This is a genomic window from Cytobacillus sp. SAFR-174, from assembly GCF_051964675.1.
Lineage (GTDB): Bacteria > Bacillota > Bacilli > Bacillales > Cytobacillaceae > Cytobacillus.
This window is the reverse complement of the sequence record NZ_JBQCMZ010000003.1, coordinates 200,111-257,781: the sequence shown is the minus strand read 5'-3', so window position 1 is coordinate 257,781 and position 57,671 is coordinate 200,111. Positions and strand designations below refer to the sequence as shown.

40 protein-coding genes and 1 riboswitch (1 of these 41 cut by a window edge) are annotated in these 57,671 nt (G+C 42.2%); of the genes, 9 read left to right on the top strand and 31 right to left on the bottom strand.

Annotation, left to right across the window (positions count from 1 at the left end; translation table 11 throughout):
* On the bottom strand, positions 1–707 hold the 5' end (the start) of the coding sequence (locus tag ACTHRG_RS05075) for an outer membrane protein assembly factor BamB family protein (RefSeq protein ID WP_440230699.1). Its footprint begins 751 nt before the window's first position; 707 of the gene's 1,458 nt are visible here — the first part of the coding sequence; it begins with the start codon at positions 705–707; its stop codon lies beyond the left edge, outside the window.
* Positions 708–967: 260 nt separating this feature from the next.
* Here ACTHRG_RS05075 and ACTHRG_RS05070 point away from each other — a divergent pair, with 260 nt between their 5' ends.
* Positions 968–1,897, top strand: a complete 930-nt coding sequence (locus ACTHRG_RS05070) for a hypothetical protein (protein WP_440230697.1) — start codon at positions 968–970, stop codon at positions 1,895–1,897.
* A gap of 66 nt (positions 1,898–1,963) precedes the next feature.
* Here the strand turns inward: ACTHRG_RS05070 and ACTHRG_RS05065 are convergent, their stop codons facing one another.
* From ACTHRG_RS05065 to ACTHRG_RS05040, 6 genes are all read right to left on the bottom strand, one after another.
* On the bottom strand, positions 1,964–3,385 hold the full coding sequence (locus ACTHRG_RS05065) for a S1C family serine protease (protein WP_440230696.1): 1,422 nt from the start codon (positions 3,383–3,385) through the stop codon (positions 1,964–1,966).
* A gap of 456 nt (positions 3,386–3,841) precedes the next feature.
* The gene (locus ACTHRG_RS05060; RefSeq protein ID WP_440230695.1) at positions 3,842–5,806 is read right to left on the bottom strand and encodes a hypothetical protein; all 1,965 of its coding nucleotides are present in this window, start codon (positions 5,804–5,806) and stop codon (positions 3,842–3,844) included.
* Positions 5,807–6,034: 228 nt separating this feature from the next.
* Complete coding sequence (locus tag ACTHRG_RS05055; RefSeq protein WP_440230694.1) at positions 6,035–6,874, bottom strand: tyrosine-type recombinase/integrase; 840 nt, start codon at positions 6,872–6,874, stop codon at positions 6,035–6,037.
* Between the two features lie 15 nt (positions 6,875–6,889).
* Complete coding sequence (locus ACTHRG_RS05050) at positions 6,890–8,422, bottom strand: tyrosine-type recombinase/integrase (protein ID WP_440230693.1); 1,533 nt, start codon at positions 8,420–8,422, stop codon at positions 6,890–6,892.
* A gap of 20 nt (positions 8,423–8,442) precedes the next feature.
* A complete protein-coding gene (xerA, locus tag ACTHRG_RS05045) occupies positions 8,443–9,282 on the bottom strand; it encodes a site-specific tyrosine recombinase/integron integrase (protein ID WP_440230692.1) in 840 nt (279 codons plus the stop codon).
* Positions 9,279–10,172 carry a tyrosine-type recombinase/integrase gene (locus tag ACTHRG_RS05040; protein WP_440230691.1) on the bottom strand — a complete coding sequence of 298 codons (894 nt, stop codon included), beginning with the start codon at positions 10,170–10,172 and terminating at the stop codon, positions 9,279–9,281. The genes xerA and ACTHRG_RS05040 overlap by 4 nt, the downstream gene beginning before the upstream one ends.
* Positions 10,173–10,399: 227 nt before the next feature.
* Here ACTHRG_RS05040 and ACTHRG_RS05035 point away from each other — a divergent pair, with 227 nt between their 5' ends.
* A complete protein-coding gene (locus ACTHRG_RS05035; RefSeq protein WP_440230690.1) occupies positions 10,400–11,500 on the top strand; it encodes a hypothetical protein in 1,101 nt (366 codons plus the stop codon).
* Positions 11,501–12,234: 734 nt separating this feature from the next.
* On the opposite strand, the gene ACTHRG_RS05030 is transcribed toward ACTHRG_RS05035, so the two are convergent.
* Together ACTHRG_RS05030 and ACTHRG_RS05025 are read right to left on the bottom strand one after the other, a co-directional pair.
* Complete coding sequence (locus ACTHRG_RS05030; protein WP_440230689.1) at positions 12,235–12,972, bottom strand: hypothetical protein; 738 nt, start codon at positions 12,970–12,972, stop codon at positions 12,235–12,237.
* Positions 12,973–13,599: 627 nt separating this feature from the next.
* Positions 13,600–16,263 carry an S-layer protein gene (locus ACTHRG_RS05025; RefSeq protein ID WP_440230688.1) on the bottom strand — a complete coding sequence of 888 codons (2,664 nt, stop codon included), beginning with the start codon at positions 16,261–16,263 and terminating at the stop codon, positions 13,600–13,602.
* Between the two features lie 694 nt (positions 16,264–16,957).
* Here ACTHRG_RS05025 and ACTHRG_RS05020 point away from each other — a divergent pair.
* Complete coding sequence (locus ACTHRG_RS05020; RefSeq protein ID WP_440230687.1) at positions 16,958–18,538, top strand: C39 family peptidase; 1,581 nt, start codon at positions 16,958–16,960, stop codon at positions 18,536–18,538.
* Between the two features lie 49 nt (positions 18,539–18,587).
* On the opposite strand, the gene ACTHRG_RS05015 is transcribed toward ACTHRG_RS05020, so the two are convergent.
* From ACTHRG_RS05015 to ACTHRG_RS05000, 4 genes are all read right to left on the bottom strand, one after another.
* Complete coding sequence (locus tag ACTHRG_RS05015) at positions 18,588–20,798, bottom strand: cell surface protein (protein ID WP_440230685.1); 2,211 nt, start codon at positions 20,796–20,798, stop codon at positions 18,588–18,590.
* A gap of 120 nt (positions 20,799–20,918) precedes the next feature.
* The gene (locus tag ACTHRG_RS05010) at positions 20,919–22,301 is read right to left on the bottom strand and encodes a S41 family peptidase (protein ID WP_440230684.1); all 1,383 of its coding nucleotides are present in this window, start codon (positions 22,299–22,301) and stop codon (positions 20,919–20,921) included.
* A gap of 105 nt (positions 22,302–22,406) precedes the next feature.
* Positions 22,407–23,243 (bottom strand): hypothetical protein, encoded by an 837-nt coding sequence (locus ACTHRG_RS05005; RefSeq protein ID WP_440230683.1) that lies wholly within the window; start codon positions 23,241–23,243, stop codon positions 22,407–22,409.
* A gap of 319 nt (positions 23,244–23,562) precedes the next feature.
* On the bottom strand, positions 23,563–25,209 hold the full coding sequence (locus ACTHRG_RS05000) for a hypothetical protein (protein WP_440230682.1): 1,647 nt from the start codon (positions 25,207–25,209) through the stop codon (positions 23,563–23,565).
* Positions 25,210–25,392: 183 nt separating this feature from the next.
* Between ACTHRG_RS05000 and tagU the strand changes: the two genes are divergently transcribed.
* Positions 25,393–26,313 (top strand): polyisoprenyl-teichoic acid--peptidoglycan teichoic acid transferase TagU, encoded by a 921-nt coding sequence (gene tagU / locus ACTHRG_RS04995; RefSeq protein ID WP_440230681.1) that lies wholly within the window; start codon positions 25,393–25,395, stop codon positions 26,311–26,313.
* A 121-nt stretch (positions 26,314–26,434) separates the two neighbouring features.
* Here the strand turns inward: tagU and ACTHRG_RS04990 are convergent, their stop codons facing one another.
* From ACTHRG_RS04990 to ACTHRG_RS04960, 7 genes are all read right to left on the bottom strand, one after another.
* Entirely contained in the window at positions 26,435–26,665 is a 231-nt protein-coding gene (locus ACTHRG_RS04990) for a hypothetical protein (RefSeq protein ID WP_076259385.1), read from the bottom strand.
* A 153-nt stretch (positions 26,666–26,818) separates the two neighbouring features.
* Positions 26,819–26,902, bottom strand: a riboswitch (cyclic di-GMP riboswitch).
* 313 nt (positions 26,903–27,215) lie between these two features.
* Complete coding sequence (locus tag ACTHRG_RS04985) at positions 27,216–29,222, bottom strand: penicillin-binding transpeptidase domain-containing protein (protein ID WP_440230680.1); 2,007 nt, start codon at positions 29,220–29,222, stop codon at positions 27,216–27,218.
* A 283-nt stretch (positions 29,223–29,505) separates the two neighbouring features.
* On the bottom strand, positions 29,506–30,996 hold the full coding sequence (gene argH / locus ACTHRG_RS04980) for an argininosuccinate lyase (RefSeq protein ID WP_440230679.1): 1,491 nt from the start codon (positions 30,994–30,996) through the stop codon (positions 29,506–29,508).
* Positions 30,997–31,010: 14 nt separating this feature from the next.
* The gene (locus tag ACTHRG_RS04975) at positions 31,011–32,702 is read right to left on the bottom strand and encodes an ABC transporter permease (RefSeq protein ID WP_440230678.1); all 1,692 of its coding nucleotides are present in this window, start codon (positions 32,700–32,702) and stop codon (positions 31,011–31,013) included.
* Positions 32,699–33,805: an ABC transporter ATP-binding protein gene (locus ACTHRG_RS04970; protein ID WP_440230677.1), complete on the bottom strand. Its 1,107-nt coding sequence runs from the start codon at positions 33,803–33,805 to the stop codon at positions 32,699–32,701. The genes ACTHRG_RS04975 and ACTHRG_RS04970 overlap by 4 nt, the downstream gene beginning before the upstream one ends.
* 14 nt (positions 33,806–33,819) lie before the next feature.
* A complete protein-coding gene (locus ACTHRG_RS04965; protein WP_440230676.1) occupies positions 33,820–34,914 on the bottom strand; it encodes an extracellular solute-binding protein in 1,095 nt (364 codons plus the stop codon).
* 16 nt (positions 34,915–34,930) lie between these two features.
* Positions 34,931–36,115, bottom strand: coding sequence for an ROK family transcriptional regulator (locus ACTHRG_RS04960; RefSeq protein WP_440230675.1), 1,185 nt, complete (start codon positions 36,113–36,115; stop codon positions 34,931–34,933).
* 338 nt (positions 36,116–36,453) lie between these two features.
* On the opposite strand from ACTHRG_RS04960, the gene ACTHRG_RS04955 reads away from it, so the two are divergent.
* The 4 genes from ACTHRG_RS04955 (at position 36,454) to ACTHRG_RS04940 (ending at position 40,857) form a co-directional block, all read left to right on the top strand.
* Positions 36,454–38,961 (top strand): NEW3 domain-containing protein, encoded by a 2,508-nt coding sequence (locus ACTHRG_RS04955; RefSeq protein ID WP_440230674.1) that lies wholly within the window; start codon positions 36,454–36,456, stop codon positions 38,959–38,961.
* Positions 38,962–39,307: 346 nt separating this feature from the next.
* Positions 39,308–40,273 (top strand): nuclease-related domain-containing protein, encoded by a 966-nt coding sequence (locus ACTHRG_RS04950; protein WP_440230673.1) that lies wholly within the window; start codon positions 39,308–39,310, stop codon positions 40,271–40,273.
* A gap of 63 nt (positions 40,274–40,336) precedes the next feature.
* On the top strand, positions 40,337–40,597 hold the full coding sequence (locus ACTHRG_RS04945; protein WP_076259373.1) for a CGCGG family putative rSAM-modified RiPP protein: 261 nt from the start codon (positions 40,337–40,339) through the stop codon (positions 40,595–40,597).
* Entirely contained in the window at positions 40,582–40,857 is a 276-nt protein-coding gene (locus tag ACTHRG_RS04940) for a hypothetical protein (protein WP_076259371.1), read from the top strand. Before ACTHRG_RS04945 ends, ACTHRG_RS04940 begins: the two co-directional genes overlap by 16 nt.
* A gap of 615 nt (positions 40,858–41,472) precedes the next feature.
* Here the strand turns inward: ACTHRG_RS04940 and ACTHRG_RS04935 are convergent.
* The 11 genes from ACTHRG_RS04935 to ACTHRG_RS04885 form a co-directional block, all read right to left on the bottom strand.
* Positions 41,473–43,470 carry a methyl-accepting chemotaxis protein gene (locus ACTHRG_RS04935; protein WP_440230672.1) on the bottom strand — a complete coding sequence of 666 codons (1,998 nt, stop codon included), beginning with the start codon at positions 43,468–43,470 and terminating at the stop codon, positions 41,473–41,475.
* A 20-nt stretch (positions 43,471–43,490) separates the two neighbouring features.
* Positions 43,491–44,459, bottom strand: coding sequence for a methyl-accepting chemotaxis protein (locus tag ACTHRG_RS04930; protein ID WP_440230670.1), 969 nt, complete (start codon positions 44,457–44,459; stop codon positions 43,491–43,493).
* 193 nt (positions 44,460–44,652) lie between these two features.
* Positions 44,653–46,110, bottom strand: coding sequence for a CoA-acylating methylmalonate-semialdehyde dehydrogenase (locus ACTHRG_RS04925; RefSeq protein WP_440230669.1), 1,458 nt, complete (start codon positions 46,108–46,110; stop codon positions 44,653–44,655).
* 21 nt (positions 46,111–46,131) lie between these two features.
* Positions 46,132–47,481 (bottom strand): GntP family permease, encoded by a 1,350-nt coding sequence (locus ACTHRG_RS04920; protein ID WP_440230668.1) that lies wholly within the window; start codon positions 47,479–47,481, stop codon positions 46,132–46,134.
* 15 nt (positions 47,482–47,496) lie between these two features.
* Positions 47,497–48,693, bottom strand: coding sequence for an iron-containing alcohol dehydrogenase (locus tag ACTHRG_RS04915; RefSeq protein ID WP_440230667.1), 1,197 nt, complete (start codon positions 48,691–48,693; stop codon positions 47,497–47,499).
* Between the two features lie 152 nt (positions 48,694–48,845).
* Positions 48,846–50,645, bottom strand: coding sequence for a sigma 54-interacting transcriptional regulator (locus ACTHRG_RS04910; RefSeq protein ID WP_440230666.1), 1,800 nt, complete (start codon positions 50,643–50,645; stop codon positions 48,846–48,848).
* A 929-nt stretch (positions 50,646–51,574) separates the two neighbouring features.
* Positions 51,575–52,885 carry a GntP family permease gene (locus ACTHRG_RS04905; RefSeq protein ID WP_440230665.1) on the bottom strand — a complete coding sequence of 437 codons (1,311 nt, stop codon included), beginning with the start codon at positions 52,883–52,885 and terminating at the stop codon, positions 51,575–51,577.
* A 38-nt stretch (positions 52,886–52,923) separates the two neighbouring features.
* Positions 52,924–53,928, bottom strand: a complete 1,005-nt coding sequence (locus tag ACTHRG_RS04900) for a LacI family DNA-binding transcriptional regulator (RefSeq protein ID WP_076259351.1) — start codon at positions 53,926–53,928, stop codon at positions 52,924–52,926.
* A gap of 51 nt (positions 53,929–53,979) precedes the next feature.
* Positions 53,980–55,263 carry a histidinol dehydrogenase gene (gene hisD, locus ACTHRG_RS04895; RefSeq protein ID WP_076259348.1) on the bottom strand — a complete coding sequence of 428 codons (1,284 nt, stop codon included), beginning with the start codon at positions 55,261–55,263 and terminating at the stop codon, positions 53,980–53,982.
* Positions 55,264–55,320: 57 nt separating this feature from the next.
* Positions 55,321–56,082 carry an SDR family NAD(P)-dependent oxidoreductase gene (locus ACTHRG_RS04890; protein WP_440230664.1) on the bottom strand — a complete coding sequence of 254 codons (762 nt, stop codon included), beginning with the start codon at positions 56,080–56,082 and terminating at the stop codon, positions 55,321–55,323.
* A gap of 18 nt (positions 56,083–56,100) precedes the next feature.
* A complete protein-coding gene (locus tag ACTHRG_RS04885) occupies positions 56,101–57,036 on the bottom strand; it encodes a 3-hydroxyacyl-CoA dehydrogenase family protein (RefSeq protein ID WP_076259344.1) in 936 nt (311 codons plus the stop codon).
* Positions 57,037–57,441: 405 nt separating this feature from the next.
* Between ACTHRG_RS04885 and ACTHRG_RS04880 the strand changes: the two genes are divergently transcribed.
* A complete protein-coding gene (locus ACTHRG_RS04880) occupies positions 57,442–57,657 on the top strand; it encodes a hypothetical protein (protein ID WP_440230663.1) in 216 nt (71 codons plus the stop codon).
* Positions 57,658–57,671 lie beyond the last annotated feature (14 nt).

The window sequence follows — 57,671 nt, the reverse complement described above, 5'->3', positions numbered from 1 at the left end:
AATGCGTAAATCATTCCATTCGCTCCAAAATGGACAATATCATAAAGAGAATATTCTTCTTCTATTGATTTACTCCATTTAAGGACCCCGCTTCCATTGAGGAAGAATAAATTTAGACCATCAGAGACCAGGACAGAACCATCTGCTCCAGCTGCTACAGGAACTTCCATTGGTCCGCTGACAGCGAATTTCCACTTCAATGAACCATCCGGCTTTACTGCATACACGAATCCTCCCTCATACAGTCCCATTTGATTGCTATCACCAAAATATATGATTCCATCCGGACCAACAACCGGCTGTGTAGGTTCGCTCACTTCATTAGCATATGTCCACTTTAATTTCCCTTCTTTTGAAAAAGCATGTATCCCTTCAGAAGAGCTAACATACAAGGTTCCATCAAGTCCTGTTACTGGACGGTATGCCATTAAGTGCATTGAATCCGGAGCTGTATAGCTCCAAAGTTTCTTTCCGCTTTCAGAAATTGCTGTTATTTCTCCATTTTCTGCACCTGAAGACTTTACACTATAAATTGTGCCGTCCGGTCCTTGAACCGTTGCAGAACCACACCACTCTCCCTTGCAGCTCCCTTCATAGAAAAGACTTTTGCTCATATTGGCAGCAGAAGCAGTTTGACCATAGTTTAAAACTGAACATATTAAGATAAATAATAATGCTAGTAACCTGACAGATTGAGACATTCTCATCCTGATATTCCTCCTATTTCCAATTTAGGTTTAGAATAACAGACGAATAAGGCTGAATCAATAAAAATAATACTTTTGAACTGGATCTATATAACTATTTATTTTACAAATTGAGGAACTGCTAATGGTTATAAATTTTTATTAACCAAGCTGTTCTGCTCCAGTGTTTTTACAAATTTAACTAATTGCCCTAAAATATTTATGGTAAAATTTACTCAGTTCATAAATTTTATTTTTACATAACGAAGGAGTGAAGAACTATGAAGAAATTTGGAACGCTCTTAGTATCATTAATCGTATTTTTAAGTCTATTTTCTTCTGCAAGCGCTGCAGACAACTGCCAAAACTACAAAAGCGGAAGTAAGGTCTGGTGGGATGGCGCTGAATTAAAACCTGGCCAGATTGGCCGCTTAACGATTAAAAAAGACACACCTTTATTCAAGCTTAATGGTGAAAAAAGGACACTTTCCCGCACTTTAAAAGCGGGTGAATTTTACCGGATTTATGCGTTTAAGCCCGGTTTATTAAGTGTAGGCGGCGGTTATTTTGTTGAACGCGACAGCCGTGTTACGTATCAGACTCCTTCCAAAACAAAACTGGAACAGGTAAAACAGATTCAGGTATGTACCATTGCCAATAAGAGCAGAGCCACCTTTACTCTCAAGGACTCAAATGGCACTGCCTATAAGGTATATGCTGTCGGATCCAACGAGCAAAAAGCTTACGGTTCTTTTTCTTCCTCAGCAACCTGGAATATGGTATGGGCTGGGATCTCAGAAGGTGATGTGCTGTATAAGGGAAATTACAGACTCTATTTACAGAAACTAAATTCGCCTTTAATCACTGATACTGGTATTCAAATAAAGGACTATGTGTATAACGCATCCAGAAAGATGATGTACCAAGTTCCTACTTATTATATAGGCCAGCCTGACCTCTTAGCGATTGCCAATACAGAAAGCTCAAACTTTGAATCAGCTGATCTTTACTACGTAAATAACGGCCAGCTCTTCAGAGTCAAACGTTCCGGCTGGGCAGCTATCGGCTATACAACACGCCCATCCACGGTAGACAAGCTTACTTACCAGACAAAAGACTACAATAATGCTGACGGGGTTTGGACGCTTAATACTTGGATGCTGAATCCTAATAGTGCTGAAATAACTTTGATTGATTCTCAGGATTATTGAGTAATAAGAAAACAAGGCAGTTATTCTTCGAATAGCTGCCTTGTTTTATGTGTGACAAGAATAGTATTATTGACGAATAGAAATACGAAGCCCGCCATAGCTATCATAATCAAAAGTAATCTGAACGATAAGCATAGTGTCATGGTCAACTGCATTCCAATAAGCACTTAGCACATAACCCTCCTCATCATCCATCCAATCGGTATCCAAATGTTCTGGTTCACCATAATATGGGGTGATCTTCTGATAAATGGTTATGAAATAGTCTTCCAGTAAGGATAGATCACCAACATTTTCCGCTTTATTATGATAAACATTTACTGCTGTTAAAATATTATTATCAAACTCATAAATAACATTTGCAGGATAATCCAATACACTTACATTTTGAAAAATTAATTTATCAGACTCCTCCTCCAAAAGCATTCCAGAGGATTGCTGTTTAACCTGCTGTTTCGTCATTCCAAGAGATATACCACCTAACAGTGAAATCGAAATCTTAGGGAATGAAGCTTTAATGCTGCCATGATTAAGCTTTGCATACCGATTTACCAGGGAAACAAACTCTTCTGACGCAACAGCAAAGTTAAGATTGGCATCTCCTATTCCGCTGGTCGTAATTCCAATTAACTGACCGCTCGTACTAAATAATCCGCCACCTGAGCTGCCAAAAGTAATTTCTGCATTTGTTTGGATATGAGATACACCGTTAAAGGATCTAAAAGAACTAATAATTCCTTCAGAGACAGTATTCTGCAGCCCTTCTGGACTTCCTATCGCTACTACTTTTTCACCTTTAGACAGACCTTGTGATGATGAACGGATAGAGACACTTGATTTATTAAAAGTTTTCACAGTTTTAATAAGGGCAATATCTTTATTTGTATCAGATTCAACAATACCTTGCACCTCAAATTGCTGCCCATTATTAAATGTAACTATTGCTTGTGAAGCTCCCTCTATCACATGGTGATTGGTTAGAATTAATCCATTTCCTACAACAATGCCACTGCCCTGACTTTTATTGGTTTCAATCAGAACAACTTTATCATCATTTTGATCAACGATTTCTTTTGTGGTATAAACTTTTGCTGAGGAATTCTGTGAAGGATAGGTACCATTTATACAAGCAACTGCTGCTAACTTATTTTTACTTGGTGTTGAGTATGATACCTTATCATCACGGTCTACAAAATATCCTCCTCCCACGCTGAGCATACCCGGTTTAAATGCATAGATCCGATAAAATTCTCCCTTTTTCAGGGTACGTGTAAAGACCTTTTTCTCTCCCTGCAGTTTAAACAGGGAAGTATCTTTTAAAATGGTGAGCCGCCCTATTTGACCTGACTTCAGCTCTATGCCATCCCACCATATTTTCTTAATACCTTTAAATTGTTCGCAAAAACTATTGTCCTCCGCATTTGAAGACGGTGTAAACATTCCGAAAATCACCATGAGAACTAAGAGCATTGCTAAAAATTTTTTCAATATTTTCATCCCCTTCTAAAATATAAATCTATTATAATGGGTATTACTTACAATATATACAATAAATAGAAATATACCTATTAATTCTTGATCCAAAGGGAAAGGCATCTCGTCCCAGCATTAATAATCCATATTCAGCTGTCTTTTCAATCCTCACCCTGACAGGCTATTAAAATCCTACTGGGTTTTGCATAGAATGCGCCTCAATGATAATTGAAAGAAAATGAAACTTGAGAACCGTCCACGTGATTTACCTTTGAATCCTGAAAAAAAGAAAAGCCCTGCAGAGATTTTTCTCCACAGAACTTTCTTTAGCGAGACAAGGTACCATGGTCCCTTTCCCTCCAAATGTGGTGTCCTTTCGATACTTCTTTAAAAGCATAAAAAAAGAAAAGCTTTGCAAGATACTTCTCTCTTACAAAGCTTTTCATATAGACTTTCTATTAATTATAGAAATTATTGAGCAGTAACACTGAAGCTAGCTACTTTGTTATTTCCACTCTTATCAGCTAGGTCAATCTTAGCTAAATCAGTGTTTGTAGCAATAGTTACATTGCTTGCAGCTGTAGATACGCTAGTGAAGTCTAGAGTTACAACATTATCAGTAGCAGTATCAGTTGAAGTTGCAGAAGCAACTGTGTAAGGAATTACAGTGGAACCTGTTTTAATTACAAAATCATCAGTGAAGTCAGGAGATCCAGCAGCAGATGTTGTATCAACAGCTTCTGAGAATGTTAGCTTCAATCCTGTAGCTAAACCATTTGCATCTTTTACATATTCAACTTTAGATACAGTTGGAGCAACATTGTCCTTAAGCGTGATAACTTGATCAACTGCTTTAGCTTCTGTAGCAGAAGTAGAAAGAACATTACCTGTTGCATAATCTTTTACTGCACTTGCATTTAGAGTAATTTTTGCAGATAGATCTTCTATTCCAACTGGGTAAGAAGCTGGTAACTCAATCTTCACAGTATCTTTAACTGAAGTTGTAAAGTAAGCAACAGAACCAGCTGGTAATGCAGCTCCATTTAATGAGTAAGAAGATGTAGAAGCAGCTGAATCGCTAACCTTTGCACCATAGTTTACAGTAATAACGTTCTTACCGTTCTCATAAGTTGCAGCTGTACCAAAAATACCACCTGTTACTACTTTCGTAGCAGAAGCAGAAGATACAGTGGCACTTAATGTTGTAGCTTCGTTTACATTATTGCCGCTATCTTTTACTAATCCTTTATCAAGAACTAGGCTGTAAGTACCATCAGTTAGACCTGCAGCATCAGTAATTGTAATAACAAGGTTCTTACCACTAACTGTAGGAGTTGCAGCAATTTTAACTGTTCCGCTAACAACTGTTAATTTAGAAGCATCAGCTAAAGTTAAAGTTGAATCAAAAGGAACTGTGATTGTTTTTGCAACTTTATCAGTAGTGATTAACTTAGATGAAACTACTACAGGAGCAGTTAGGTCTTTAGATAAAGTAACTGAACCATTATATTCTTTACCAATTACAGTAGCATTTTTATATCCAGATAGGGAAACAGATAATGCAACTGAGTTTTCATTAGTAGCGTATAATGGGTTTGCTGTTGCAGCTTGTGTTGGTACTTCTACTTTTACATATTTTGAAGGTGCACCTGCTACAGTAGGGTTACCATCAGCATCAACATAAGAAACAGTCAAATCAGTTGAAGTACATGTATAGTTACCTTTTTTAACTGTGAAGTTAGTATTAGCAATCGTATCAACAGAACGATTTAAAGTTACGATAAATGAAGTTGAATCTTCAGCTTTGATTGAAGCAACTTCTGGTGTTGCAACATTTGAAGCATAGTTTACAGTCGTAGTAGATAGAGCTTCTTTGTTACCTGCAAAGTCTGCATAATTTAAAACTTGAACAGTATTAGCACCAGTTTTTAATGCTGGTACTGTAAATGTATAAGTGTAATCGCCTGCTTTAGTGCTGTTAGCTCCAGCTACTAAAGAGCCACCATTTACAGAAACACCACCAGAGTTAGTAGTCCAGTCAACTTGCTCATCAAATGTTAACTCAACTGTTGTGCTATCTTTAGCTACTGCTGATAATAATTTTGGAGTAGCAGAATCAGAGTTTTTCACAGCAGTTATTTCAAATTTAGCGAACTTATCGTATCCGCTTGTTAAAATATCGCCGTCTGCAATTTTCACATCAACACCAGCAGTTGGAACTGCAGAAGTTAATAATAATACAGCCGACTTTCCGTCTTCAGAAACTAGGACGTCAGTTACACTGTTAGCAGTTACTGTACCAGTAGCTGTAACAGCGAAATCAGTAGTTGCAACGCTAGCTTTTGATACAGCTTTGTTGAACTTAACAACTAATTCTTTAGCGTTAATCGCACTTTCACTTCGAAAATGAAGCCAATAAAAAAAGCCTCCTCCCATTAATATCAAGGGATCATGGCGATTATTTCGAAAAACTAATATTCAGGTTTATGTCGGTTATGCGGATTATTACTTCTTGTTTTTGCTTTAATATAATCCATTGCTCTCGTCCCCCAAAATATTGATTGGGTCACTTTTCTTTTTCCATCTATACTTAGAAATAAGAAAACAAAAGAGTTGTTTTAGAACAAACTATTATTTTTTTAATGTACCCTACTTTAGGCAATTTTACATATATTGATCATAAATTACCTTACGAGCTTGTCCGTATAAACGCGCATAATAACGGGTCTGTTGTGGGTCTTCATGCCCCAAAAGAACTTGGATACATTCCAATGGCATTCCTCTTTGAGCTAATTGAGCTGCAAAAGTGTGCCTCAACGTATGAGGTGTTATTCTAAATCCTAATTTTTTGGAATAATCACGAAACCTATGTCCTACCACATTTGGGTGAATGGGCCGATCTTTTAATATTGGACTCAAAAAAACATATTGATTGTCATCCTTTCTGGATTCTAAATATACCTTCAAATGTTCTGAACAATCCCTAGTAAAAAGTACAATTCGGCCTGCCTTCCATTTCCCTCTTGGGATGCGAATAATTCGTTCAATCCAATTGATGTCTTCTTTTTTCATGGCACTCAATTCACTTATTCTTACCCCCGTAGCATACAAAACCTCAAAAATAGCCCTTTCTTGCAAACGCCCATTCAAAAGGTGTCTTACCTGGTTTACTTGTTCCAGATTTAAATAATAAGGGAGTGTTTCACTTACACGAGGAAATGGAACTTTTTCTGCCGGATTCTTTAAGATAAATTCTTCCTCCAAACAGTAGTTAAAAAAGGATTTCACCCCCGTCACCTTTGCGTAAACTGACTTTGGTTTGTAACCATTTTCATTTAAATCAGACAGCCAGTAACAGATGTCCGATTTTGTAATAGAATTAATCGGTTTCCCTGTGTGCTTTAGCAACTGTTTCACTGCACACTGGTATATTTTCAATGTCTCTGGCGCAAGCCGAAGTTGATTATCTAGAATGAATTGTTTAATGGTTATCTCTGTGTCCAATTTTTTCTTCCCTCCTTATCCCATATACTTACGATATAGTGTTATGATTTTCTGTTCCGGTAGAGTAGCGTAGATTTGAGTGGTCTTAAGCTGCTTATGTCCTAATTCATCCCCTATAAATGATAGCTCTGCACCCTTTCTTAATAAATCAGTAGCAAAAGTATGTCGTAAACGGTGAGGGTGTAGAGTACCCGCTATTCCGGCTACTTTTCCAATCTTGGTTGTAATTCTGAACATCCAATCTGTTGTAAGACGTCTGGGTTTCCCTTTACTTGTAACAAATAGCGCTGGATCTTCATCTTTTCGGGATTTAAGGTAGCTTTCAAGTAGCACGGAGCACCTTACTGAGAAGTGAACCTGACGGATCTTTTGCCCTTTTCCTACAACTATTGCTGTTCGAGTTTCTAAATCTACGTCTGTTCGATTAAGATTATAAACTTCTCCTCTTCGACAACCAGAAGTAAGCAGAAATTCCACAAGTACACGGTCTCGGAGCATTTCCCTTTCACAATGATTGCGAACTTTCGTTACTTCTTCAATATTCAGATATTTAGGTACCGGCTTGGGAAGACGAGGGTACCATCCCTTTTTCATTGGCGATTTTTCTATATATTCTTCTTCCACACAAAATTTGTAAAAAGAATGAAGTACAATTAAATAATTCGTAACGGTCTGTTCTTTATATTTTTTTTGATTCTGGATAAGCCACTGCAGAATATCATCAGAAACGATCGATGAATACGATTTTTTCATTTCCCTAAAAAACGCCTGCAAATTATATCGATATCCACGTATAGTATATTTACTATACTTAGCAACATAAAGACTTAATAAAAACTCATTAATCCTTGCCTGGTTCTCTATATTTGGTAATAAAATATTCACTTCCCAATATTTATCTTCCTTTTCCCATTGGTACGGAATAGGATTTTTATCAACATACCCTTTCTCTACACAAAAATTGTAAAAGGAACGTAGAATGCATAGACGAATCCTGATAGTGGTTTCTTTCAATTCCTTTTGATAAGCATCAGCAATCCATTGCTTTGTATCATCTGGTGTAAGCGTCGAAAACGATTCTTCCCTTTCCATAAAAAACAACTGCAAATTATTCCGGTAACCTTTCATGGTTTTATCTGTATTTTTTGAGCAACATAAGAATTCATTAATCACTTTCTGATTCTCTTGGTTGGGCAACATGTACTTTAGCTTCCTGTAATTATCTCCTGTTTTTTGAAATGGTAATTTTTCCATATATCCTTTCTCTACACAAAACTTATAAAATGAACGAATAGCCATAAGTCTTTTTTGGACGGTTATGAATTTCCATTCTTTTTCCAGTTCCTCTTTCCATTGCAGGATATCATTTGAAGTAAGGGATAGAAAAGATACTTCCCTATTTATAAAAAACGCTACCAAACTTATTCTATAGGCTTTAATCACATACTTGCTTCTGTTTTTATTTTTTAGTGTTAACAAAAACTCGTTAACTACTTTCAGATTCTCAGCATTGGGTAATAACCCTTCTATCTCCCAATAATTCTCCACAATCCTTCCTCCTTCCTATGTTATTGATACTGGTCATACTTCTTCTTTCGCGCATGATTCATGAGACGAGTATAAATACGGGTACTATTGATATTGGAATGACCAAGTAATTCTTGAATATAACTAAAATTCATTCCTTTTTCTGCTAAATGTGCTGCAAACGTATGTCGCAGCGTGTGAGGAGTCACTCTAAATTCTAATGCCTTTGAATAATTTCTAAATAGCTGTTCCACTAAGTCACGACTTAAGGGGCTCCCTTTTTTATTTGGAAAAAGGTATGGGCTGCTGCTGTCAAGATGGTTCAAATACGTTTTCAATCGTTCAGCACAATCGTGACTAAATAGCACAAATCGTTCTTTATTGCCTTTTCCATTTCGAATCCATATTTGTCGGCTTTCCCACTTTATATCCTCCAACTTGATATTCAACAATTCGCTAATTCGGACACCTGTTGCATATAACGTTTCTACTATTGCTCTCTCCCTGTGATTCTCTTTCGTCAATTCTTGAAGTAAGACTAGTTGCTTTTTATCTAAATAGTAGGGAAGAGAATCCTCCTTCTGAGGGGTACGTACCATTTGCGTTGGATTTTTATTTAATAAGTTTTCTTCCATTAAGTATCGATAAAACGATTTTAATGCAGACAGCTTCATATGAATACTGCGTGGCTTTAACCCCTGTTCAGTCATCAAAGCCATCCAGTTCCTTATATCCTTCGCCTTCACTTCATCTACCTTTTTAGGGCAAAACGAAAAAAATTGTGAAAGAGCAATTTGGTAACCACGGATAGTTTCGGGACTAAAACGAGCTTGCTGATCATTAAAGAACGATTGCTGAGCTTCTAGATTCAAAGATTTCACCCCATAATATTTTGGTATTTTAATATCATTTCTTCTGTTGGTATGCGTGCATAAATTCGTGTCGTATTTAAATCCGAATGCCCCATTTCATCAGCAATAAACTGGAGATCTGCTCCCCTTGCCAACATCCTGGTAGCAAAGGTATGCCTGCAACAATGAGGATGAAAACTTTGATTAAGACCTGCTTTTATTCCTACTTTTTTCAGCACTTGCTGAATTCCACCTACTAAGAGTCGATGACTAAATTTGTTCATAAATAACGGCTCGTTAAAATTACCTGAACGGGTTCGCAAATAATCCTTTAATACCAGCGCACATTCTTCAGAAAAATGAATATGCCTTATTTTTTTTCCTTTCCCAATTACTTCAGCTGTTCGTTTTTCAAGATTGACATTTTCTATATTTAACTTGGACATTTCAGAAACTCGGCATCCTGACGAGAAAAGAAACAATATAATCGCCCGATCTCTAACGGGTAACTGTTCCGATATACGCTTCACACGTGCATATTCCATTTCGTCTAGGTATTTCGGCAAAGTTCTTGGTATTTGGATTCTCCAGCGTTTTTTTATCACTGCACTTTTCATGTACTCCTCTTCTAAGCAAAAGTTGAAAAAGGTTGAGAGAGTTGCTAGTACAAGGTCGATTGTCTTAGGCTTTTTCCCTATAGAAAATGCATCTAGCCATTTCCGAACATCTTCAGCTCTTAATTTCTCCAATTGAATTGGACACTCGCGCAAAAACTGTTCCAATATCCTTCGATATTTAATGATTGTTGCTACGGCTTTATTTTCTAGTTTTATACTTAACAAGTACTCATTTAATATTTGTTTATTTGATTCAGGAATATCATCATATGTGCATTGCCAGTATTTATTTGATGTTTTCATCCTATTTTCCCCCCTTTCTTTTATTAATAGTTGTTAGTATCATTGTTTACTATCTTCAAAGATTCTATACAATGCAAAAAAAGATGGGCTAGAAATATTTAATAGATATAAACGTTTGCTTCATGTAAATGAACTAGGCTTTTTATGAAACTTATTCAACAGTGTAAACGTAATAAAGTATACATTTAATATATTTTGAGAAGCAAAATTACTAGGGGCTGATGATTTTGAAAAATGAAGATTTGTTTAAAGAGTATCGTGAACAACATAAAAGGTTTCAGGAGATGGCCTATCCGAAAGAATTGAAAAATATAAGGAAACTGATGGGCTTAGAAGTATATGAAAACCTAAGGCCTTTGTCTGAGCTAACTAGGCATTCAAAAAAGTGGGAAGGCCTATCCCGAGTTACGAAATTCCATATTAATCAAAGAGTAGTTCTACCTCATAATCTTTCCAGAAGCATGCAGTTGGCAACCAGAAATTTTTCTAGTGTTTCATCGTATTATATAAAAAACCGTATGGGAGAGAATTTATCACTGGCTATTGATATGGCAAATAAAAATCAAGAAATACTTAAAGCGTTTAGTAAGATCGAGTCGATAAATTGGCAAAATAGAGCCTTATTTCCTCAAAGAGCTGAAATGAAAAGAATTTCTTCTTCCCTGGCATCCGTATGGGACGACTTTGAAATAAATGAAGTTGATCTGGATGGATTAGATGAAATAAAACTAGACCATGAAGAAGCGCCTTCAAAGGTAGATAATAGTCCGTCTTCCGGCCATGCTGATCTATCAGGAACACTGACGGTTACTCAGCCTAAGAAAAAATTAGTGGATATGACAGAAGATGAATTATCAGCTTTAGTCACTAAATCCATGACAAAGGTTGGTGTTTTTTCTCTTCCTGTCTTTATATACAATCTTTATTCTGAATACGTAAATGATGCAGCAAGAGCTATTATTGAAGTAATGTTTGTATTTTGCTTAACCTTTTTTACAGGTCAATACAACGAGGAAGTAAAAAGTGAAATCGCTGATAACATTCAAGAATCTATGGTTGTGAAAGACGTTAGGAAAGTAGTCACAAAATATGTAAAAGTAAATCCTACAGATCAAGTAGCTTTTTTACGAAAGGATTCTCACTTACGTAAAGGAACTTCAAAAACTTCGCCCATGGTCCCAGTTGATAAGATATCAAAGGTTACAGTTCTGACAATTTTAGAAAGACAAAATAATTGGGTGAAGGTTCAAGTGGATACGGGTGAAGCCTGTGGTGAAATCGGCTGGGTAGAGGAGTCAAAAGTAATCAAATTTAAAAAAGTTCAATAATTCTCGGGAATTATTCCTAGCCATGGTTATGAATAGTAAAGCTTAAAAGAACCGAGTTTTACTATCTGCAATAAGTGGATACTAGAAATATTTTGGGAATCGCTTAGATAAAAACTAAAGAAAAGTATATTGACCAACTATGCTGTATATTCAGGGAATCATACTGTACCGTTAGGCTTTAATTAACCCTTCGCTCTCAAATGATAAACGTAATCAACCAAAGGAATGCTTGGGAGAGGAATTTACTGCTTTTGTCATACCAGAAAAATGCGAGACCTTTGTAAAAGTATAAATATAAGTTGAATCAAACTTTTTGTAACTATTAAGTTTCCTAATCTTACTGAACTAGCTAACAGGAGGAAGAAAAAGTTAATACCAAAGATGGGAAAGGTATTCTAGGACTATTTATTTGCTAGTCAAAGTTATTCATGATCCCCTTCGAGTAATTTTACAACTCATATCTTTATTATTTTTTTACAAGAAAATAATAGCCATGTAGAGGTTTCTCTCCACATGGCTATTCTTCTTTCAATAGGGACGAGGAACCTGTCCCCTTGTCCACCTACGGCCTTCCCGTTTAGGTTTTATCACTTCGTAGGGTTTGATTCCTTATTTCACTTGAAAACTTGGCAAATAGTTTAGAAAAATAATTTTTGAAACCCTAGAAGCTTTTTCTGTTAATAAGAATTAAAACAGACTTTCTTTTAATTGATGACTGCACAAAAAACTGTTTCTTATTCGTCTCTATTCCTCACATATTTATACCATAAGCCACTCTCTTTATCGAAAATATAATATTTGTCTGTGTCATGAAAATTTGATGTTTTACTTAAAAGCATTATGTTATTTGTAATATTAAACAAGTGAAAAAGTTGTACATTTTCCATTTTTCCTGTTGGTATCAGAGTGAATTTATACTGGCTTTTAATAGGATTTTTAATAACCAATAGATATAAAAGTAAAAACGAGAATAAGGGGGTGCCAACTATCGCTATAAAGTCCTCAGTATTTATATTTGTTGTCTTAATTGATAAAATAATTAATAAATAAAATAAAAAGCTAGAAACTAAAAATGATGATGACAGAAGGTTTTCATGCTTTCGGGACAATATTTTTTTTGAAGTAACCCTATAAATCAAATAAATTGTGAGTATTAAATGAATTATTATTATTAAAAAAGCTAGATAAACGAATGCTCCATTATTTAACCCCAAAAGTATATACTTAGATAATAAAAACCCAAATAAAACAAAGTATATTTCAAAAATTAACATAAATGTAAAAAATGTTAGAAAATTCATTTTTATTCGATCTTGATTTGACATAAAATTCTTCTCAATATCACTTAAAAAAAAGACATGTGTCACTTTTTTAAGTATAGGGTAAAGAGGCGAGGCAAAGAGAAAAGTTATTAATACTTTCAACACCGCGTTGTTCTTTACAAATTCTAACACTGCAAAAAATTCTTCCAATTGACACAGCACTCCTTGTGTTAAGTAACGAAAATACTCTTACAAAATAACTGATTATTTCTTCCTTTTTCAAATGGGCTTCCTTTCAAGTCGTCAGTCCTAAATGATCCATTTTTTGTTAATAATTTATCAATTTCATCCGTACCCTTAGGAACGTCCAATTTTTCCCCTTTTGATGCTAAGTTAGTAAATAATTAGACTAACCTAATAGAAATTTACTTCTCCCCGTATTATCACTTTTCCATTAAGATACGGTAATACTAATCTAGAAACCCTTTAGTGGGAAAGAACAAGATTTTTCTCCTATACGATCCCCAAACCATTTTAAATTTCTTTTATTCGTGTGAAAAACTTCATTTTTCGGAAAAGGCAGTCACCAGCAAATAAAAAAAGACATGTAAAGATTTTCCACATAGTTTCTAAGGTCTATATCCTCTAAATCCCGGCCTGGTCTACTTTATAGAAAATACTGCAGAGATTTAGCTCCACAGATCACATCATTTGTGGAACAAAGTACCTGTCCCCTTACCCTCTGATAATCCACTTTTAGATATAAAAAAGCTCTGTGTGAATATTTCCACTACAGAGCTTTTTATGTTTTTCAATAGGATTATTAGTTCCTATTTATTACTTAATTACAATTTCCTTCACATCAGCCACGTTAGAGTTGCTATCAGCTAAATCTAAAGTTGAAGTTGCAACTAATTTAACTACTTTTCCAGCAGCAAGTTCATCTGACAAGTCTGTGTTAATTGTAAAGTCAATTGTAGCAGCAGCGGCACCGCCAGTAACTGTAGCAGTTGAAACTTTAACACCATCAACGAACAAATCAAAGTCGTTAGCATCTCCTGCACCTGATGCAATTGCTTCAGAGAATGTAACTGCTACTACTGTAGAAGCTCCAAGTGACTTAACTGTAGAGCTTGTTACAGTTGCACGAGTATTTTCATTAATTGCGATATTCTTTGTATCAGAATTCATTTGAGTTACGCTTGAGCTGTAACCAGTAACACCATTAACTGTTACATTGTAATTACCAGTTGCTTCAACTGTGTTATCAGCAATGTAAACACGTACTACTGCTTTTGCACCATCTACATTAGCTGTAGTTGGATTATTGTAAGTTAATACAGCACTGCTTACTGTTGCTCCTTCAATAGCATAGTTTGAAGTATTAGTTGCTGTAGATGCGTTTACAGCATCAGCAAATTGTACATCAACATAAGCACCCTTAGCGTCGATACCATTAACAATTGGGTTAGTAGTATTTAAAGCTAATTTTGTAGTAGTTGAGCTAGTGCTATTTAAGAATGAAACAGTTTTCGCAACTGAATTATTGTTGAATCCATCAACGAAGAAACCAGTTGGGATTTCTACACTGTAGTTTACTCCTTCTTTAATTACAGAAGTACCATCATGTAGTTCAATAAATACAACTTTAGAATCTGTAGAATCAACGTTGATTTTTGCAGCTGGAACAACGATTGACTTTTGGACTCCATACTCATCAGTATATTTTAGAGTTAAAGTTGTCCCTACTTCTGTAACTGCTTCACTGAAAGTAACTTTAAGGTTATTTACACCACTAACTTTTACTACTTCAGAAGCAGTAACTTGTGGAGCTACCTTATCATGTGCAAAGCTAACAGTTTGACTAGATGCACCATTTTCATTTTTATTTAAGTCTTCAACAACACCTGCTGCAAGAGCAAGAACACCACTTGTTGTTGTACTAGGAACGGTTACATTAAGAACAGTTTTGTCATTTGCATCTACCGCAACATCAGCAGCAGTTAATGCAACACCGTTATAAGAAACCTTAGTAGCATCTACTAGTTTAATAGTCTCAGAAAACTTCACTTTAACTGTAGTAGGTGAAGCAGAAACAACTGAAGCAACTGTAGGTTTTGTTTTATCTGCATCACTGATTGTAGCTTTTGCAGTTGCTGGAACTGAGATATTTCCAGCAAAATCAGTAATTGAAGGGAAAGATACTGTAATTTCTTTATTTGCAGTAGTTGCTGAGTCAAATACTACAGTAAATGACTTACCATCAGCAGATAAACCATATCCTGTTGCAGCAGTATCTAAAGTAACTGCTGAGCCATCTGCAAATTTTGCGGATTCAGAACCAACAGCATTAACAGGTTCAGAGAAATTAACTTTGTAAGTATATTTATTTACATATTCAACACCAGTAATAGAAGCACGTACTGTATCATCAAAGTTGAATGCAGTAGTGAAGTGACCAACTTTTTTGTTAGAAGTTGAAACTAATTTATCTGCAATAACTTCTACTGAGTGTGTACCTTCCCAATCAGTTGCAGATCTAATAGTAAGTTCTTTTCCGTCCGCACTTAATGAAGCTTCTAGAGCATCAGCAGCAGCGCCATCTACTTTAAACGTTCCATCAACTAGTGTCCCTTTACCCGCACCAGTAGTCTCTACTACTGAAGACTCTTTTAGTGGAAGATTAAATTTAACAACTAATTCTTTAGCGTTAATCGCACTTACACTCTCAACTGCAGGAGCAAGTTTAGCTTCGTAAGCAGCTTTAACTTCAGAAACTTTAGTTAATAGAGCAGCACCAAAGTCAGTATCTTTGTCAAGCTTAGCTACGTAGTCAGCTACGTGATCCATAGCTTTTTTAGCATCTTCAAGTTTGCCTTCTGCAACTAGATCTTCAGCTTTATCAAAGTACATTTTCACAGATACTTCGTTTGTGATGCTGTCACGAGTATCTTGAGCTTCTAATTTGAACGCGTCAACTAGAAGTTCACGAGCTGTTTGGCCATATACACGGTGAAGGATTACTGTACGAGTTTTTAATTCGTAAGAAATTTCATGGTATAGCTCTTCAGCTTTATCCCACTCTTTTTCTTCTAAAGCAGCTTCTAAAGCTTCTTTCTTGTCTTCTAGAGCTGTAGCATAGTTGTATGCATCAATGTAAGTAACAACGCGCTTAGCGATGTACTCGTTATATGTAGCATCTAATTGTGCAAGGTAAGCTTCTTTATGCTCCCCGCCAGCTTTTGTTACAAGAGCTTTAGCATTCTTGTATGCAGCTTTCGCAGCGTTGTACTCTTTGTACACGTCAGCGATTGGAGCAAACTCACCATTTGCAGTTACATCACTGTATGTGTGATATGCCTTTTTCATTTGTGTTACAGCTTTACTTACCTCAACAGCAACATTGCTTGCAGCGTCAGTTTGAGCTGGAGCAGCAGCAACGAATGCAGATGCAGCAACCGCGGAAGCAGCAGCTAATTTGATAGCTTTCTTTTTACTCATGTTTCGTATTTCTCCCTTCGAATATAAAAAGTAGTACAATGATCCGCCAGACTTTTACATCTGTTTTTAAGCTTATCGGCTAATGCTAATCATTGCCTAGCAAACTTAACGAGAATTATACTAATCTTCTATGGAAATATCAACCTATATGTCTATTTCCTTCTAAAAAATTAGTAGAATTGTGTCAGAGGACTATATAACTGGTTTAATTACCATCCCCTCTCACATTTCCTATAATAATACATTTTTAGAGGAAATTCTAGGTTTTTATTGAGTTTATTTGCAATAATTGGTTAGTAATTATTTCCTCTAAAACCACAAATAACAATAAAAGCACACTTTAAGATTATATTCTTCCGGACTATGTATATGTCATTTTTGTTGTAATAACATCACAAACACTTATATACCAACGTTTTATATATTTTCTTAGTAACAACTTTGTAACATTACTGACTTATTAAAAAAGGCGGATGATTATGAGTGGTCCTTTTTGACTATATATTGTTTTTGTTAGCATTTACAAGGAAAATTTTATCTTTTATCAGTCAAAAAGATATAGTTCGACTCAGTTTATTTTTCTGAAATTTGAATATATATGCTTTTGTTCCTTATTTTAAAAAAGGAACAAAGACTAATCCAAATTAAGGTAGAATAATATTTGTCTGATTCTTACAAAGGAGGTTATGTATTTTTGAAGTCAAAGTGGTATTTTATTAGTTTTCTATTTATCTTGTTTGTATGTGCGGGTACGGGGGAGGCTTCAGCCAAAACACTTGTGGATGCACCGCATATCAGGCAGATGCCTGAGCTGCCGAGAGGGTGTGAGGTTACGAGTCTGGCCATGCTTTTGGAAAGCCAGGGAGTCAATGCTCCTAAAATGACGCTTGCCAAAGAGGTTCGCAAGGTGCCTTTTAAGAAGAATGGCCTTCACGGCAATCCGTATGACGGGTTTGTCGGCAATATGTATACATACAGCCAGCCGGGACTTGGTGTTTATAATGGACCCATCTATGATCTGGCAAACAAATATCTGCCTGGGAGAGTGGTGAATCTGACTGGATCCAATGCCAGCGCCATTTATCGTGCACTGGATAACGGAAGCCCTGTATGGGTTATTACAAACACCGTGTTCAAGCCGCTCTCCAGCAGCTATTTCCAGACGTGGCAGACATCAAGCGGGCCGCTTCGCATTACCTATAAAGAGCATTCCGTTTTAGTGACAGGCTATGACAGCCAGTATGTCTATATCAATGATCCTCTCTATTATGGAAAGCATCGAAAGGTATCACGCAAGAATTTTGAGGGATCGTGGGTCCAAATGGGGCGGCAGGCTATTACTGTTGTGCCGAAGCCGAATTGGGGTGCAGAACTGATTCCGGGGCAGACCGGGAAGCTGACAGTGCTTAAGCCGATTACGCTTTGGAACCGGACAGGCAGCGGTCTTTCTGCAGCAAAGGTGCTCCAGCCATTGGAAGGGTTAAAGGTGTGTGGATATGACAGCAAGCATGGCGGGCAGTATAAAATCTGCAGCGGCGGTTATGTTACAAACATGAGCGGGTATATCCGCTATGAGACCCCATCATCTGCTGTATTGAATAAAGCCAATATCGGATTTGCTGAGCGGGATCTGAAAACAGCGATCTCTTATGCAGGCAGCCTTAAATGGGAAATTCACATTGATTACCGGAAGGATAAATATCCGGGAAAAGTAACGGATTACCCGAATATGACGTATTTTAACGGCACAAAGAAATACATGAATTCTGCTCAAACAGCCATTAACCGCATTTCGGACACCGCGAAGAAAAATGAATTGCAGGCGTCCCTTAACGCGAATGTCGCCGTTCATTATAAACGGGCACAGGGGTATATTGATGCGGTTACATCCGGCAAAAAGCTGCTGGCCATGACAGATGAACTTCAGAATAGCATGATTGCTGATCCGCTGTCTGACACAGGAGAAAGCCTCTTCCATACTCTTTCTTATGAAATCAAAAAGAATGCCGTGCTTCTTTACAGAGTTTACGGGCAGTCAACAAGAGAAGCGATCCTTGCTTCCTATAAGGCACCCGCTGAAAAGGAAATTGAGAAACACCGATTTGCGATTTCCGCCAAAATGAAAATCGACGAGCTTGAAACATTGAGCAAACAGCCGATTTCTGATGAAGAATATAATACTAGAGTCGCAGAAATAGAAAAACTGGGCAGCCAGATACCGGATGCTTCGGTAAAAGCTGTTTATTTAGAAAAAATAGCTGAATTTAAGCAATAAAAAAAATGGCCGGACGCTCATCAAGAGAGTCCGGCCATTTTTCCTTATCTTACTGTGTGCTTAACACCCAAGCTGTCCCATTAAACGTTGCCTTAACAGATCCGGCAAGCTTATTTCCTGCCTTATCAAATAGTTCCTCATCATCGTAAAGAACCGCGTCACCTGTTAAGGTACCTTCTGTTGCAAATGACCACTTATGCTGATCCGCGTTGACAGCTGCAGATTTCAGCTTCCCTGCTCCTGTATAAGTGAACAGGGCGTTGGCCTGAGTCTCGTCAAGCTCAGCGCTCTTAATCGCTGTAAGCTTTCCGGCTGAGTCCTTGTAATAAAGAGCTTCAGATGCTGTAATTACTGGTGCACCCGCTGTTCCTGAAACCGCTAATACTGGCGCTGTTTTATCGATCTCAAACTTAAGAACACTCTTGTTGCCGGCAAAATCTATTGCGGTTACTTCATACATTCCTTCATCTGTTAAAGGTGTGGCTAATGTATATCCGGCTATGGCTGCCCCATTTTTGGCTGCTGACACAGAAGCTACATCGGCTGCTTTTGTGGATACTGTTACTGACTGATTCACAGCAGATTGATCAGCAGCACCCTCTAAAACAGGAGCCGTTTTATCAAGTGCAACTGGAATTGATTTCACGATGCCGTTTATTTTCACAATCAGGGAAGCTGTATCACCGTCTTTCCCCTTCACGGTGATGTTTTCACCGCTCGCTGTGAAGACAGACTCTTGGCTGGTAAACAGCTGGGCATTTACGTTTTTCAAATCCGCTTCATTTCCATATTGATCTTTTGCCGTGAAGTATCCTGCATCAATTAAGCTGTCAAAATCAGTGTCACCACTTAAGAGAATCTTTGTTTTCCCGGAAGCCAGCCCAAATTCTGCAACAGCAGATGCAGATTTCACTTCGATTGGAAGCTTATACTCCATTTCGTTCCATGTCACGATTAAACTAGCCTTACCAGGTGCCACAGGCGTAATTTTCCCGGATGCGTTCACGACGAACTTTGTTACATCAGAAGATTTAAACGTTATGCCAGGGAACTGGCTTAGCTTTAGCTCTTCGTCTTTTCCATCACCAATGATATCTCCGTTTAGTGTCATCGCCTCAGACGGTGTGAACTGATAGGTTTGCCCAGTTACTGTATATGCAGCATCTTTGCCTTCAGCGTTTACGATTTTCCCTTTTTCCAGGCTGTAAAGCTGAGTTCCGTCCTTCACTTCAACTGTCTCTTCCAGAATTAATTCGTTTGTTTCACGGTCGAACAGCTGGATTTTAACAGGGCCAGTTTCTTTAAGACCGTCTTTTGCATATGCCGGTGCAAGAGAACCAAGGTCTGTAAAGTATCCTTTATCATCTTTAATGATAAAGTCATTTTCCACACCATCGATAAACAATTCATTTCCTTCACTGTCAAAGAAGCCAATCATGTCATACGCTGTCATTCCAGGCAGATCAGTTACATAATAAGCATCTTCATAAAATCCGATTTCAGCTACATCTTCAAGGCCATCCGTGTATGAAGCGATGATCTCTCTGTACCGGTCTGACAGCAGGTCATAGAGTTCCTCATTATCAACATACTCCAGCCACTCATTTACATTTTTATCGTGCTTTGCCACCTGGTCAAAATCTTCCTTCTCCAGTGCCGCTTCATATCGGTCCAGTTCAATGTGAATACTTACAGGGTAAAGTGCCTGAAACTTCGCATCCTCTGCAGGCGTCTTGTAGGTATCAAGAATGGCCTGTCTTGTAGACTGTCCATACACACGGTAAAGAATGATGGCCTGCTTCTTTATTTCATATGAAAGTTTATGATAAGCCGCTGTTGCTTCTTCCATTTTCCCTTCTTCCAGATATTTCTCCATTTCACCAGTGCCTTTTAAAAGTTTTTTGCCGGAAGAAATGGCATCAATATAGGCAGCTGTACGGTCAATATAAAGCTTTACCGTATCCAGTCTGGCGCTCAGCTGCACTTTCTGCTTGCCTGATAATTTATTAACTGCTGCTTTAGCTGCTGCGTAATCTTTTTTGGCCTTGTTATAAAGAGTCCATGGCTGTGTGACAGCATCGGCATCATAGTCCACTGATGTTGCACGGATAAGAGGCACTTTGCTTTGTTCTGCTTTCAAAACCAGACTTTCGGCTGTTGAAGCTGCGTCTGCCTGAGCAGGATTAACGGCTGCGAAAGCGGAAGCTGCAATGGCTGCTGCCCCTGCCAATTTAACTGTCTTACTGAATTTTTTGCCCACTTGTTTATTCCACCTTTTCTATGATTTTAATAATCTTCCAAAATTTTTATTAACTTCCAGAATATCTTTATCATAATTTGTTATTATGAGAATTTCATTATGATAATATTGGTAATTTTGTTATTGAACTGTTACTTCCAAGCAGATGCCTTCATTCATCTTCCGGTCATTTAATCCTTTCCAGTTTGGATGGATGATCAGCAGGTAGTTTCCTTTAGAAGCGAGAGGTTTCTTCGGTATGATTTTGATCGTTTTTTCGTCCGTAACCTGCACGTCTATTTCCGCTTCACCGCCGCCAAGCTGGATCAGCTGAACATCCCCCTTCTTTAATCCATCCCATTGCATGCCGGCATTCATTTTTACAGTGAAGGTCTTGGTGACTGGGACATTTTGCAGCGTTGGCAGCTTCCTGTATCCCTTAAGGCCGCTTACCAGCTGATCACGATGTGAGATGAACAGTTCATCACCTGCAGCTGTCTTAATGTTCGGAGCAACGCCAATTTCATGGACTGGAGATCCCTTCGGCGAGAAGAATTTGGCGGTGGTCAGTTTAAGAACACTCTGATCACTCAAAGTAAACAGTGATTGCATGGATCCTTTCCCAAATGTGTTCTGGCCGTAAAGAACAGCTCCTTTTTGTTCCTTAACGGAGGCGGAGACCATTTCAGAGGCGCTGGCACTGTTTTCATTGATTAAAATATGCACTGGTGAGGTGAAGCCCACAGGCTGCTGAATCGCCTGATAAACCTGTGCCTGATTTCCTTTGTATCTCAGCTGAAACGCTTTCGTAACTCCCGGAAAAAAGCCTGCTGTCTCCTGGGCTGCGGAAACATAACCGCCGCCATTATTGGTGATATCAAAGATCCAGCCATTTGCCGGCCCCAGCTTCTGAATAGCCGCGGCAATATCCTCGGACGCATTCATAGAAAAGCTGTTTAAGCGGATATAGCCAATATTTCCGCCGAGCATGCGGGATTCCACATTAGGAAGGTGAATCACCTTGCGCGGAATGGTCATTGTCTGCATGCTCCCGGTTTCACTATTGATAAAAGTGAGCGTAACACTGGTGTTTTCTTTTCCGCTTATCAGTGAAATCGCGGTCTGTACGGACTCACCGGCAAGACTGGTTCCATCCGCCTTCACTAAGATGTCCCCCGGTTTCAGTCCGGCTGCTGCAGCAGGGCCTTCTGGTATAACCGACATGATCCGAATCCCGCTTTCGCTCTCCTCTAAAACGACACCGATGCCGACCAGCTGCTGTTCTATGGCATTCGTAAATTCCGCAAACTCTTCAGCCGACATGTAAACAGAGTATAAATCCAGGTACCGGACCATTTCTTTAATCGAGGGCTTGGCCAGCACCCAGTCCGGCAGCTCTTCCACATAATAATCCCGGATGAGCTCCCTTGCTTCTTCAACCGGCCCTGCCGATGCTGATGCAGCAGAGAAATTAACTAATAGAATCAGAGCCAATAAAACAGAGAAATACCTTTTTAAAAGCATGCTTGTCCATCCTCTCTTGATTGAATTCTACTTATCTTATCGGATGAGAGGGTGATATTCTGCAGTGAAAAAGCCCTCTCATAAGAGAAGGCCCCATCCATTTTATTACTGTACTTTAAACCACAGCTCATCTTCCCAGCCGCGATTCCAGACGATATAAGGATTGTCATTGGCATCCACAACAAACGGAACCCATCCTTCAGTCTGGCCGCCTTTGTAAAGATCCTGAAGTTCAGGGCTTGGCGTAACAAAGCCGATGTAATGATCATTCAGCGCGCCTTTTTGGGTGACCGTATCAAACATGGCCTTATTGACCATCCAGGAATCAAATGTTTTTCCTTCATACTCGATTAATTTAATTTTGAATTTAGCAAGGATATATTTTTTTCCTGCAGGCGGAGGAGGATTCAGCGAATTTGCCTGCTGCATCATTTGCCACGCCTGATTAGCGTCTGTTACGGCTTCTGTCATGGTAATCTGGTATTTCTTTTTGCCATCCATCCAGTCATTGGCCGTCATGTCCCAGGTAACGCCAACTGTAGTTGGGTTGCCCATTTTCCCATAAGGATTATGGATGCATTGAGCTGCTCTTAGTTTTGTTTTGCTAGGCGTTTCATATTTCACCTTTGTGTCGCGGTCTACATAATAGCCGCCGCCTACACTCAGCTTGCCGGGCTTAAAGGCATAAATACGATAAAACTCGCCTTTCTTCAATGTGCGGGAAGGGACTTTTTTCTCTCCCTGAAGCTTGTAAAGAGTTGTGTCTTTTAGGACCGTCAAACGCCCAATCTGGCCGGACTTTAATTCTACGCCGTCCCACCAGATCTTCTTCACACCTTTGTACTGATTGCAGAACGTATTGCTTTCAGCTGCACTTGCCGCAGGTGCTGTAAAACCGAACAGCATTAAGAAAGATAGAATAACAGTTAACCATTTTTTCACTTTTTTGTACCATCCTTCCATTTTTTATCAAGGTTATTATACTGTATATATTTTGGCGCAGGTAATAGTAAGGTGATAGATTAAGAAAGTTGAGAAAATAGTCCCTATTTATAGTTGTGTTGTTAGTCTGAAAGTTCTATTTGCAGAATTCCTTTCTCTATTTGCAGGTATGGGATTCTATTTGCAGAAGCCGGGATTCTATTTGCCAAATTGGAAATCTATTTGCAGAATGCTGCCTGCTATTTGCATTGTTCACATTTACCCGTAAAAAAGGCCCCCGTTCCGGAGAGCCTTTCATAGAAAATGGTTAAATAGGTTTTTATTTAATGCTCTTTAACATAGCTTCAATGCCATCCCGTACATAATCCGCATTATGCTCAATGGAATAATTAATCTGAATCAGCCGGCCATCGTGGTTTATGACCATTTCATACAAGTAAAAGCCATTGGCGGCAGTGTGAACATGATAAAGTGTGCCTGGAAGCAGCTCTTCCTCCACGGCCTTCACTGGTGTGCCGTATGATTGCAGCGCCTCACGCTTCAGGACTTCTATGTCTGTTCCCTGTTCAAGCGTTCTGAGGCTTAAGTGTCCGGTCGGATCACAAATGACTGTTCCCTTTATTGGGTCATCAATTAAACAGCTTTCGTCTCTCGGAATATAGACTAAGCCATTTCCATGGTCATAGAGTGTAAACGCCCCTGCCACATCGATTGAGTACCCATAGTCAGTGTAATAGGTTCCTCTTTTAAAGCCGTTTCCATAGTTGAAAGCACCGATTCCGAGATTCGCGTAATAAGACTTGGTTTCACCGGAGAGGTTTGTAACATCGACTTTGAAGCGGAAAGTGCGGCCAGGAGCTCCGTCATTCTCTTTTAGAGTCGGGTCGGGCAGCTTGAAAAGTTCAGATTGAGATAAATCTGCAGAAAGCCGGTCCGCTTTTTCCACTGAGTGAATTTCTTCCGTCATTTCTTCTCCATTCATCTCTCTGGTAACATAGACAACTGCTTTTTTTGCTGGCGCAGACAAATGTAATTCCAATGATTCGAGCGGATAGGCATCTGTCAAACTCAGCATCATGGTGTGGTTTTTATTGATTGTCAGGTGTGTTCCTTTACTGCCTGCATAACGTACAAATGCCGACTCCAGCGTTACTTCTTCCTTGTCCCATTCGCTGATTAGCGTTTGATATTCTTCGTATGTTTTCATTAAAGTCTGATAGATGGCTGAGGAAGGCAGCAGATTTCCTGTCTTTTCCCCATTAACAAATAAAGCATATGTTTCATCCAGATATCTTTTGGATTCAGGTAAATTTCCGCTGTCTATATTGGTTTTCACTTTATCTAAAGCCATTTTAATAGAAACGGGATAAAGCGCCTGTCCACGCACCTGTTCGGCCGACTTTTTAAAATGCTGGCGGATTAAGTCCCGGGTGGTCTGGCCGTACACCCGGTCCAAGAGATACGATTGCTTTTTTAGCTCCCATGACAGATTGTGATATAGCCGCTCTGTTTCATTGTTTATGATATGTTTGTCCAGCTGGTTTTTCAGGGAGAGTTTTGCTTTCTCAATCTTTGCTCCTGCATTGATCGCATCGATATAAGCGACTGCCCGGCCCGTCTTGCCAGGCTGCACACTGATATATAAGTTCACATTTTTCTCCAGGCGATTTAGAAGCTCCGTTTTCTTTCCACTTTGGGGAAGGCTCCCGACTGCCTTTTTTGCTTGAGCATAAGCTGTCTTCGTCCCATTATAATAACCCCATGGTATAGTCTTGCCATCACCTGTTCCTTCAATAGAAATGGCCCACTTAAGAGACCCTGCATAACTCTCCGATTGCCTTACGAGCTTTTCTGCGTAGACTGATGAAGCTGCGGCTTTAACAGGTTCTGCTCCGCTTGAAAAAAGCATTGCTGAAAAGATAGCTGCTCCTGCGAGACATGAGATCACTTTTCTGGCAGGTTTCAAATAACTCTCCTCCTTTTAACTGAACTGATAATAAATTCCATTCGATTATAGTCCCGGGTTTCTTTAAATTCTATAGGTAAATAAATACAAAAAACACTTCTGCTGCGGCACATCCAGGATAGTTCTTTTTCATTACAATTGTGGTATTATCGATCTAGGATTTTTAATTTGAGGTGAAATCATTTGGCTGGCAAAAAGGGACGGAAAAAGTGGACTCTTGTTATCGCGCTGTTTATTATCACATTGCTATTAGGTGCAGGCGCCTATGCTTTTTATGTATATAACTCTTTGACTTCTGCTGTTGATACCATGCAGGAGCCGATTCAGCGGGAAAAATCGGAGAAGCGTGAAGAAACGATTACCTTAAAAGATAGAGAGCCGTTTTCGGTCCTACTGCTTGGAGTGGACGAGCGTAAGGGAGACAAAGGCCGATCGGATACGATGATTGTGCTGACTGTTAATCCCGACTTGAAATCTGTCAAAATGCTGAGCATTCCCAGAGATACGCGGACTGACATCATCGGGCACGGAACGGAAGACAAAATCAATCATGCCTATGCTTTTGGCGATGTTGAGATGGCCATCAATACAGTAGAAGATTTCCTGGATATCCCGATTGATTATTACATTACAATGAATATGGATGGCTTTAAGGATATTGTGGATGCTGTCAACGGGATTGATGTAACCAACGAAACAGACTTCAACATGGGGAAATTCCATTTTAACGAGGGAAGCATTCACCTTAACGGAAGCGAAGCATTATCCTATGTGCGAATGAGAAAGAATGACCCGAATGGGGATTTTGGCCGCCAGCAAAGACAGCGCCAGGTCATCCAGGGTGTTATTAACAAAGGGGCGAGCTTCAGCTCCCTGACTCGTTTTGATGACATCTTTGCAGCGCTCGGCAAAAACGTTAAAACTGATATTACCTTTAAAGAAATGATGGATATTCAAAAGAATTATAAAGACACAAGAAATAACATTCAGCAGCTGACCATAGAAGGTGATGGCCAGTATATCGGGGACATCTGGTATCTGATAGTGCCAGATGAAGAAAAGCAGCGGGTCCAGGGTGAGCTGAAGGGACATTTAGGATTATAACTTAAAAACAGTGCATTCCTGATGGGGGAATGCACTGTTTTTTATATGAAAACATGCAGGGAGGGACTGTTCTGCAGAAGCTTTCGAGAAGATCAACCTGGAGTGTTAGAAGAAAACCTGATTACATTGCAACTGCCTTTCCCTGTGTCATTTTGCCATATGCTTCAGAAAGATTCTTCAGGCATTCCTGCCTTAGTCTTTCATGACAAGAGAAGTCATACAGCAGTTCATTTTCAAGTTTGGATGTAATCGCCTTCAGCCTTTCAAGTTTAGATTCCTTTAAGCGATTATTTGCCAGATAAGCTTTTATCTCTTTTTCAAAGTATTCCACCGTTCCAAATATTACACCCATTAAAATCCGCCTCCTGTTATTAGATTTTTCAGTCATTTATTCGTTTCCCTATCTGCACACCAGCAAACATCCAAACAGCAAAGAGGCCTGCATTAAGGCAGACCTGATGTTTGGTTACAATGAGTTTAGGGCCAATTTTCCGGCACCAAATACACCTGCAACCCGACTATCATAGTCCATGACCTTAGACTCGTGGCTTTGCGTCCTTATTTTTCAATAAGTTTGCCGAATATTTGTTTTTCGTTACTATTATAATAAGACTTTTCAGCTATTTATTTCAACAATTTTCGATAAAATCTTAAAATAACATTACTTTTGATATATATATATGCCCGGCGGATAAGAAACTTGTCCTCTATTTGCAGGTTTTTCTCCTCTATTTGCAAAATTAAGACTGCTATTTGCAAGATTAGATATCTAATTGCAAGTTCATGCTGGCTATTTGCGGTATCAGGCCATCTATTTGCTGTGACTGTTCAAGGTTCACAGCAGTCCTAATGTTTCGCCGGGCATTAAAAAAGCCTGCACCCTATGGATGCAGACTCTGTTCTTAAAATCGCCCTTTATGCTCTTCAAAAACCTTCTTCACTTTCTCCACGACCACTTTCGATCCGCCGCTGTTTTCAACGCCTTCTATCATCATCGCAATGAGCAGCTTAGGAGACTGCGGGTTGTAGGCAACAAACAGACCATTTTCCTGGCCTTTTTCATCCGCACTTTTCTTCAGCTCCGCAGTTCCGGTCTTCCCCGCCAGCGGGTAATCTTTCATATAAGCCGTACGGCCGGTTCCGCTTGGGTCCTGGATGACTTTAGCCATTGCGGCTGCCACCGTGCCGGCTGTTTCTTCACTCATGATAGCTTCCTTCAGCACCTGGCCCTTTTCATCTTCTTCCAGGAGAACAGGTTTGATCATGGAACCTTTATTGATAAAAGGTGTGTAGGATGCTGCAAGATGGACAATGCTCATTTCCACCTGTCCCTGGCCATAGCCGGAATCAGCCAGCAGGATCTCTGTATCCAGGCCGCCAATCTTGGATTGTTCCAGCGGGAATGCGTATGGAATTTCCTCTTCAAACGCGAATTTCTTGAGTCCGGCTGAAAACTTTTCTTTTCCCAGTTCAAGCGCCTGCTGGGCAAAATAGATATTATCCGAATACATCATTGCTTTTTCAAAATTGACCGGTCCGCCCGGATCTTTGACACGAGTGACTTTATAGCCGCCCCAGGAACTATCCTTCTGCCATTGCAGGCCTTTGACATTAATGGTTTCATCAAGAGTTAATGTTCCCTCTGTCAGTCCGATTGCTGCTGTCAGCGGCTTCATCACGGAACCTGGCGCATAGGTTTGCTTGAACCGTGTCAGAAGGGGCATGTCCTTATTTGCTTCAATCGCCTTCCATTCATCCGCGGTAAAACCGAGTGAAGCCTGGTTCGGGTCAAAGCTCGGGCTGCTGACGAGTGCCAGTGTATTACCGGTTACCGGGTCAATTGCCGCTGCGGTTCCCGGCTTTCCTCCAAGCTCTGTGTAAAGAGATCTCTGCAGGTTCATATCGATGGTAAGCTGAATCGTTTCACCGTTCTCCACCGGCTTTTCAGCGAGAACCACTTCAGAACCGTCTTTCTTCTGGATGCCGATTTTGATTCCGTTCGACCCTTTTAGTCGCTCTTCAAGGACCTGTTCAAGCCCTCTTTTCCCGATGATATCGGTGCTTGAATAGCCTTTACGCTCTTTCATTTCATCTGCAGTAATTGTTCCCACATAGCCGATAAGATGGGCTGCTGACTCACCCATTGGATAGACTCTGCCTTTGACATCCTGCTTCAGGACGCCTGGCAATGCGAACACTTTATCAAGTGTCGCCTGATCATCCGGGGACACTTTTTTAATAGGAACAAAATAGCTCGGCTGCACCCAGCTCGCGTTCAAGCTTTTATTAATCTGCTCTTCTGACATTCCCAAGGCTGCAGACAAGCCTTTTATCGTTTGCTCCTTCTGATCGCCCATTTGTTCAGGCACGACACCGATTTCATAGAGGGTGCCATTTAGAGCAAGAGGGTCACCTGTGCGGTCCACAATATCTCCGCGCTGCGCCGGAACAGTTGAATAGCTGATTTTATCCTCTGGCCCCAGCTCCGGAAAAATATAAGTCGTATCCCAGGCAACATACCAGTTTTCTTCCTCTTTCGCTTCTTCCTTCACAAGCTTGGCATCATGGGTAAACTCAATTTTGCCGGCAGCACTGTCCATGCTTGCTGAAAAAGGAAAACTTGCCTTCTCTTCTTTTTTGTATTCCTTTTCCATATCCGGCTTGTATGTTACCTTCAGATTATCTATCTCTAAATCCTTATAAACCTTTTCATACCGGGCTGCAAAATCCTTTTTGCTGATCGACTGCTTCGCATCCTTCGACAGGAATTCATACATCTTCTCAAACTCCTGCTTATTCCAGTGCTCCACATACTGCGAAAAGCGATCCTGCGGCTTAATCTCCTTATTGCACCCGCTCAAAGCGGCCAAAATCAGGGCTGCAAAAACAAAATATAAAACCTTTCTCATACATCACCCTCCCTGATACTATATTATCATTTAATTGGAGAAATTTCCTAGTGACAGGTACCACCCGAATTTTGTCGAAAACTCAAAAAGAAGACTCCACATTAAAGTGAAGTCCCGCTAAAAAAGATAACGAAGATAGTTTAGTAGGAAGCTCATAATATCCTCACTGCCCCCAAGATCAAGTCTTCCAGAGAAGTCACTGGGCCACCGGTGATATTAGTACCGTCAGCAAGAGTGCCAGAAGGTTAGATTAATAGACTTTAGCAAATAGGAACGACACTAGTCAAAATCTAAAATTAATCAAATTCTCCCGCTTCTCCTTAAGTCCTCTCACAGTCCCCTCATAGCTGAGCAGTTCCCCTGTGAGGATTTCATTCCGTTCCTTGATCATTCTCGAGACCTCATCCGGATTTGGTCCTCCCTGGAGTCTGCGGATCTGTACAAAGTATTCTGGAGAAATGATTTTCTTCCACTCTTCCTCTGACAGGGAAACGGGAACATATCCCTGAATAACTTCATTTACATCTTCCACTTTCCAGTCGCATAGCTCTTTCTGATCCTTCACCGTTTGTTTCGAAATATAGCTGGCAATGGAGTGAGCTTTCCGGAATGGGATACTGTAGTCTCTTGCCAGGGTGTCAGCTAATTCTGTGATTGTGATGCACGATTTTTTGGCCATTTCTTTCGCATGGTCTTTATTGACCTTTAAAGTGGCAATCACGGCATACATCAGCTTTAATACCCGATTCGCATTATTAAAGGCGCGATACAGATGGGGCTGCAGATCATCTTCTGTATCGACGATATCGCCGAATGGCGTGTTATGGACCATGTTCATGGCAGCGTATGCTTCACCATAGGCACTGCTGGCAATGGATCTGGAATGCTCAATGGAAACCGGGTTCCGCTTCTGCGGCATTATGCTGCTCACCTGCACGTAAGGATCTGCCACCTGGAAAGTGCCAAACTCTCTTGTTACATGCTGAAGGAAATCCTGGATCCACCGGCCGGTATTCACCATGCAGGTCATCAGGGCGGATGACGTCTCCAGCAGGTAATCGGCTCCCGCAATCGAGTCATATGAATTCTCGATAATCCCCTCAAATCCCAGCAGTTCACGCGTACGGTCTCTGCAAATCGGGAAGCCGGTCGTTGTAAGGGCCGCTGCGCCAAGAGAGGATTTGTTTACGGTTTTATAGGCAGCCCACAGCCGGTTGATATCCCTTTGAAGAACATCATAAACAGCCAGCAGATAATGCCCCAGCGTAGTCGGCTGGGCCGGCTGTGTATGAGTATAGCCGGTCATATAGGTCTCTTTATGCTCTTCAGCTTGCTCAAGCAATGCCTCACTAAGCTGATAAGCACTTCCCAAAAGCTGAAGCAGATGTTCCCTCAGGACGAGCCTGTACATAGCGATCCCCATATCATTCCGGCTCCGGGCAATATGGATTTTCCCGGCCAGCTCATCACCGATCTCTTCTCCTATTTTCGCTTCCATCATAAAAAAGAGATCTTCAAACTGAGGCTGGTAGGATAATGAGCTGGTGTCTGACATTGCCACTTTATTAATTCCTTCGAGCATGGTTCTTGCTTCTTCTTCCGGAATGATTCCCTGTTCTGCCAGCATGATCACATGTGCCCGGTGGATATCGAACATGACATGGAACAGATAATCCCGCTGGTCATTGAAAACAGGCATCAGCAGTTCTTCTGCATACGTCTTGCCAGGAAAGGCATGGCCTTCACTTTTAATAAATTCTTCTAATTTGCTCATTTTTTCAACTCCGTTTATGACAATGATTTCTCAGCTTTTACACCAAAAAACTTGTTTGATATGAACAGAACCAGTGCGATTAACGTTATCTGGATCATTCCGTAAGCTGCCGCCTGGCCCATATTGAACATTCTCAGCTGATTCATAATCTCGATGGAGATCGGGCGGTTTGAAAGGGTATACAGCAATACAGACGTTGGAAATTCACCGACTGACTCAACAAATGCCAGTAATGTTCCTGATAAAACCCCTGGCATAATGATCGGAAGGATTACTTTTCTGAACGTATAGAACCACTTTGCCCCAAGGCTTCTCGAGGCTTCTTCTATAGAATCATCCAATTGCTCCAACACAGCATTGGTCGATCTGACGACTAATGGAATATGGCGGATAAAATAGGCCAGAGGCAAAATCCAGAATGTGCCGACAAGAATGTTGCCAAACGAGAAGATGTTCGGCTCATTAAAAGCAAAAATCAAATTCATCCCTATAACAGTGGCCGGCAATGCCCATGGAATCATAACCAGAATATCCACAAAGCTTTTCCCGACAAATTTCCGTTTAACGAGCACATAGGATGCCAATACGCCAAAGACAAGGTTCCCTGCTGTAGCGATAACCGACAGGATCAAGCTATTTTTCAGCGGTTTGAATATGTTCGGATCCTGGAACAATAAACGATAGTTTTCAAAATTAAATACTGAAGGATAGGTCTGCCACGTCCAGGTCCCGTCCGGCACGAGCGACAGCAGGAGAATCGTGAAATGAGGAAGCAGCAGAATGATGACTCCCACGATTCCTGTAAAGACCAGTATCCACTTCAAAACAGGATTATTCACTTCACTGCGATGGGCGCCAATCCCTTTAGAAGCCATTCGGTAATCCTTGCGGTTTTGGTACCAGCGCATAAATAATAGGAAGCTGATTGATACAACCGATAAAATAACCGATTGTGTGGCGGCCACTTCCATATCGCCGTTGATTTTTGAAAAATAGATCTGCAGACTCAGCACTCTGAATCCGCCTGCCAGCAGAAACGGCGCACTAAAGGAAGCCATCGAGATCATAAACACCAATAAGGATGCGGCGACAATAGCCGGTGTCAATAATGGAAAGGTTACTTTCCAGAACACATTAAACCGGTTGGCACCCAGGTTGTATGCAGCTTCTTCAAGAGATGGATCAATTTTATTAATGGCTGATGAAACAGTCATATAGAAATACACATACATAGTATATGCATGGACTATCAAAATGCCTGATATGCCGCCTATTTTAAACGGGACTTCATCCAGCCCGAACAGGTCTTTAATGGCATTGGGAATCAATCCGGTTTCTCCATACAGGAACATGAACGCCATTACTCCTACCAGTGACGGCAGGACGATCGGCATGATGGCAGCCGATGCAAAGAAGCCTCTGCCCGGAAAATCATACCGGTTGAAAATGAATGCCAGCGGGATGCCGATCAGCGCACTGACCAGGACACTCAATACCGAAATATACACTGAATTCCACAGGGCTTCCAGATTGGTTTTGGATTCCTGACTAAAGAAGTCACTGTAATTCCCAAAGGTCATGCTGCCTTCTTTTTGAAGACTTTCCATTATGGTCCGTAAAGAGGGATAAAGAACATACGCAATGAGAACCAGCAGGACCGGAATAAGGAGGAGCAGGGTCAGCCTTGTATCCCGATTTTTAATCATGAGGCATCACCAGTCACCACAGGAATGATCCGCATCTGCTCTTCAGGCAATTCCACCCAAATCTCTGCACCCGCCTGCAGGTTTCTGGATAATCCGCTATTCAGGGCATTTACCTGAAGCTTAAGGCCAGCAGCCCTGACCACCATATTGATGAGGGAGCCGAAGAAATGTACCTCCTCCACGGTTCCATTGAAAATATTTTTCCCTTCTGTCTCTTTTTCCAGTATTTTAATAGATTCAGGACGTATGGATAATGCCAGATTCCCTTTGTTCTCCTGATTATAATTAAAAGGGGCATTTCGGACGGAAAGCTCACTGGCACTTTCACCGTTCTGCACTTGTACAAGAATGTTCTCATCTTCTATTCTGCTGATCATCACAGGCAGCAGGTTGATTTCTCCGATAAATCCTGCAACGAAATCATTGGCTGGTTCATTATAGATTTCCGAAGGTGTTCCCACCTGGTGGCAGACCCCAAAGTTAAATACCGCAATCCGATCGCTCATGGATAAAGCTTCTGCCTGGTCATGGGTGACATAAATGGTCGTGATATTATACTCCTTCTGTAATCTCAGTATTTCACTTCTCATTTCATCGCGCAGCTTGGCATCCAGGTTGCTGAGCGGCTCATCCAGGAGCAAAATCTCCGGTTCAATTACCAATGCCCTTGCCAGCGCGACACGCTGCTGCTGACCTCCGCTTAACTGGCTCACCTGACGATCGGCGTATTGCTCAAGTCTCACCTTTTGCAATACATCCTTGACTTTTATTTTGAGCTCCTTGGAGCCAAGTTTTCTAACTCTTAATCCAAAAGCGACATTCTCGAACACCGTCATGTGAGGAAAAAGGGCATAGTTTTGGAAAACCATGCCCGTATTTCTTTTTTCAGGAGGTACACGCGTCATATCCTTATCGCCGAAACGGACAACACCTTTAGTAGGATAATAGAATCCAGCAATCATCCGAAGTGTGGTGGTCTTGCCGCATCCACTTGGTCCAAGGAAGGTAAAGAATTCCCCATCCTTTATATCCAGATTTAAATGATCGACTGCAATAACCTTCCCAAAGGCTTTTTGGACATTATCTATGTTTATGGACGCCATACCTATTACACTTCCTATTCTTTAATTTCTTTTTCTCCGCTCTTAATGTTTTCATCCCAATACTTCATCCAGCTGTCGCTGTTTTCCTGGAATACTTTCCAGTCGATATCCATGCTCTTAATCTCTGTTTCTGTAATCCATTCAGGGAGTCCTTCTACATCATCCCTTGTAGGAATGCGGTAAAATTCTTCTGCAAGGATCTTGGCCGCTTCAGGTGTGTTGACAAACTCATAGAATGCTTCAGCAGCCTTCGGATGCGGAGCATCATTCACAACGGCAATTCCTTCTGTCAGGACTGGTGTTCCACTTTCTGGAATGATGAATTCAAATGGATAATTTTTATTTTCTTTTAACATAACAACGTCAGGCATTGCCCAGACAGACAGCTTTCCTTCTCCTTTGGCCACCTTGTTGTACATCATTTCAGGATTTGCTGCGTATTCTTTCGTGTTGGCATCCAATTTTTCAAGCCATTCGTAACCGGCCGCTGTATCCTTGGAGTCCTTAAAGTCGCGGTAAATCATGGCTGAAAAAATCGTTCTCATCGTTCCGGATGCCAGCGGATAGCGGATGATAATTTCATCCTTCCACTTTGGATCCAGAAGCTCATCCCAGTCTTTAGGCGCTTCATCTTCTGATAACTCTTTGCTGTTATACATAATGACTTCCGGCGTTTGGCTTGTTCCGGACCAGTGCCACTCTGGATCATGGAAACCTTCTGCCAGACTTCCTGCATAGGAAGGCTCATACGGTTTTAAGAGTCCTTCATCCTTTGCCTGATCGAAGTTTACAGACGGAGCTCCCCACCAGACATCAGCCTGCGGATTGTTTTTCTCGGAGCGGATCCGGTCCAGAATTTCCTGTGATCCCATATCAAGCCATTCCACATCAATCTGATATTTTTCCTCGAATTGCTGTTCAAACTTTGATAGAATATCCTTTCCATGCGGTGAATAGATAACTACCTTTTCTTCCAGCTTATTCTCTTTCTCTCCCGGCTCTTTTTCAGAGCTTGAGCTGGACCCCTGTTCAGAGCTGCACGCAGATAGCATTAATGCAGCCGAAATGGATAAAGTGGTTATAATTGATATCCTTTTCTTATTTTTCATTGAAAAATCCCCCTCATTAAGAAAATTTGATAATACTTTCATGCTCCCGCAAAAAGAGTGAAACAGCACCCAGGACTCCCGCATTATCACCTAATCGTGAAGTCTTCAATTCTACTGAACTTGGAAGATAGTGATTCACGATCCTGTCCAGTTTAGGCAAAATGTAATCAGATGATTTTAGAACACCACCTCCTAAAATAATCACTTCAGGATTCAATAAACTCGCGGCATTTATGATTCCATACGCCAGATGATCAATGGCTTCATCAATGACCGAAATGGCTGCTGTATCACCTTTTTTCGCAAGGGCAAAGGCCATTTCCCCCGGAAGCTCTCCCTTTATGGCCTGAGCATAAGCCGAGTGGGCCGGATCCTGCTGGATGACTTCCGTCAGTTTTTTTCCGATCGATTTGCCGCCGGCGACGCTTTCCAAATAACCGTAGCGGTGAAAGATGGGCTTAAAGTCTTTTTTTATATCTGTTTTATCCGTCACCATATAGCCCATCTCGCCAGCAGCGTTTGAATAGCCGCGGTACAGCTGATTGTTGATGATAATTCCGCTTCCAATGCCGGTACCGACTGCAATAAACAGAACATTCTGTTTATTTTTCGCGTTCCCAAGCCATTGTTCCCCAAGTGCTGCAACATTCACATCATTATCCACATGAATTGGGAAAGGGAAGTATTTATTGGCTTCCGCCATGAATGGGTACCGAATCCAGTTGAGACTAGGTGCTTCCAGGACAACCCCATTGGATGTCTGGGTGATTCCAGGAACCCCTGCTCCCATTCCAAGCACCTGATCAAGGGGAATATGGCTTTCATCCAGCATGGAATGCACTTCTTTGGCGATTTGTTTTAAAAGACCTGATTCTAAAAATTGAACTGTAGAAAAACTGCTGGAGTGGACAATATTGCCTCCGAGGTCGCTAATAACTGTCTTTACTTTCGTTCCGCCGATATCTGTTCCGATTACATAAGCCGCTTTTTCATTGAAATAAAGATGTATCGGCCTCCTCCCGCCTTGTGAAGACGATTCGCCTATTCCTTTTTCATACACCCACTTTTCCCCTATCAATTCATCTACCAGTAAAGAAACAGTCGGCTTGCTTATAGAAATCTTCGCAGCAATCTCGGCCCTTGAAGTCGGTGAATTTTCCTGAATCCATTGAAGTACTCTCTTTTTATTGATTGATTTCATTTGCATAGGTGTCCCATTAAAATTCATCACATCACGGCCTTAATTGATTTGGTTAGTAAATATTACTAATTAACTTCAATATAACCTACATGGTAAGCGTTTACAACCTATTATTTTTAATTTTATGATAATTTAGGTGAATCCTATGACAAAAGAAGGATTTTAATATAAATAATTTTTCGAATATTGAGATATTATTTATTTTCCACTATTATGAAATTTATTAGGCGGGTAGTTGCCTGAAGTTAGTTAGGATATTTAACTAACCTGCTTTAGACCTATGATGAAAGGAGTGCAAGAGGAGTGCTGGTAAACCATTTCGAAAGGGGTTACACACATTGAAAAAAATCTTTGTTTATTTTTTATCCTTTATGTTAATTCTCTCCCTGCTGCCTCTCAGCGGAAGTGCCCAGTCAGAAGAGCATGACCCTGACCTGTGGAGTGCAGTGAAGCCGCTGGACACAACTGTCAGCTTTCTGAATACAGGAGCACATCCTGACGATGAGCGCAGTGACTTTCTTGCTTACTTATCACGGGGACTTGGTGTTAAAACCTCAAGCCTGATCGCCAACCGCGGCGAGGGCGGCCAGAATGAAATTGGCCAGGAGCTTGGGAACGGTCTTGGAATAATCCGCTCCCGAGAAATGATTGAAGCAGCGAAAATTACCGGAGTTAAAGCCTACCATTTAAGTGAAACCACCTCTGATACCATCTATGATTTCGGTTTTTCCAAGACAAAGGATGAAACACTGAGCCACTGGGGCAAGGACCTTACTTATGAAAGATTAATCCGCTTTATTCGCACTTACCAGCCGGATATTGTAATGCCATCCTTCAGAGACTCAGATACCCAGCACGGACACCACCGCACCATGACCATTCTTAGCCAGGAAGCCTTCAAAGATGCCGCAGATCCTAACGTTTTTCCAGAACAATTAAAAGAAGGACTATCCGTCTGGCAGACTAAAAAGTTCTATTTGCCGGCAGAAAATAAAGATACAGCCGATACATCGATTGAAATCGGCATGCTTGATCCTGTTTACGGCATGTCCTATCCGCAAATCGGCGAGGAATCACGCTATATGCACAAAAGCCAGGGTATGGGCAATGATATCCCTGTCGCACCAAGACAAACGCATTTGGAGTTAGTGGACAGTGCGGTTAAAACAAACGGCAGCAATGAACTATTTGCCGGAATCCCTTATGATTTTAACGAATGGGCAAAAACGCTCCCTAAGAAAGAAAAAGCATTGCAGGTCCACTTTACAAAATTCCAAAAAAGCCTGGATGGAATTATCTCCAGCTATCCTAGCGACAGCCAGGTATTCAGCAAAACACAGCAAGCATTAAAAGAAGCAGACCGTCTAGTTAAGAAAACAACGAAATCCAAGCTTGATTCCCAGCTGAAGTCAGATCTGCTTCATAAGCTTGAAGTGAAAAAAGAACAGCTGCTGAATGTGAGCCTGGTATCCTCCGGCCTTGAAATTGAGGCACAGGCGGAGTCCAATATCCTGACAAAGGGACAAAAAACAGCTGTTACGGTCACTTTAACCAATAATGGCAGTCAGAAGCTGAAGAAAGCTGATGTTGAACTGATCACTCCTGAGGGCTGGAAGGCTTCTAATACGTCCAAGGCAGCTGACCTTGCACCCTGTAAAACGGCTGAAGTTACTTTTAAGATTCAAGTTCCAGCTGTTGCAGCATATTATCACGCATACGAAACCCCTGCCATACAGGCAAAGATCAGCTATGAATCTGCCGGTGCAAAGACTGTGACTGTCTCTGAGCTGGATGGCACCATTGCCGTTCTGCCGGACGTTGGCCTTACCCTTTCCCCTGAAGATCTGGTAATTAATACTGCCGACGTTCAGGAAGAAGTGCCTGTCAATGTAAAAGTGAAAAATTACGGTAAAGGAGCTGCACAGGCTTCCGTATCCTTACATGTTCCGGAAGGATGGTCAGTAAGCCCGGAAAAAGCTGCAGTTAACTTCGGATCTTCATTGGAGGAAAAAGAGGTAACCTTTACGCTTAGCCCGCCTGCAGATATTCAGGAAGGCGACTTCAAACTGTCAGCCGAGGCAACCGTTGATGGCGAAACCTTTGATTCGACTGTTCAAGAAATTCAGTATGATCATATCGGTACATTTTATTACCTGTACCCTGCTCAGGTAAATGGGGTCGCTTTTGAATTGCTGGCACCGGAAGGCTTAAAGGTCGGCTACATTGAAAGCGGCTTTGATAAAGTGGCAGATTACTTGTCCAATGCAGGACTCGATGTGACAAAGCTTACTGAGACCGATCTTTCTTCAGGGGACTTAAGCCAATACGATACAATTGTTGTTGGAATCCGTGCCTACCTGTCCCGTGAAGACTTAACAGCAAATAATGAACGTTTAAAAGAATACGTCGCAAATGGCGGACATATGGTGGTTCAATACCATAAGCCGAACGATGGCTGGGTGACTGAAACCACTGCGCCTTACCCGCTTACTATAGGAAACCCATCCATCCGCTGGAGGGTAACCGATGAAAATGCACCCGTTACCGTTCTGCAGCCTGAATCGCCGCTCTTCAACTATCCAAATAACATTACGGAAGACGACTGGGCCAACTGGATACAGGAAAGAGGATTATACTATCCAATGCAGTGGGATGACCGCTTTGAAACCTTCGTGCGCATGGGCGATCCAAACGAGGAGCCATTTGATGGCGGCATCCTCATGGCCGATTACGGAGAAGGCACCTACCTTTATACCAACCTGGTATTCTATCGCCAGATTCAAGGTCAGGTTCCGGGAGGCTACCGCATCTTCACGAACTTGATCAGTTACGGTCAAAATCAATAAGTTATTAGGGACAGCTGCGGATGCGGCTGTTCTTTTTTTAGCGGGATGAGGGTGACAGGCACCACCCGAATTTTGTCGAATGTGAACTCTGCAAATTGAGTGGGGAAGGTTGCAATTAGATGTGTGATTTTGCAAATAGAAGGTGATTTTGTACAAATAGAAACGGGAAAATTGCAAATAGCTGCCTGCTTCCTGCAAATAGGATATTTGAGGAAAAACCACTCGCAAATAGAGTGGCTGTTTCTGCAAATAGAGCATGAAAATCTGAAATAGAATCCCGTCTAAAAGAGGTATATAGACATTTATATCGAAAATAACTAAGTAAACACAGAAAGGAGAGCTATACTTGATCAGTAAAAGTCTGAAAGTCCCCGAAATAAACCTCCAGCTTGAAGCATTGGTAAGAAGAATCCCCGAACAGCATCCCGCACGTGAGAAAATAATCTCAGAATACAAAAAAAGAAGCGCTGGCTTTAAGGGAGAAGAACGGTTATTTTATTATTTAAGCTTTCTGGAACCTAAGAAGTATTGGATTTTTCATGATTTGCGGTTATCAAACGGATCACAATTTTTCCAAATCGATGCATTGCTGCTCACTGCAAACTTCGGACTCATATTAGAAGTTAAAAATTGGACAGGCACCTTGTTTTTCAACCCTCATTTCCAGCAGGTCATCCGCATCCAAAATGACAAAGAAGAAGGATTTCCAGACCCCATTTCACAAGCCCGGCATCAGACGAATCAGTTTAGGAACTGGCTTGACCTTAATGGATTTCCTACCATTCCTCTTGATTTTTTAGTAATAATCAGCCATCCTTCCACCATAATTAAGGCAGAGACAGATCCGCTGCAAATATCTAAGAAAGTCTTACACTCTCATCACCTTTTATCCAAAATGAATGGCATTGAAAATAAGTTCCCTCATGAAAAAACTGACTCTAAGGAGATTCGGAAGCTGCGCCGGACTTTGTTAAAAAAACATACCCCTGTACAATCCGAGATTCTTGAGCAATTCAATGTTTCAGCTGAAGAAATTCTCACTGGAGTCAGCTGCCCTAAATGCGCTTCCCTTCCGATGATTTTCTATTGGGGGAAATGGCACTGCCCAATGTGTTTATTTTCCACTCCCTTAGCACATGAGGCTGCAGTCCAAGACTACTTCCGGCTTATTAAGCCGGCAATTACCAACTCGGAATTCCGCTCATTTACCCATATCCCATCCCCCTATGCGGCTTCAAGATTACTCTCCAGGATGGACCTTTCTTTTAAAAGAAATAAAAGGCACCGTATTTATGAAAAATCCCCTGAATAGTGATACACCTCACAAATTTTTCCAATAAGTTAATTTATAATTAGGCTGAATTGAGGTGCTAATATGGAAAAGAACTGGTCTATTTCACTTGAGCATGGTAATTACGCTAGTGATGTGGAGCTTCTGACCAACGATGCAATGGCGGCAGTAAGCCAGACAGCTAAAGGGTATTATGTCAATATAGTCACACCGGCTGAGTTAGGAAATCCCGATAACTACCTGACTGAAGCACTGCTCATATACTTCGGAAATAAAGTGGACACTCAATTTATCGATCAATGCGGATGCGGGGGGTATGTTTTGAGGGTATGGAAAAACAAGTGAGAGATATGACTATTTTGTGTGATTATAAAAATCGGAGTGTTATTTTTAATTCCTATTATGATGATGAGCTTATCGATCGTGATGGAATCAGCTTTAATGAGATTTGCGTACACCATGGAAAGATATATTTTATCAGGGACAGGAAACGGATCGTAACCATCAATTCCAAGAAGTATCGTGACATATTCATAGGTGAAGATTTTCAAAATTACTATATTATGCGGAAAGACAAAAATCGTCTGGATATCTATTTTCCTTAAACAGGAGCTGCGAAAGCGCTGGATGCGCTTTTGCAGCTTTTTTTTTTGGTGAGGAGTGTGCTCTATTTGCAGGAAGCCTGCGTCTATTTGCATATTTCCTGTTCTATTTGCAAGTTGATTATCGTATACTGTTCCCGGATCTTTTGCTGCTGGTCTATTTGCAGGAATCAGCTTGCTATTTGCAAGTTTATAGTTCTATTTGCAGAATGCAGCCTGCTATTTGCATCTTCCTCTGTTCTATTTGCAGAATCCCCGGTTCTATTTGCAAATCAACTGAGCGAGCCATTTTCTGTTCAGTATGCAGTTCGCTTTTTGCAGAATTCAGTTTGCTATTTGCTGAATCCAGTCTGCTATTTGCTGAATCTCCGGCTCTATTTGCAAATCTCTATGTGAGCCGTTTCCTGCTCAGTATGCAGTTCGTCTTTTTGCAGAATCCGGCTAGCTATTTGCACTTTACCTGTTCTATTTGCAGAATTCCTAGCCCTATTTGCAAGTTTAAAGCACCTATTTGCAAGTTTCCGCACTCTATTTGCAGCGTTCACATTCTGAACACGCTTCTCCAGAGAATCAGCATACACAAAAATAGACCCGCCACTCCTAGCGGGCCCATCCTATTTATTCCACTTTAAACCTCTTGATAGAATCCAGCAGTTCCTCCGCCATCCCTGAAAGCGATGCAGCCGATGCCGCAATTTCTTCCATGGACGCCAGCTGTTCTTCTGTAGCAGCGGATACGTCCTGGCTTTCGGCTGTTGTGACAGCGGCAATTTCTTCGATTGCGCTGACGAGTTCCACTACCTGGTCGGCGCCTTCGGCCATGTCCCTGATGGATGATGACACTTCTGCGATCTGGCCCGAAACGGTGTCGGCAAATTGCTGAATGTGGCTGAAGGCATCTCCGGCATTGTTCACCAGGTCGATTCCTTTTTCCACTTCAGCTGTTCCCTTTTCCATGGACGAGATGGCTTTGTTTGTATCCGTCTGGATCGTTGAGATCAGTTCGCGGATGCTTTCGGTTGACTTGGACGATTGTTCTGCCAGCTTGCGGACCTCATCGGCCACAACAGCAAAGCCTCTTCCGTGCTCACCTGCTCTTGCCGCTTCAATGGCTGCGTTGAGTGCGAGCAGGTTCGTCTGGTCGGCAATGGCAGAAATCACATTAACAATCTGGCCAATTTCCTCCGAACGCTTCCCTAATGTATGAACAATGGAACCCAGTTCTGAGACTGTTACATTAATATTTTTCATCTGGTTCGTCGAAAGGTCGATGGCTTCATTTCCTTTTACCACAACTTCATTTGTCTCATTGGCGGTTTTGGCCACGACATTGGTGTTACTCATAATTTGCTGAATGCGGCCGGACATTTCTTTGACGACAGAGGTGCTTTCTTTCACCTTTTCTGTCTGCTGCTCAGTTGCAGAGGCTACTTCCTGGATGGAGTTGGCCACCTGCTCTGTTGCCATGTTGTTCTGCTCAGAGCTTGCTGTCAGCTGTTCCGATGATGATGCCAGGTGTACCGCTTTTTCGCTCACCTGGTTGATCAGCTGCTGCAGCGATAGGACCATCTTATTAAAACTGACACCCAGTTTGCTGATTTCATCGTTGTTCCTGACAATAAACTTCTGGGTCAGATCCCCTTCGCTGACTTTATCGGTTGCCGCGATGAGCTGATTGAGCGGGCGCGTTATCGAACGTACAATAATATAGGAAACAAATGCACCCACAAGGACGAAGATGGCAATAAATATGATTGTCGAGACTAAGATAGGCTGGACAGCCGACGTCACTTCTCCCAGGTTCATCGTGCCGAGTACCTTCATGCCTGTCAGGCCATTAGTAGTAAAATGCATCTCTTTCTTTACGCCATCAAGCGTGTACTCAACCTGTCCCTTTTCCTTTTCCAGGACTTCCGGCAGCCAGCTGCCTTCTGCCTGTGTGCCCGGCTTCTCCTGCGGGTGTACTAAAAAGCTTCCCTCTGCACTTAAGATGGCAGGATAGCCCTCTTTTCCAATTTTAATATTATTGGATAGCTCACTAAGAGCAGAGAGACTTAAGTCAATCCCAATAACACCTGAGCTGTCGCCAAGCTTTTGGGCTACTGTAATTAGGATATTTCCACTTACAGCGTCAACATATGGCTCTGTGATGAAGGCTTTTCCCTTTGCCTCCATGGCTCCCTGATACCAGGGGCGTGTGGTTGCATCAAAGTCAGCCGGCAAATCAGCACGCGGATAAATGACTAAATCGCCCTTTTCAGAGCCTGCATAAATGGCGACTGCCTCCGGATGGAGCTCTTTATACTGGCTAAAGGCGTTTACCGTTCCCTCCAGTTCTTCCTCTGTATAAAAATCCTTTTTGATCCTTTTGGAAAAGTAATTTGTATCCTCCATCTTAGGTTTAATAAAGTTCATAATAAATTGATCAAGAATTTTAACATTCTCATTTGCACTCATCTCAATCTGGTTCTTTATCTCATCATGTGCCTTCTGATAGGATATGTAGCCGATTGAAATAGAAGGAATTAATAAAATAATAATAAATGAGAGCAATAATTTCTTTCTAATCGTAAATGAAAACAGCGACCCTTTTTCTTTCTGTTTTTTCTTTTTCATCATCTGACCCCTTTTAAAACTTAGTAATTTACCGCCTGTACCTGCGAAATGGCGCCTTCAAGCTTCTCGTCAACAACTCTGGCATCGTCAATATGCCTCTGAATCAGTTCCTTCACTTGATCAAAAACAGACTTGGTATCCGCAATCTCATCGGCTACTTCCTCGGAATACCCCTTCTGAATGTTGATCATTTCAATTACTTCACCGACTTCTGATTCAACTGTACGGATCAGGTTCGTGATCGAATCAATTTTGCTGGTAGTTTGGCCGCTCAGGGACATGCCATTTTTAATTAACTCGGTGCTTGCGACTGTTGAATTCAGTGTTGCTTCAATATCGTCCTGAATATTTTTCGTCAGAGAACTGATATTCGCGGTGCTTGTCGCTGTGCTTTCGGCCAGTTTCCGGACTTCATCCGCCACGACTGCAAATCCTTTACCCTGCTCGCCTGCTCGTGCCGCTTCGATGGAAGCATTCAAAGCAAGAAGATTCGTTTGCTCTGCAATATCTTTAATGACCTGAACAATCATCTCAATCTCCTTGGACCTTTTGCTCAGCGCCTCCATTTTCTGTGAATTCACTTCCAGCTGCTCTCCCAGCTGTTTAATCAGCTGCTCAGACTTGCTGACGGATCCGCGGCCTTCCTCCGAGCTTTTGACCATCTCTTTTGCAGATTGAATCAGGTTTTCTCCTTTATCCGATAGAGTAAGGCTGTTGGAAAAAGTAGCTTCGCTATGTTTTTCTACATTTTCAAAACCGTCTTTTATTTTCAGAACCAGGTCTCCCAGCATATAATGCTGACCATTGACCATTTCATGCTGGCTTACTGTAGTTGTCAAATCTTCATTAAATGATTGAATCAGTGTCTGATAAAAATGTTCCTTGCGCTGAAACTCTTCTTCAGCAAACTGGAGTTTTGCTTCCAGTTCCCGTTTTTCATCTTCCAGCTGCTTCAACTTTCCTTTTCCGAACATCATTGATCTCCCCATCTCTTATATACTCCTTTATTATATCGACAGAAAACGCGAAATTTTGTGACCTTTTTCACTCTTTTTTAAAATATATGGGTCTATGTATATAAAAAAGAGACACCCGCCTTTTTTGGCAGGTGTCTCTCTTTGATTGTTTTCAAAAATAAATGGGACATAGGGACAAGAAACCTGTCCCCTCGTCCCGCTATCTTTACCAGCGTGCAGTCAGCATCTTTCTCCTCGTATAGAACTCCACTCCATCCGTTCCGTTTGCGTGAAGGTCTCCGTAGAAGGAGTTTTTCCAGCCGGAGAATGGGAAGAAGGCCATTGGCGCCGGTACTCCGATGTTCACTCCAAGCATGCCGACCTCGATGTTTTCTCTGAAGTAGCGGACGCTGCTTCCGCTGTCAGTGAATAGGCATGCACCGTTCCCAAAGTCCGATTTGTTCGTAAGCTCGATTGCTTCTTCAAGATTTTTTACACGCACCACAGAAAGTACCGGTGCGAAGATTTCTTCTTTCCAGATTTTCATTGATGGATCCACATTATCAAAAATCGTTGGTCCAATGAAGTAGCCGTTTTCGTGGTATGCTTCGTCTTTGCGGCCATCACGGACAAGTTTTGCTCCTTCTTTTTCGCCAATTTCAATGTAATTGCTTGTGCGTTCCTTGTTTTCCTGGCGGATGACTGGGCCAAGGAATACATTTTCATCCAAGCCGTTTCCGATTGTCAGCTGACTCGCCTGGTCATTTAATCTCGCAACCAGCTCGTCGGCAATGGAATCCACAGCTACTACTACAGAGCAGGCCATGCACCTCTCACCTGCTGAACCGTACGCAGCAGCGATAATTTCCTTAACCGCGCCATCAAGGTCTGCATCAGGCAGCACGATTGAGTGGTTCTTGGCACCAGCCAGCGCCTGGACGCGTTTGCCTTTTGCTGTTGCAGATTTATAGATATACTCGGCAACAGGCTGGGAGCCAACAAATGAAATTGCCGGTACATCCTTGTGATCGATCAGGCTGTTTACCACGTCATGGGCACCATGAACAATATTGAATACGCCAGCCGGAAGGCCCGCTTCTGTGAACAGCTCTGCCAGGCGGTTAGCAAGGATTGGTGTTCTCTCAGATGGCTTCAATACAAATGTGTTGCCGCATGCAATTGCGAGCGGGAACATCCAGCAGGGAACCATCATCGGGAAGTTGAAAGGCGTGATGCCGCCAATGACACCTACAGGGTAGCGGTACATGCCTGATTCAATGTTTGTCGCAATATCAGGAAGCTGCTTGCCCATCATGAGGGATGGAGCACCTGCAGCGAATTCCACACATTCAATTCCGCGCTGCACCTCGCCATAGGCTTCTTTATAGTTTTTGCCGTTTTCTTGTGTAATCAGCTTTGCCAGCTCGTCCCAGTTATCTATTAAAAGCTGCTGGTATTTAAATAGAATTCTGGCTCTCTTTGGCACTGGCGTTTTGCTCCAGACTTTAAAAGCTTCCTTGGCTGCCTGTACAGCATTGTCGACATCTTCACGTGTAGAAATCGGGGTGCGGGCAAGCTCCTCGCCAGTTGCCGGATTTGGCACCACTTCAAATTTATCCGTATTGGCGTCCACCCATTCGCCATTAATAAAGTTTTTTAATACCGTTGTTGTTGTCGCTGTCATAAGTAAAATCCCCTTTCGAAATTAAAAGATTGAATATAAGAATATTGCCAGGAATAGTACTGCCGTTGGCATCGCTACACTTAGAATGAAAATTGGCCAATAGGCGCGTTTATGGGTTTCTCCGCATATCGCCCGGATCGTTGTTACGACATAGCCATTATGCGGCAGTGAGTCCAGTCCGCCGGATGCAAGGGCTGAAATTCTATGCATGGCACCAGGGTCCAGTCCTTGCGACAGATACATTGGCGCCAGAATTGGCAGCGCAATGCCCAAGCCGCCTGATGCCGAGCCGGTAATACCGCATATCAGTGTAACGGCAATACCCAGTCCCATTAACGGCGGACCCGGGATATTTACCAGTGCATCTACAAAGGTGTCAAACGCAGCAACCTGGGCTGCAACACTTCCAAATCCTACAACCGCACATGTATTGGCGGCTGCGACTAAGGCATCCTGGGCACCCTTGGCAAGCGCCTCCCAGAACCCGACTAAATATTTCATCATCAATACACATGCCAGAACGATGCCGCTTGTCAGAGAGATCAATGCGGCAGCCGTCGAGGAAGTAAAGTTGGCAGCCGTATTTAAAATCGCAATTACTGATGCCAGCGGTAAGATGGCCATGATCACATGAGGATAGTCTTTCCCTGCCGGAGCAGCATTTGGCCTTTGCATTTCCAGCTCCGATTCAAGAGCTGCTGCCGACTCATTGGCACCGGCCGGCTGATTTGGCAAAGAGAATACCTCGCCATTATTCACCGCTTTTTTCACCATCCGGCTAAGCAGAATCCCGCCTATTACCATGATCAGAAGGGCCATTAACACCCCGATGATTCCGCCCGCTGTCGGCTTTGTTCCAAAAAACTCAGTCGGAATCAGGTTTTGGATTTCCGGCGAGCCCGGTGCTGTCATCGTGAAGGATATGGATCCGAAAACCAATGCCGCCGGGATAAAACGATGCGGCAGGTTGGCCACTTTAAATAGGGAAACAGCAATTGGATAAACGGCGAAGCCTACAACAAACAGACTGACGCCTCCGTAAGTCATGATAGCTGCTGCCGCCACGACTGCAAATACCGCTCTTGATGGTCCGAGTGTATCCTTGACCCAATTCGCAATGCTGTCAGCCGCCTTGGTTACCTGCATGATTTTTCCGAATATGGCGCCCAATAAAAAGATGAGGAACCATGAGTAAAAATAACCTGTAAAGCCTGTCATATAATGCTCTGTCAGGGCTGTCTCAAGGTTAAGCCCTCCTGTCAGAGCAACCACAACTGCACTGATGATCGCGGCAATAATAATATTTACGCCTTTCATAGTTAAATACATTAATAGAAGCAGTGAAGCAATTAACCCCAGCATTCCAATCATCTGTTTGTCCCCCTATTACACTTTCTCTGTTTCAGAGGAAAACTGATAGTTATAGCAAACATGGTAGAGCTCTTCGAGTTCGCTCTTTTCCGGAACTCTTGGGTTGTTGCCTGGGCTGCCGCTGTCGATGGCGTCGTCTGCCATTTTGCTGACAGCGTTCTTAAAGGCTTCCTCGTCTATTCCCCATCCTCTTAAATTAGGAATATGTAATTTCCGGCAAAGCTCTTTGACGGATTGAACAGCCACTTCTGCAGCTTCTTCATTGGTAAGGCTTTCATTATCAGGCTGAAAAATACGGCCGATATCTGCCAGGCGGTCCACACATGCTTCCTGGCTGAATTCCATCACTGCAGGCAGCAACATGGCATTCGAGATTCCATGAGGAACATGGAATAAAGCGCCAATTGGACGGCTCATGCCATGCACAAGGCATACAGATGCGTTCGAGAACGCCATTCCAGCCTGCAGGGATCCTAGGCTCATTGCCTCCCTGGCATCAACATTGTCTCCCTCATTGTAAGCGGTTAAAATATTTTCCACGATCAGTTTCATAGCCGATATCGCCATTGTGTCTGTCATCGGATGTGCCTTTTTGGATAGATACGCTTCAACCGCATGGCTTAGGGCATCAACCCCGGTTGCCGATGTGACATTCTTTGGTGATGATAGGGTAAGCAGCGGATCCACAATTGCCACGCTCGGCATAAAAGCAGGCTGTTTGATCATCATTTTGACATCATTGGATGAATTTGTGATGACGGTTACATCTGTCGCCTCAGAGCCAGTCCCAGCTGTTGTCGGAATCGCTATGTGAGGAACCGGGGCATTCTGTGCCAGTTTCTTTCCTCCCATATACTCGCCGATATAGCCGCCATTTGTTGCTAAAACCGCTATGGCTTTTGCGGTATCGATACAGCTGCCGCCGCCTACTGAAATAACCAGGTCACATTGCTGTTTTTGAAATAGCTCGAGTGCTTCTGCTACATACTCGTCAGTCGGCTCTGATGCGACCCCCAGATAGACCTCACTTTGTACGCCCGCCTCCTGAAGATAGGTTCTGCATTCACTTACATATCCAAGCTGATCCATTATCTTATCACTGATTATTAATGCATTTTTCCCTCTGAGCGCTGCTTCAGCACCAACTTTTTCGGAAGATCCCCTTCCATAAAAGATCGCTTCCGGCACCCGGAAAACTGCTGGTTTCTCCATTGGACATTCCACCCCTTTTTTTCTATTACTACTTATACTTGCAAGGAGCGTGCCAACTTTGAAACTCAGTAAAGACAGTGTTTTCTTTCTGCAATAGTGTAGTCACTACACTACAAATGTAGATTTTTTGTAGCGATACCACTACACTGCATTCAGGTTATTCTATGCTTTTTCAGTTTTTGATAGAGAGTTGTCCGATGAATTCCAAGCAAATCGGCAGCTCTCGATTTATTTCCGCCTGCCTTTCTTAATGCATCCAGAATAATTTCAGACTCTCTTTGGCTGCCCAGTAATTTAGCTTCCTCAATAGACCCTGCAGCCCGATCCACTTTTTTCAAAGCGGGTTCCGGATTTCTCAGCATCTCCGGCAAATGATGATAGTCAATCACCTTCCCATCAACCAGTGTCACCAGCTGTTCCACTGTATTTACCATCTCGCGGATATTCCCTCTCCACGGATGCTGGACAAAAGCGTTCACCGCCTCAGATGTAAATAGTTTTCCAGGCACCTGGTACCGCTCACAGATTTCCTTCAGATAATGGACCAGCAGGACAGGAATATCCTTTTTTCGTTCCCGCAGCGGTGGGATGTGGAGCTGGATGATGTTCAGCCGGTAATAAAGGTCCTCCCGGAATTCCCCGGTTTCAACCATTTGCATAAGGTTACGGTTTGTCGCGGCAATAACTCGGACATTAATCTGATACTTTTTCACACCGCCGACACGTTCTGCTTCCTTTTCCTGCAGGACCCGCAGCAACTTGGTCTGCATGACAAGCGGCATCTCTCCGATTTCATCGAGAAAAATCGTGCCATTGTCTGCCAGCTCAAATTTCCCGGGCTTGCCGCCTTTTTTTGCCCCGGTAAAGGCTCCTTCTTCATAGCCAAACAGTTCAGACTCGAATAAATGCTCCGGAATGGCACCGCAGTTAACGCTAATGAAAGGCCCGGTGGAAAATGGGCTGAGGTGATGGATGCTCTTGGCGAACATCTCTTTTCCCGTCCCGCTTTCCCCTGTTACGAGGACAGTGGCCGCAGTCCTGGCCGCCTTTCGTGCCAGCCGCTTCACTTCCATGATTCCTTCACTTGTACCAATGATCTGGTCAAGGGTGACCCGGCTGTCATTTTCCTTTTTCTTTGTGAAAAGATCCGGCTTGGCATCTTGATTTTCCTGCAGTTTTTCATAGATTTTATAGACTTCTGTGACTCCCTCGAAAATCAGCATTCCGATGGCGCCGGCAATCCGGCCTTCCTTCCAGAGGGGGATCCGGTGCACCACCATGTCATGACCCTGGATGTTCTGCAGAACCCCCCGTTCAGCAATTCCGGTCTTTACCGTTTCATGAAGATGTGTGTTATCAATCACCTCTGTGACATGCCTGCCAATCGCATCCTCCCGCTTTATGCCGGTAAAACGGCTGTATGCTTCGTTAAATTCCTGCAGAATGCCGTTTTCATCGACAACCGCTATTCCCTCATAGGCGCTTTCCAAAATGGCTCCAAGTGCACCCTCGGAATTATGCTGCTGCCTCAGCTTATACAGGTATTTGGAGAGCCCATCCAGAATATCTCTGGCTGTCAGGATGCCAAGGAGCTTTCCATCTTCACCCGTGACAGGAAGCTGATCGTATGGAAGCGACATAATATCGAGGATGGAATCATCCGGCCGGACAGCTGCCTGATTCGATTTGGGAATGCTGCCAATTAAAGCATCTCCCGGGTTGCCCTGGGCAAAGTAGTTAAGCAGCTTCCTGGAAGTGATCATTCCAACTAAGCGATTGCTTTCATCTGCGACAGGCAGGCTTTCCAAATGAAGATCCGCCATCATTTTTGAAGCTTCTGCCAGTGTCTGCCCCGGCTGTATACAAAACGGGCTGGGTGTCATCCAGTTTTTCACTTTAAGGTGCTCATCATTAAGCAAGTCCTCTTTCTTATCAGAAATGGATTGAGGCATATGGAACTCCTCCGGTAATTTTAATTTTCTAAATTATAACACTTTTAAAAGATAGATAGGTTCCAGTGTGGTGCCTGAGTGTGAACATTACTAATAGGGATGGGAAAACTGCAAATAGAGATGCTTAATTTGCAAATAGACCGGGTGAACCTGCAATAGCATGGCCCATCTTGCAAATAGTGATGGTAATTCTGCAAATAGAGCAATTCCGCACAGCAGATGCCGCCGAGTTTTATAGAAAGTAACACTTTTTAAAAATAAACTGATTCCAGTTTCGGAGTTTTGAACATTACAAATAGAAACGGGAAATCTGCAAATAGAGATGCTTATTTTGCAAATAGACCGGGTGATCCCGCAAATAGCATGGCCCATCTTGCAAATAGTGATGGTAATTCTGCAAATAGAGCCGCACAGCTGATGCGGCCGAGTTTATAGAAAATAACACTTTTTAAAAATAAACTGATTCTAGTTTCGGAGTTTTGAACATTACAAATAGAAACGGGAAATCTGCAAATAGAGATGCTTATTTTGCAAATAGATCGGTTGAACCCGCAAATAGCATGGCCCATCTTGCAAATAGTGATGGTAATCCTACAAATAGAGCAATTTCGCACAGCAGATGCCGCCGAGTTTTATAGAAAATAACACTTTTTAAAAATAAACTGATTCCAGTTTCGGACCTTTGAACATTACTAATAGAATCGGGAAATCTGCAAATAGAGAGGCACATTTTGCAAATAGATCGGTTGAACCTGCAAATAGAAGCTCAATTTTGCAAATAGACTGGTTGAACCTACAAATAGCATGTCCCAACTTGCAAATAGTCCCAGAAATTCTGCAAATAGAGCAATTCCGCACAGCGGAGACCGCACCATTTTAATAGAAAGAAAGACAGAGAGCCCAAACCCTCTGTCTTTCTGCTAAGCACTTTAGAAAATCGAGAATAATATGACCGCTAAAATAACACCAAGTATCGGCACAATTACTGTCAATGCCCCAAATGCCGGATAAGCATCCTTATGGGACTCGCCGCAGATCGCCCGGATGGTTGTCACAACATAACCGCCATGCGGCAGGGAATCAATTGATCCGGATGATATCGCCACAACACGGTGAAGCTCACTTGCATTGACACCCATATCCAGATAATGCGGGGCCAGAAGCGGCAGGGCAATCGATTGGCCGCCGGAAGCAGATCCGGTCAGGCCGGCAATGACAGCAACAGCCAGGGCGCCGCCGATTAAAGGGCTTCCCGGAATGCTGGTCATGGCATCTACTGCACTGGCAAAGGCAGGGGTTGCTTTAGCCACACCGCCAAAGCCCACCACTGCAGATGTATTGGCAATGGCAATCAATGCGCCGATGGTTCCTTCTGATACGGCACCCCATACATTGGTAAAATACTTAAGGTTAAGAAAATAAGTTGCAAAACAGCCGCTCAATAAGGCAATAATCAAGGCTGACTGTGCTAATGAATCATGGAAAATAAACGAAATCACAAGGACGACCAATAGCGGAATCATACTTAATAATGGGCTTGGCAAGTTTTCACGGATTAGTGCAGAATCCGTTTCTCTTGCTTCAAATTTTTCTCCATTGCGAATCGCCTTGTTAATCATTTTCTTCAGCCACCAGTATCCGAATGCCATCATAAAGATAGCGACAATCAAGCTGACTTCCCAGGCGGCATATGGAGAAGTGCCCAGGAACTCAATCGGAATCCAGTTCTGGATTTCCGGTGAACCCGCCGACGTCATGGTAAAAGTAGTCGAACCGAAGGCAAGAGCTGCCGGAATGAATCTTCTTGGCAGGTTGGCTTCCTTAAATAGGCTCAATGCCATTGGATAGACGGAAAAGGCTACAACAAACAGACTTACGCCGCCATAGGTTAAGACCGCACAGGCAATGACAACGGCTAATGCTGCCCGCTTCATGCCAATTTTATCGATAATCCATTTGGAAACACTGTCGGCTGCTCCGCTGTCTTCCATTAGTTTTCCGAAAATGGCCCCGAATAAGAACATCAAATACCACGATGTAATAAAGCCGGCAAATCCGTTCATATAGTTAGTCAGAAAATTGACCTCACCCTCGCCTGCCAGCTGAGGGAAAATCGGCAATCCACTGAATATTGCAACAATAAAAGCTGAAAGAGGGGCAGCAAGCAGCAGATTCATCCCTCTCATCGTCAAATAGATGAGAAGCCCGATCCCCCCAAGCAATCCAATCATACTTAGCATAAGATCCTCCTATCCCGAAAACCCACACCTTCTCTCCATTACCTTCTGTCCGCTACTGATCCTCTTTCCACCAAATGGCCTTCTAATCTTTGGATTTCAGGGGTGTCCGTGTCCCCGTTAATATGCTCCAAAAGAAGATTAATCGAATAATCGACCATTTCGTCAACCGGCTGGTGCCAGGTGGTTAATTCATAAGATGACCAATCTGACATAGCCACATCGTCAAAGCCTACAACAGAGATATCCTCAGGGACTCTGATGCCCTGTTTTTTCAGATAATCCATTGCGCCAAAAGCGGATATATCATTTGCACAGAAGATGGCATCTATCTTTTTACTGCGTTCCAATAATTTTTGAGCTGCAGCAAATCCTCCTTCATATGAATAAAGGCCGTTTTCGGTTAAAAAGGAAGAGATGCCGTGTTCTGCCAAAGCTTCCTGGAAGCCATTTTTTCGATCAACTGTTGTTGATGTATTCATCGGTCCGGAGATAAAGGCGAGATTTTCATGTCCTTTTTCTATTAAGTAGTGCCCAATCCTTTTCCCGGCAGCAAAGTTATCGCATACAACAGCACTGCTTAAGGAATCGTTCACATATCGGTTAAACAGGACGACCGAGATGCCATTGCGTGTAAATTTCTGCACAGTTGATGAGGTCAAAAGCGCATCGGTAATGATGGCTCCCTCAACGCTGTACTCAATTAAATGGCTCACTTCATCCTCTTGGATTTCGTTATTCTGGGAGTTGATAAACATCACCTTGTACCCTTTTTCGGCCAGCCTGCTGTAAAATTTATCGAGGATTTCCGGATAAAAAGGATTCTGGATATTCCGCATGACAACGCCAATGATGCGGGAATGATTGGTAATCAGGCCTCGTGCTATGGCATTCGGCTGATATCCAAGCTGTTCGGCAGCATCCAGAATAAGCTGTTTCTTTTTTGACGAGATACTTGAATTTTCACTAAAAGCCCGGGATACGCTCGATTGGGAAACGCCTGCCAATCGGGCGACATCCATGGCTGTCACTTTTTTATTTTTCAATGCGTGTTCCTCCTGCCCGAGTCTAGACAGAGAAATTATATCAGATTTTGCTTACTTCACGAGACTGCTGTAGCGTTTTACACGAAGATCAGCCTGTGCCTGGTGGCCTTTAAAGCCTTCAAGGTCACATAGGCGGGATGCATATTTACCGATTTTCGCACTCGCTTCAGGCGTTGTTCTCTGGTATGTGCATGTTTTCAGAAATTTGCCCACCCAAAGTCCGCCAGTGTAGCGGGCTGCTTTTTTCGTTGGAAGCGTATGGTTTGTTCCGATTACTTTATCACCGTAAGCCACATTTGTTTCAGGCCCAAGGAAAAGTGCACCGTAGTTAGTCATGTTCTCAAGGAAGTAGTTTGGATCTTCAGTTAAAACTTCCACATGCTCATAAGCCAGTTTATCCGCTTCCTCTACTGCTTCCTCCAGGCTGTCTACTAAGATGATGGAGCCGTATTCTTTCCATGCCGCTCCTGCAACATCTGCTGTTGGAAGAGTCTCCAGCTGGCGTTCGATTTCTGCCACTGTTTCATTCGCTAATTTTTCAGATGTTGTAATTAGACATGCCGGAGAGTTTGGTCCATGCTCAGCTTGTCCTAATAAATCCGTTGCAATTATCTCAGCATCGGATGTTTCATCCGCAATGACAAGAACCTCTGTTGGACCGGCGAACAGGTCGATTCCGACTCTTCCATACAATTGGCGCTTCGCTTCCGCTACAAACGCATTCCCTGGCCCGACAAGCATATCAACCGGCTCGATGGTTTCTGTTCCGATTGCCATTGCACCCATTGCCTGAATTCCGCCAAGCAGGTAAATCTCATCAGCTCCCGCAAGGTGCATAGCGGCTACCGTTGCCGAAGGAATTTCTCCTTTAATTGGAGGTGTGCAGGCAATCACGCGTTTAACGCCTGCCACTTTCGCAGTCAGAACACTCATATGGGAGGAAGCAACCATCGGGTAGCGTCCGCCAGGGATATAGCAGCCGACACTGTTTACTGGAATATTTTTGTGTCCAAGGAACACGCCAGGCAAGGTTTCCACTTCAATATCTTTCAATGATGCTTTTTGATGCTCGGCGAAATTGCGGATCTGTTCCTGTGCAAATTTGATATCGTTAATTGTTTGTTCAGGTACAGATGCCACGATCTCCTGGATTTGCTCTTCAGTTAATCTGAATTGCTCCGGTGACCACTTATCAAACTGCTCGGAAAGCTTGCGAACCTCTGCATCTCCGTTTTCTTCGATATTTTTAAGAATGGCGCTCACCGATTCTCTTACTTTTACATCTGCTTCTTGTACCTCTTGATCATTTTTGCCTTGTTTTAAGAAAGTTGCCATTTTTATATCACTCCTGTTTTTATATTTGAATACGTATGCAAAATTAAGGAAAAAAATTTAAATGGCTGTCCAGCCGCCATCTACTTTTATTGTATCGCCTGTGATGAACTTTGATAGTTTAGAAGAAAGGAATAGAGTTGCGGCCGAGACATCCTCCGCATCCGCAAGCTTTCCAAGCGGAATTCTGCCGTAGACTTCCTTTTCAAATTCCTTATCCTCAAACATTTTTGAAGTCAGCTCGGTTTCGATGAAGGTTGGTGCCACCGCGTTTACATTGATGCCATGTGATGCCCATTCCACCGCGAGCGCTTTCGTCAGCTGCACCATGCCGCCCTTGCTTGCACAATAGGCCGCCCGTTTGTAGTAGCCGACAAACGCCATCTGAGAAGCAATATTGACAATCTTGCCGGATTGATTCGGAATCATATACTCTGCTGCTTTCTGACTGCAGAAAAACGCTGCCTTCAAATTGGTGTCAAGCGTCAGGTCCCAGTCCTCTTCCGTTACTTCCATGGCAGGCTTGGCCCGGTTAATTCCGGCGTTATTGATCAGAACATCGAGTGAGCCCATATAATCCACTGCTGCTTCTGTCATTCTTTTAATCTCTGAGACATTATTTAAATCAGCGGAAACATAATAGCTATTGGTGTTAATTTTTTTCAGCTCATCGGTTGTCTGGCGGAGAGCGTCTTCATTTCTCCCCACAATCACAACCTTCGCTCCGTTTTCGGCAAAGGACATGGCGATATCCCTGCCGATTCCTTTGCTTCCGCCTGTCACGATTACCGATTTATTCTCCAGGTCAGGAAAGTTCTTCATACCATTCCTCCATCAGAATTATTGAATTCCCAGATCCTTCTTTAGAAAACGGATCAGCTCCGCTTCCCTCTTCTGATTGTACTCTTTGGAAAAAGCTTCATCCCACTTGTAGTAGCCTTCACCCGTTTTATCACCGAGCTTCTGTTCAGACACAAGCTTCTTTAGTGCCGGCAAAGATTCCTCTGCACTGGATAAGTGCTGGAACAGATAATCAGATATGGCTGAAAAGACATCCAGTCCGCCCATATCGGCTGTCATCAATGGACCGGAAACCGGCAGCCTGCGTCCAATTCCGTAAGTAACCGCATCATCAATATCTTCTTTGCTTGCGATGCCCTCCTCCAGAAGGTATTGGGCTTCACGGAAAAGTGCATATTGAAGGCGATTTCCGACAAAACCGGGAACCTCTTTTTTCACTTCAATCGGCTTTTTCTTCATTTGCTTTAAAAGCTGAAAGGATCTTTCCACTGCTTCATCGCCGGTCTTCTCACCGCGAACAACCTCTACTAGAGGAATCAGATGCGCCGGATTCCAGAAGTGTGTCACTACTGTTCGTTCCGGATGGGCAGTCTCTGAAGCAATCTCTGTTGGACTGAGTCCTGAAGTATTGCTTGCGAGAATGACATCAGGAGCACAAAGAGCGTCAAGACGCTTAAATAAGTCAATCTTTAATTGAATGTTTTCCGGTACAGCTTCAATCACGAAAGTAGCACCTTGAACTGCTTCTTCAACAGAGACAGTCATTTTAATGTTTTCCTGAATGTGGCCAGCTTCCGATTCGGATAAAATACCGTTATTGAGCATAACCTCAAGCTTCTTCAGCATATTGGTCCAGCCCTGTTCCAGGTCGGCGTCGCTGATTCCCTGCATGGTCACGCTCAGTCCGGCCCAAGCCGCATTAAGCGCAATTGAATGGCCCATCGTGCCGCACCCAAGTACAGCTATTCTCTCCAATCGCTCACCATCTTTCTGAAATTTCTAGTTTTTGAATACGTATTCAATATACAATGTAAGCGCTGTGATTTCAATATAAAATTATAAATTGTTAAAATATTCATTTGTTTTCAGGTGAAACATTAATCAAACGTTTGATTGATTTTAATAAAATGACTGACAGATCCATCCTTGCCGGACCGCCCTGGTCCCGAGAGTGTGAACATTACTAATAGAATCGGGAAAGCTGCAAATAGAGAAACTTATTTTGCAAATAGATTGCTGGAACCTGCAAATAGAATGGCTAATCTGCAAATAGAGAGGGGAATTTTGCAAATAGAGCAATCCAGCACGGCATACGCTGCCAGCTTTAATAGAAAAGGAAGTTACACTGATTCCAGTTACGGAGTTTGGCAGATGTGATGTGTGAGTGTGAACATTACTAATAGAAACGGGAAAATTGCAAATAAAGAGGGGAATTTTGCAAATAGATTGCTGGAACCCGCAAATAGAATGGCTAATCTGCAAATAGAGAGGGAAATTTTGCAAATAGAGCAATCCAGCACGCATATGCTGCCGGCTTTAATAGAAAAGGAAGATAGACTGATTCCAGTTACGGAGTTTGGCAGATGTGATGTGTGAGTGTGAACATTACT

Excerpts from the sequence above, each read along its gene's own strand:
- ACTHRG_RS05070 (WP_440230697.1), top strand. The coding sequence starts at position 968 with ATGAAGAAATTTGGAACGCTCTTAGTATCATTAATCGTATTTTTAAGT.
- ACTHRG_RS05060 (WP_440230695.1), bottom strand. The coding sequence starts at position 5,806 with ATGGGAGGAGGCTTTTTTTATTGGCTTCATTTTCGAAGTGAAAGTGCG.
- ACTHRG_RS05040 (WP_440230691.1), bottom strand. The coding sequence starts at position 10,172 with ATGAAAACATCAAATAAATACTGGCAATGCACATATGATGATATTCCT.
- ACTHRG_RS05025 (WP_440230688.1), bottom strand. The coding sequence starts at position 16,263 with ATGAGTAAAAAGAAAGCTATCAAATTAGCTGCTGCTTCCGCGGTTGCT.
- ACTHRG_RS05010 (WP_440230684.1), bottom strand. The coding sequence starts at position 22,301 with ATGCTTTTAAAAAGGTATTTCTCTGTTTTATTGGCTCTGATTCTATTA.
- ACTHRG_RS04990 (WP_076259385.1), bottom strand. The coding sequence starts at position 26,665 with ATGGGTGTAATATTTGGAACGGTGGAATACTTTGAAAAAGAGATAAAA.
- ACTHRG_RS04985 (WP_440230680.1), bottom strand. The coding sequence starts at position 29,222 with ATGAGAAAGGTTTTATATTTTGTTTTTGCAGCCCTGATTTTGGCCGCT.
- argH (WP_440230679.1), bottom strand. The coding sequence starts at position 30,996 with ATGAGCAAATTAGAAGAATTTATTAAAAGTGAAGGCCATGCCTTTCCT.
- ACTHRG_RS04975 (WP_440230678.1), bottom strand. The coding sequence starts at position 32,702 with ATGATTAAAAATCGGGATACAAGGCTGACCCTGCTCCTCCTTATTCCG.
- ACTHRG_RS04970 (WP_440230677.1), bottom strand. The coding sequence starts at position 33,805 with ATGGCGTCCATAAACATAGATAATGTCCAAAAAGCCTTTGGGAAGGTT.
- ACTHRG_RS04965 (WP_440230676.1), bottom strand. The coding sequence starts at position 34,914 with ATGAAAAATAAGAAAAGGATATCAATTATAACCACTTTATCCATTTCG.
- ACTHRG_RS04960 (WP_440230675.1), bottom strand. The coding sequence starts at position 36,115 with ATGAAATCAATCAATAAAAAGAGAGTACTTCAATGGATTCAGGAAAAT.
- ACTHRG_RS04945 (WP_076259373.1), top strand. The coding sequence starts at position 40,337 with ATGGAAAAGAACTGGTCTATTTCACTTGAGCATGGTAATTACGCTAGT.
- ACTHRG_RS04940 (WP_076259371.1), top strand. The coding sequence starts at position 40,582 with ATGGAAAAACAAGTGAGAGATATGACTATTTTGTGTGATTATAAAAAT.
- ACTHRG_RS04935 (WP_440230672.1), bottom strand. The coding sequence starts at position 43,470 with ATGAAAAAGAAAAAACAGAAAGAAAAAGGGTCGCTGTTTTCATTTACG.
- ACTHRG_RS04930 (WP_440230670.1), bottom strand. The coding sequence starts at position 44,459 with ATGGGGAGATCAATGATGTTCGGAAAAGGAAAGTTGAAGCAGCTGGAA.
- ACTHRG_RS04925 (WP_440230669.1), bottom strand. The coding sequence starts at position 46,110 with ATGACAGCGACAACAACAACGGTATTAAAAAACTTTATTAATGGCGAA.
- ACTHRG_RS04920 (WP_440230668.1), bottom strand. The coding sequence starts at position 47,481 with ATGATTGGAATGCTGGGGTTAATTGCTTCACTGCTTCTATTAATGTAT.
- ACTHRG_RS04915 (WP_440230667.1), bottom strand. The coding sequence starts at position 48,693 with ATGGAGAAACCAGCAGTTTTCCGGGTGCCGGAAGCGATCTTTTATGGA.
- ACTHRG_RS04910 (WP_440230666.1), bottom strand. The coding sequence starts at position 50,645 with ATGCCTCAATCCATTTCTGATAAGAAAGAGGACTTGCTTAATGATGAG.
- ACTHRG_RS04905 (WP_440230665.1), bottom strand. The coding sequence starts at position 52,885 with ATGCTAAGTATGATTGGATTGCTTGGGGGGATCGGGCTTCTCATCTAT.
- hisD (WP_076259348.1), bottom strand. The coding sequence starts at position 55,263 with ATGGCAACTTTCTTAAAACAAGGCAAAAATGATCAAGAGGTACAAGAA.
- ACTHRG_RS04890 (WP_440230664.1), bottom strand. The coding sequence starts at position 56,082 with ATGAAGAACTTTCCTGACCTGGAGAATAAATCGGTAATCGTGACAGGC.